Below are 56555 nucleotides of genomic sequence, written 5' to 3' on the forward strand. Positions count from 1 at the left end.
CAGGCCGACGTGATCATCGACACCAGCCATCTGAACGTCAACCAGCTGCGCCGCCGCGTCGAGGAGCTCTTCGGCGGCGAGGACGCCCGCCGGCTGCGCGTCACCGTGCTCTCCTTCGGCTTCAAGTACGGCCTGCCGCCGGACGCCGACTTCGTGCTCGACGCCCGGTTCCTGCCCAACCCGTACTGGGTGCCGGAGTTGCGCGAGCACACCGGCCGGGAGGAGGCCGTCAGCTCGTACGTGCTGGGGCAGGAGGGCGCGGACGCCTTCGTCGGGTCGTACGCCGACCTGGTTAACGCCACCACCGTCGGCTTCGAGCGGGAGGGCAAGCGCTACCTGACCGTGGCGGTCGGCTGCACCGGCGGCAAGCACCGCAGCGTGGCAATCGCCGAGGAGCTGGCCGCCCGGCTGCGCCACTCCGGTCTGGCGGCCAACGCCCAGCACCGCGACCTGGGGCGCGAGTGACGGCGACGCGCGTGGTCGCCTTCGGCGGCGGGCACGGCCTGTCCGCCTCGCTGCGTGCCCTGCGCCGCTGCGCCCCCGAGCTGGACCTCGACATCACGGCGGTGGTCACCGTCGGCGACGACGGCGGCTCCAGCGGCCGGCTGCGGGCCGAGCGGGGCGGCCTGCCCCCGGGCGACCTGCGGCAGGCGCTGGTCGCGCTGGCGGGGGACCACCCGGCCACCCGGCGCAGTGCCAAGCTCTTCCAGCACCGCTTCGCCGAGGTGCCGCCGCCCGCCGACGGCCCGGCTCCCGCCGGGGACCTGTCGGCGGGGCGCCTTCCGGTCTCCGGCACCGGACGGACCCCTTCCGGCCCGCAGCCGGCCGGGGTCGCCGGAGGGACGGCCGGCGGGCGGGCGGGTGACGGCGCCGGCGGGCTGGCCGGGCACGCGGTGGGCAACCTGGTGCTCTGCGGGCTGATGGAGCTGCTCGGCGACCCGGTGGCCGCCCTGGAACACGCTGGCGCGATGCTCGGCTCGGTCGGCCGGGTGCTGCCGATGTCGTGCGAGCCGGTGGGGATCGAGGCACGGGTACGCGGCGCCGACCCGCGCCGGCCGGACGAGGTGCGCACGATCACGGGCCAGCACCAGGTCGCGGTGACCACCGGCCGGGTGGAGTCGTTGCGGCTCACCCCGGTCGCGCCGGAGGCCTGCCCGCAGGCGGTCGCCGCGATCGGCGCGGCCGACTGGCTGATCTTCGGGCCGGGCAGCTGGTACACGAGCGTGCTGCCGCACCTGCTGGTGCCGCAGCTCGCCGCTGCGATCGTCGCCAGCCCGGCGCGGCGGCTCGTCACGCTGAACCTCGCCGCCGAGAAGGAGACCTCCGGGCTCTCCCAGGCCGACCATCTGGCCGCGCTGCGCGCGTACCTGCCGGAGCTGAGGGTCGACCGTGTGGTCGCCGATTCCAAGGCGGCGGGTGACCCCGAACCGGTCGAACGTGCGGCAGAATCGCTGGGTGCCCGCCTGGTCCTCGCTCCCGTCGCGGTCACCGACGGCACTCCCCGTCATGATCCGGCCGCCCTGGGCGCCGCACTGGTGCCTGTCCTGGGCGCCGATCGTTAGACACGTACGTAATCTCCGGCGACACGCCGGAACAGGTCCGTGAGGGGACGCACAATGGCGATGACGGCTGCGGTCAAGGACGAGCTGAGTCGGGTCGACGTGCCCAAGCCCTGCTGCCGGCGGGCGGAGATGGCGGCGCTGCTGCGCTTCGCCGGCGGGCTGCACATCGTCTCCGGTCGGGTCGTGGTGGAGGCCGAACTCGACACAGGGGCGGTGGCCCGACGGCTGCGACGGGAGATCGCGGAGGTCTACGGCTACCCGAGTGAGATCCACGTGCTCGCGTCCGGTGGCCTGCGCAAGGGCAGCCACTTCATCGTGCGGGTGGTCAAGGACGGTGAGGCCCTCGCGCGGCAGACCGGGCTGCTCGACGTGCGGGGACGCCCGGTGCGGGGGCTGCCGCCGCACGTCGTCGCCGCGAACGTCTGCTGCGCGGTGTCGGCCTGGCGCGGCGCGTTCATGGCGCACGGCTCGCTGACCGAGCCGGGCCGCTCCAGCGCGCTGGAGATCACCTGCCCCGGCCCGGAGTCCGCGCTGGCCCTGGTGGGCGCGGCCCGCCGGATCGGCATCACCGCCAAGAACCGCGAGGTGCGCGGCGTGGACCGGGTGGTGGTCAAGGACGGCGACGCGATCGCCGCGCTGCTCACCCGGATCGGCGCCCACTCCAGCGTGCTGGCCTGGGAGGAGCGGCGGGTGCGCCGCGAGGTGCGGGCCACGGCGAACCGGCTGGCCAACTTCGACGACGCCAACCTGCGCCGCTCGGCGCGGGCCGCGGTCGCCGCCGCCGCCCGGGTGACCCGGGCGCTGGAGATCCTCGCCGAGGACGCGCCCAACCATCTCACCTCCGCCGGCCGGCTGCGCCTGGAGCACCGGCAGGCCTCGCTGGAGGAGCTGGGCGCGCTGGCCGACCCGCCGCTGACCAAGGACGCCATCGCCGGCCGGATCCGACGGCTGCTGGCGCTGGCCGACAAGCGGGCCCGGGACCTGGGCATCCCGGATACGGAAGCAGCCGTCACGCCCGACATGCTCGTGGTCTGATAGGACGGTGCGGGTCGGCGGTGCCGGTGGGATCACCACCCGGCGCTGCACTGCGTCGCACGCTCGGATAAGGTCGCTGCGTACGGCAAGGGGGCCGGCACAGGCACTCCTCGCCGTGCACACCGCCTCGGGCGGTCAGGTCCTTCGAGACCGCGGCGGGGTGGCCGAGATGAACCGTCAACGGCCGGCTCCAACGGTCGGCGCACACACCTCCGCCGGCCCGGGTCTTACGCCGGCGGACCAGAACGCAAGGAGATGGGACCTGTGACCATCCGGGTTGGCATCAACGGCTTCGGCCGGATCGGCCGCAACTTCTTCCGGGCAGTGCTGGCGTCCGGCGCTGACGTCGAGGTCGTGGCGGTCAACGACCTGACCGACAACGCGACGCTCGCCCACCTGCTCAAGTACGACAGCATCCTGGGCCGCCTGCCGCACGAGGTGAAGGCCACCGCCGACGAGATCACCGTGGGCGGCAAGACCATCAAGGCGTTCGCCGAGAAGGACCCGGCGAAGCTGCCGTGGGGTGAGGTCGGCGCGGACGTGGTCATCGAGTCCACCGGCTTCTTCACCGACGCCACCAAGGCGAAGGCGCACGTCGACGGCGGGGCCAAGAAGGTCATCATCTCCGCCCCGGCGAAGAACGAGGACGTCACGGTCGTCATGGGCGTCAACCACGACCAGTACGACCCGGCCAAGCACACCATCATCTCGAACGCCTCCTGCACCACCAACTGCCTCGCGCCCATGGCGAAGGTCCTGCACGACACGTTCGGCATCCAGCACGGCCTGATGACGACGATCCACGCGTACACCCAGGACCAGAACCTCCAGGACGCGCCGCACTCCGACCTGCGTCGGGCCCGCGCCGCCGCGCTGAACATCGTGCCGACCTCGACCGGCGCGGCGAAGGCGATCGGCCTGGTGCTGCCGGAGTTGAAGGGCAAGCTGGACGGCTACGCGCTGCGGGTGCCGATCCCGACCGGCTCGGCCACCGACCTCACCGTCGACGTCAACCGTGAGACCACGGTGGACGAGGTCAACGCCGCGCTGAAGGCCGCCGCCGACGGCCCGCTCAAGGGCATCCTGGTCTACAACGAGGACCCGATCGTCTCCTCGGACATCGTCACCGACCCGGCGTCGTGCATCTTCGACGCGCCGCTGACCAAGGTCGTCGGCAACCAGGTCAAGGTCGTCGGCTGGTACGACAACGAGTGGGGCTACTCGAACCGCCTCGTCGACCTGGTCAAGCTGGTCGGCCAGTCCCTGTGAGGAAGCTGGCGGTCACGAACGGAGGCCTGGCCTAAGTGAGCATCCGTACCCTCGACGACCTGCTCGCCGAGGGGGTGTCGGGTCGGCGCGTGCTGGTGCGCGCCGACCTGAACGTCCCACTCGACAAGCAGTCCGGTGACATCACTGACGACGGCCGCATCCGGGCCGTGCTGCCCACCCTGAGCGCACTCACCGGAGCCGGCGCCAAGGTGGTCGTCTGCTCGCACCTGGGCCGCCCGAAGGGCGCCCCGGACCCGCAGTTCAGCCTGCGCCCGGTCGCCGGGCGCCTCGGCGAGCTGCTCGGCGCGCCGGTGCACTTCGCCACCGACACCGTGGGCGAGTCCGCCCGCTCCACCGTGGACGCGCTCGCTGACGGCGAGGTCGCGCTGCTGGAGAACCTGCGCTTCAACCCCGGTGAGACCAGCAAGGACGACGCCGAGCGGGGCGCCTTCGCCGACCAGCTCGCCGCGTTCGGCGACGCCTACGTCGACGACGCGTTCGGCGCGGTGCACCGCAAGCACGCCAGCGTCCACGACGTGCCGGCCCGGCTGCCGCACGTCGCGGGCCGGCTGGTGCTGCGCGAGGTGGAGGTCCTGTCCCGGCTGACCGGCGAGCCGGAGCGCCCGTACGTGGTGGTGCTCGGCGGCTCGAAGGTCTCCGACAAGCTGGCGGTGATCGAGGCGTTGCTGCCGTCGGTCGACCGGCTGCTCATCGGCGGCGGGATGTGCTTCACCTTCCTCAAGGCGCAGGGCCACGAGGTGGGCTCCTCGCTGCTGGAGGAGGAGATGGTCGAGACCTGCCGCAACCTGCTGGAGCGCTCCGAGGGCAAGATCATGCTCCCGGTCGACGTGGTGGCCGCGGACGCGTTCGCCCCGGACGCCGCGCACGACACCGTGCCGGCCGACGGCATCCCCAGCAAGCGGGTCGGGCTCGACATCGGGCCGGAGACGGTCGCCGGGTTCGCCGCCGCCCTCAAGGGCGCGCGGACGATCTTCTGGAACGGCCCGATGGGCGTGTTCGAGATGCCGGCGTTCGCCCATGGCACCCGCGGGATCGCCGAGACGATCGCGAAGACCGACGCGTTCACCGTCGTCGGTGGCGGTGACTCCGCCGCCGCGGTACGGGCGCTCGGGCTGGACGAGTCGTCCTTCGGGCACATCTCCACCGGCGGTGGCGCCTCCCTGGAATACCTGGAGGGCAAGACCCTCCCCGGCATCGCGGCCCTGGAGAACTGATGGCGAGCGTCACCCGCCGGCCCCTGATGGCCGGCAACTGGAAGATGAACTGCAACCACCTCGAGGCCAACCTGCTGGTACAGAAGCTGGCGGCCAGCCTCACCGAGAAGCAGCTCACCGACGTCGAGACGGTGGTCCTGCCGCCGTTCACCGACCTGCGTACGGTGCAGACCGCCGTCGACGGCGACAAGCTGCTCATCGGCTACGGCGCGCAGGACCTCTCGCCGCACGCGTCGGGGGCCTACACCGGGGACATCTCCGGCCCGATGCTGGCGAAGCTGGGCTGCACCTACGTGGTGATCGGGCACTCGGAGCGACGGGCCTACCACCACGAGGACGACGCGATCGTCAACGCCAAGGTGCAGGCGGCGCTGGCCCACGGGCTCACCCCGATCCTCTGCGTGGGGGAGGGGCTGGACGTCCGGGACAAGGGCACCCACGTGGCGCACTGCAGCGACCAGCTCGACGGCGCCCTGAAGGGGCTCACCGCCGAGCAGGTGCAGAAGGTCGTGGTGGCGTACGAGCCGGTCTGGGCGATCGGCACGGGCAAGACGGCCACCCCGGAGGACGCCCAGGAGGTGTGCGGCGCGGTCCGTCAGCGCCTGGCCGAGTCCTTCGGTCAGGACACCGCCGACAAGGTCCGGGTCCTCTACGGCGGGTCGGTCAAGTCCTCGAACGTGGCGGCGATCATGGCTCAGCCGGACGTCGACGGGGCGCTCGTGGGCGGCGCGAGCCTGGACGCCGAGGAGTTCGCGAAGATCTGCCGGTTCCCGGAGCACATCTCCCGCTGATCGCTCGCTATCCTTGACTCCGCCCGTCCGTCGGTCGGTGCCACCGTGCCCGATCTGCCCGGGCGAGGATCGTAACGAGAGGACTGACCCCAGCCATGCCGATCTGGTTCGCATACACGTTGATCGTGTTGCTGGTCATCACGAGCATCCTGCTGACGATGCTGATCCTGCTGCACCGCGGTAAGGGCGGCGGGTTGTCGAGCATGTTCGGCGGTGGCGTCAGCTCCAGCCTCGCCGGTTCCTCGGTGGCGGAGAAGAACCTCGACCGCTACACCGTCCTGGTGGGCATCGTCTGGTTCGCCTGCATCGTCGGGTTGGGGCTCTGGCTCCGCCTCCAGATGGCCAGCGGCACGGTCTGAGCCCGCCAAGTCGTACAATTTGCGCGCGGCCCGTCGACGACGGGCCGCGCGCAGTTCGTTCCACCCGCTGCACCGCGTCGCCCGCCGCCCTCTCCGCGGCGGTTCCCCTCCGACGACAGGAGCGAGCAGCCGTGCCCATCGGCAACGTCATCCCGGGCACCCGGGTCGGATTCGCGCCCGAACGCCACCAGCCGGCCCCGTGCCGGACGGTCACCTACTGGTGCCGCAACGACCACCGCAACGAGATCCGGCTCGCCGCCGAGGTCGAGGTGCCGGAGGTGTGGGACTGCCCGCGTTGCGGCCTCCCCGCCGGCCAGGACGCGCAGAACCCGCCGGGCCGCGCCCGGCCCGAGCCCTACAAGACCCACCTGGCGTACGTGAAGGAGCGGCGCACCGCGGCGGAGGGGGAGGCCATCCTGGCCGAGGCCCTCGCCGACCTGCGCCGCCGGCGTGGCCGTCCCGCCGGCTAGGCGGCGTTCCCGCCCAGGGCGGACAGCAAGGGGCCCCTCGGCGACGCCCGGCGTCGACGAGGGGCCCCTTGCACGTCAGCGCAGGCTGCGCAGGCGGGCCGGGACGTCGGCCGCCGCCGCCCGGTCCAGCAGCCAGAGGGTCCGGCCCGTGCCCTGCACGCCGGCCGCCGGCAGTTGCACCGGCCCCGCCCCGGCCAGCGCCATGCCGACCGCCCGTGCCTTGTCGGCCCCGCTGGCCACCAGCCAGACCTCCTCGGCCGTGTTGATCGTCGGAAGGGTCAGCGTGGTCCGCACCGGTGGGGGCTTCGGGCTGCCCCGCACCGCGCTGACCGGCCGGCTGTCGTGGTGCACCGGATGCTCGGGGAAGACCGAGGCGACGTGCCCGTCCTCGCCGACGCCCAGCATCAGCACGTCGAAGTGGGGGAGCGCGGCGTGCCCCGGACGCGCCGAGCGGGCCAGTTCCTCGGCGTAGCGGGCCGCCGCCTCCTCCGGGTCGGGCCCGGCCGGACCGTCGGAGGCCGGCATCGGGTGGACCCGGGCCGGGTCGAGCGGCACCGCGTCCAGCAGCGTGGCGCGGGCCTGGGTCTCGTTGCGCTCGGGGTCGCCGGCGGGCAGGAACCGCTCGTCGCCCCACCAGACGTCGACCCGGGACCAGTCCACGGCGTCCCGGGCCGGCAGCGCCGCCACCGCCCGGTGCACCGCCGCGGCTATCCGCCCGCCGGTCAGCACCACCGACGCCTGGCCCCGCTCGGCCTGGGCGTCGAGCAGCTTGACCACCAGCCGGGCGGCCACCGCCTGGGCCAGCAGGTCGGCGTCGGCGTGGACGGCGACACTCGCCTCACTCATCTGTGTGCCTTCGTTTCTCCGGCCGCCGCGCGGCCGGTCCTCCGTGGTGCCCCGGGCAGTCGGGCGCTCAGTGCTCGGCGCTCGTTCCCACGTGCGCGGTGACCCCCGCCTCGGCCCGCTGGGCCGTGGCCGGGTCCTTCCAGACGTGCACCCGCTGCGGCGGGCGCTGGTCGAGGTCGGCCAGCCCGGCCGCCGTGCCCAGCGCCTCCGCGTACACCTGGTCGGCGTCGAGCCGGCGCAGCTCCTCGGCCAGTTCGTCGCCCAGCGGCCGGCGGACGAGCGGCAGCTGCCGGTCCTCCTGGCCGGTACGCCGGAACGTCGCCACGCTGTCGTCCCGGGACAGCGTCAGCGTGTCGCCGTTGGCGCAGCGCAGCTGCACCTCCCGCATCCGGGGCGCCGCGTCGGTGTGCTCCCACACCGGCTCGATGCCCAGCCGCGCGGCCAGCCAGCCCTGCATCAGCGCGGCGGTCGGGTCGGTCGGCGGGGCCACCACGGTCGCCTCGGTCACCCTGGCCTGGGTGGTGTCGAACGCCCCCGCCACGAGCGTGCGCCACGGGGTGATCCGGGTCCACGCCAGGTCGGTGTCGCCGGGGGCGTAGTCCCGGGCCCGCTGGCGCAGCGCCTCGATCGGGTCGGCGGCCTGCGCGCAGTCGGTGATCCGCCGGTCGGCCACCACGCCGAGGAAGTCCGTGGCGATCTCGGCCGGCGGCTCGCCGTGCCACCACGTCACCACCGGCACGTCCGGCACCAGCAGCGGCATCACCACCGATTCGGCGTGCAGGGCCAGCCGCCCGTACATCCGGGTGACCACCGCCTCGCACGGGCCGAGCCGGCCGCCGACGACGATCTCCGCGTCCAGCCGGTTGCGTTCGCGCTCCACGTCGGTGCGGACCACCACCAGCAGCCGGCAGGGGTGGGCGGCGGCGGCTATGGTCGCCGCCGCCTCCGCCTCGCGGACCCGCTTCTCGTCCACCACCACGATCAGGGTGAGCGCCATGCCGCTGGCCACCCCGCCGGCGCTGCGCCGCTCGGCGGCCAGCGCCTTGACCACCTCGTTGCCGGTGGTGTCCCACAGGCCGATCAAAGGAGCCTCCTGGTTTGCTCGCTGCGGCTGCTCACGGCACCTGCCTTCGTTCGCGACTGCGGGGCTCGCAGAACCGGCTCACTCCTCGCGCTCACGCCACTGGCCTTTGTTCGCGACTGCGGGGCTCGCAGAACCGGCTCACTCCTCGCGCTCACGCCCGCCGCCATGCCCGGCCCTCGCGGGCCAGCATCTCGTCGGCGGCCCGGGGGCCCCACTCGCCGGCCCGGTACGGCTCCGGCTTCGTGCCCGCCCACGCGTGCTCCAGCGGGTCCACCACCTGCCAGCTCTGCTCGACCTCGGCGGCGTCCGGGAAGAGGGTGCGGTCGCCGATCAGCACGTCCAGCACGAGCCGCTCGTACGCCTCGGGGCTGGCCTCGGTGAACGCCTCGCCGTACTGGAAGTCCATCGCGATGTCGCGGACCTCCATCGTGGTGCCGGGCACCTTGGAGCCGAACTTGAGCACGACGCCCTCGTCCGGCTGCACCCGGATCACGAGCTGGTTGTTGCCCAGCGACTCCATGTCGGCTTCGTTGAACGGCAGGTGCGGCGCCCGCTTGAACATGATGGCGACCTCGGTGACCCGCCGCGGCAGCCGCTTGCCGGCCCGGATGTAGAACGGCACCTCCGCCCAGCGGCGGTTCTGGATGCCGAGCCGGACGGCCACGTAGGTCTCCGTGGTCGAGTCCTCCGGGACGCCCTCCTCCTCCAGGTACCCGACGGCACGCTCGCCGCCCACCCAGCCGGGCAGGTACTGGCCGCGTACGGTGCCCTCGGCCACGTCCTTCGGCAGGGTGATCGCCCGGAGCACCTTGAGCTTCTCCGTGCGGATCTCGTCGGCGTCGAAGCTCGTCGGCTCCTCCATCGCCACCAGCGCCAACAGCTGGAGCAGGTGGTTCTGGAACACGTCACGGGCCGCGCCGGCCGAGTCGTAGAAGCCGGCGCGGGTGCCGATGCCGACGTCCTCGGCCATGGTGATCTGCACCGAGTCGACGTACTTGGAGTTCCACAGCGGCTCGAACAGGTTGTTGGCGAACCGCAGGGCGAGGATGTTCTGGACGGTCTCCTTGCCCAGGTAGTGGTCGATGCGGAAGACGTCCTTGCGGGTGAAGACGTCGTCGACCAGGTCGTTGAGCGCCTTCGCCGAGGGCAGGTCGTGCCCGAAGGGCTTCTCCACCACCACCCGGCGCCAGCCGCCGGACTTGGCGTTGTCGGCCATACCGGTGCGGGCCAGCTGCTTGAGGACCACGGGGAACGCCGCCGGGGGGATGGAGAAGTAGAAGGCGGCGTTGCCCGGGATCCCGTGCGTCTGACGCAGCTCGTCCAGCATCTCGGAGAGGTGGTCGAACGCGGCGTCGTCGTCGAACGAGCCGCCGACGAACTTGATGTTGCCCACCAGCCGCGCCCACACCTCCTCCCGCCAGGGGGTGCGGGCGTGCTTCTTGGCGGCCTCGTGGGCGAGCGACTCGAAGTCCCCGTCGCCCCAGTCCCGGCGGGCGAAGCCGAGCACGGCGAAGCCCGGGGGCAGCAGCCCCCGGTTCGCCAGGTCGTACACGGCCGGCAGGAGCTTCTTGCGGGCCAGGTCACCGGTGACGCCGAAGATCACCAGAGCGCACGGCTCCGGGATCCTCGGCAGCCGGCGGTCCTGCGGGTCGCGCAGCGGGTTCACGCCGCCTCCTCGCTCCGCGTCATCCATGGTCCCCATCGTCACGCCCGCAACGCCCCGGCCGCATCGAGCAGCTGGGCCACGCCCGCCGACCGGTCGGTCAGGTGCAGCCGGACCAGCGGGCGCTCCCGCTCGGCCAGGGCCTGCCGGTCGCCGGCGGCCTGCGCCGCCTGCAGCTCGCCGAAGGTGTACGGCCGGCCCGGCACCGGCAGGTCGTCGGCGACCGCGCCGGTGAGCTGGAGGTAGCTGCCGACCTGCGGGCCGCCCTTGTGGTACTGGCCGGTGGAGTGCAGGAACCGCGGCCCCCAACCGAAGGTGACCGGCCGTCCGGCGGCACCGGCCAGCAGCGGCCGCAGCCGGGCCGCGTCGGCGTCGGCGAACCGATCGAGGTACGCCATCACCGCGAGGTAGCCGTCGTCGCCCGCCGCGTCGACCAGCTGGCGGAGCACGCCGGCCAGGTCGCCCGGGGCGCCCTGCGGCGCGTACACCTCGATCGCGCCCTCGGTGAACGACGGCGTCTCCGCCGGCGGACCGGAGGCGAGGATCCGGTTCGTGTTCTCCTTGGACTCGGTGACGTTGGGCTGGTTGAACGGGTCGATGCCGAGCACCACGCCGGCGATCGCGGTGGCGTACTCCCAGGCGAGGAACTGCGCGCCGAGCGGGCCGTTGACGGCCACGTCGGCGTCGGCGCCGCCGCCGGGGACGGCGCCGGCGGGCAGCGCGCCGCCGTAGGTCACGGTGAGCACGTCGTCGCCGGTGGCGCCGGGGCTCTGCGGCGACTCCACGACGACCGGCAGGATGCCGACTCCGGCCTTGCCGGTGGACTCGGCGATCAGCTGCTCGGCCCAGTCGCCGAGGCCCTCGATGCCGGTGCCGTCGGAGATCAGGGCGACCTTGTCCCGGCCCATGGTGGCCGCCGCGCCGAGCGCCGCGCCGAGCGCCAGGCCCGGGTTGTCGCGGTCCCCGCCCAGCGACCGCGCCAGCGCGTCGGCCTCGTCGAGCAGCTCGGCCACCTCGACGCCGGCCAGCGCCGACGGGACCAGCCCGAACGCGGTCAGCGCCGAGTAGCGGCCGCCCACGTTCGGGTCGGCGAGCACGGTGAAGGCGCCCATCTCGGCGGCGGTGGCCTCCAGCGGCGAGCCGGGGTCGGTGACGACGACGAAGTGCCGCCCGGCCTCCGCCTCGGTCATCCCCGCGTCGAGGAACGCCTGCCAGTACGCCCGGCGGTGGCTGTCGGTCTCGACCGTCGAACCGGACTTGCTGGCCACCACGACCACGGTGCGCTCCAGCCGGTCGGCCAGCGCCGCCCGGACCTGCCCCGGGTCGGTGGTGTCGAGCACCGTGAGCTGCTTGCCGAGGGTACGGGCGATGACCTCGGGCGCCAGCGACGAGCCGCCCATCCCGGCGAGCACCACGTGGTCCAGGTCGGCCAGCTCCGCCTTCAGCTCGGCGAGCTGGGGCAGCAGCTCCCGGCTGCGCAGGTGGGTGTCCACCCAGCCGAGGCGGATCTTCGCCTCGGCCTCGGCGTCCGGACCCCACAGGGTCGGGTCCTTCGCGGCCAGCTTGCCCGGCGTGCCGGCGCTCACGAGCGCGTCCCGGGTGGAGGCGGGAGCCGACCTGTCGACCGTGTCGGCCCCGTGCACGGAGAGCCCGGCGGCGGCCTCGACCGCCCCGGCGAGCAGATCACTCACTCCGCCACCTCGCTCCGCTCGGCGGCGGCGCGAGGCGCCGCACTGCTGAGCCTGATGGTTCGCTCGCTACGCTCACTCACGCGTTTCCTCCCGCCTGCTGCGCGGCCTGCGCGTTGTCCTTCGCGGCGTCACCCGGGCGGCCTGCGCCCCGGCCCGCGGCCGACAGCGACTTGCGGACGCCGTCGAGCAGTTCCTGCCAGCTCGTCTCGAACTTCTCCACGCCCTCGCGCTCCAGGGTCTCGATGACGTCGGCCATGTCGATCCCGACCGACTCCAGGTCCGCGAAGACCTTGCGGGCCTCGTCGTACGAACCGGTGATGGTGTCGCCGCGGGTCTCGCCGTGGTCGGCGTACGCGTGCACGACCGGCTCCGGCATGGTGTTGACCGTGCCGGGGGCGATCAGCTCCTCGACGTAGATGACGTCCCGGTAGTCCGGGTTCTTGGTCGAGGTGGAGGCCCACAGCGGCCGCTGCGGGTGGGCGCCGGCGTCGGCGAGGGCCTGCCAGCGGTCCGAGGAGAACACCTCGCCGTAGCGCTCGTACGCCAGCTTGGCATTGGCGACGGCGGCCTTGCCGCGCAGCGCCTTGGCCTCGTCGGAGCCGAGCTTCTCCAATCGCTTGTCGACCTCGCTGTCGACGCGGGAGACGAAGAACGACGCGACCGACCCGATCTTCGACAGGTCGTGCCCGTTCGCCTTCGCCTGCTCCAGGCCGGCCAGGAACGCCTCCATCACCTGCGAGTAGCGGTCCAGCCCGAAGATCAGCGTGACGTTGACGCTGATCCCCTCCGCCAGGGTGGCGGTGATCGCCGGCAGACCGGCCTCGGTGGCCGGGATCTTGATGAAGAGGTTCGGCCGGTCGACGAGCCACCACAGCGCCTTGGCCTCGGCGACGGTCCTGTCGGTCTCGTGGGCCAGCCGGGGGTCCACCTCGATGGAGACCCGGCCGTCGACCCCGGCGCTGCCCTCGTACGAGGGGCGCATCACGTCGCAGGCCCACCGCACGTCGTAGGTGGTGAGCATGCGCACGGCCTCCTCGACCTCCACCCCACGGGTGGCGAGGTCGCGCAGCTGCCAGTCGTACTCGTCGGCGTCGCTCAGCGCCTTGGCGAAGATCGTCGGGTTGGTGGTCACCCCGGCCACGTGCTTCTCCCGGCGGAGCTGGTCCAGCCCGCCGGAGGACAGCCGTACCCGGGAAAGGTCGTCGAGCCAGACCGCCACGCCTGCGGCGGTGAGTTCACTCAGCCTGTCCGTCATGCCGTCCACGCTCCCCTCAGTTGCCGGTGGTGAAACCGGTGATGTCGCCCATCCGGGTCAGCGCCGCGTGCGCGGCGGCCACGATCCGGTCGGGGGTGAATCCGAACTGCTCGAAGAGCACGGAGTGCGGGGCACTCGCGCCGTAGTGCTCCAGGCTGACGCTCTCGCCGCAGTCGCCGACGATGCCCCGCCACGACATGGCGATGCCCGCCTCCACGCTCACCCGTGCCTTTACCCCGCGCGGCAGCACCGACTCCCGGTACGCCTCGTCCTGCGCGAAGAACCACTCCTGGCACGGCATCGAGACGACCCGGGTCGGGGTGCCGTCGGCCTCCAGCCGCTCGCGGGCGGTCAGGCAGAGCTGCACCTCGGAGCCGGTGCCGATGAGGATCACCTGCGGCTTGCCGTTGGACGCCTCGGCCAGCACGTAGCCGCCCTTCGTCACGCCCTCGGCGCCGGCCAGGACCGACCGGTCCAGCGTCGGCAGCGCCTGCCGGCTGAGCGCCAGCGCGGTCGGCCGGTCGGTGTGCTCCAGGGCCTGCCGCCAGGCCCAGGCCGTCTCGTTGGCGTCGGCCGGCCGGACCACGTCCAGGCCGGGGATGGCGCGCAGCGCGGTCAGGTGCTCCACCGGCTGGTGCGTGGGGCCGTCCTCGCCGAGGCCGATCGAGTCGTGCGTCCAGACGTAGACCACCGGCAGCTTCATCAGCGCGGCGAGCCGTACGGCCGGGCGCATGTAGTCGCTGAAGACCAGGAAGGTGCCGCCGTACGGGCGGGTGCCGCCGTGCAGCGCGATGCCGTTGAGGATGGCGCCCATGGCGTGCTCGCGGATGCCGAAGTGCAGCGTGCGGCCGTACTCGTGGCCGGGGAAGTCCTTGGTGGCGTGGACGGCGGGGACGAAGGACGGCTCGCCCTTCATGGTGGTGTTGTTGCTCTCGGCCAGGTCGGCCGAGCCGCCCCACAGCTCCGGCAGCACTCCGGCGAGGGCCTCCAGGACCTTGCCGGAGGCCGCCCGGGTGGCGATGCCCTTGGCGTCGGCCGGGAACTCCGGCAGCGCGTCGGTCCAGCCGGTCGGCAGGACCCGCCCGGCCATCCGGTCGTAGAGCGCGCGGCGCTCCGGGTTGGCCTTCGCCCAGCCGTCGAACGCCGTGGTCCACTCCTGCTGGGCCCGGGCGCCGCGCTCCATCACGGCGCGGGCGTGGCCGAGCATCTCCTCGTCGACCTCGAAGGTCCGCGCCGGGTCGAAGCCGAGGAGCTGCTTGGTGGCGGCCACCTCGTCGCCGCCCAGCGCCGAGCCGTGGATCTTGCCGGTGTTCTTCTTGTTGGGCGCGGGCCAGCCGATGATGGTGCGCAGCGCGATGAAGGAGGGGCGGCCGGTCTCGGCCTTCGCCGCCAGCAGCGCCCGGTGCAGGGCCTCGACGTCCTCGTGGTAGTCGCCCTGGTCGGCGTCGCCGGTGCGCCAGTCGACGGTCTGCACGTGCCAGCCGTACGCCTCGTAGCGGACCGCGACGTCCTCGCTCTTGGCGATCCGGGTGTCGTCCTCGATCGAGATCTCGTTGTCGTCGTAGATCACCGTGAGGTTGCCGAGCTGCTGGTGCCCGGCGAGCGCGCTGGCCTCGTGGCTGATGCCCTCCTCGATGTCGCCGTCCGAGGCGATGCACCAGATGTCGTGGTCGAAGACCGACCGGCCCGGCTCCGCCTCCGGGTCGAACAGGCCGCGCTCACGGCGGGCCGCCATCGCCATGCCGACCGCGTTGCCGAGGCCCTGCCCGAGCGGCCCGGTGGTGGTCTCCACGCCGGGGGTGTGCCCGTGCTCGGGGTGCCCCGGGGTCAGCGAGCCCCACTGCCGCAGGGACCTCAGGTCCTCCAGGGCCAGCGGGTAGCCGGAGAGGAAGAGCTGGATGTAGAGGGTGAGGCTGGAGTGGCCCGCGGAGAGCACGAAGCGGTCCCGGCCGGGCCAGTTCGGGTCGGCCGGGTTGTGCCGCATGACCCGGTTGAAGAGCAGGTAGGCCGCGGGCGCGAGGCTCATCGCGGTGCCCGGGTGGCCGTTGCCGGATCTCTCCACGGCGTCCATGGCCAGCACGCGGACGGTGTCGACGGCCCGGCGGTCGAGGTCGGACCAGTTGAGTGCGGGGTGCTCGGGTCGGTTGGCAGCCACGATGGTTGTGCTCCTCGGCAGATGGGCGGAACCCTCAGTGATGACCCTATCGAGCGGTCCTAAACGTCCGCCCAGGGATCTCTGCATGCCGGTCTGTACTGGTCGCGGTCCCGCCACGACGGTGTGACGGCCCGCACCGTTGTCGGGTCGCCCGGGCAGCCAAAACGACGACGCGTAGTCTGTGGTGCGGCGTGTGGCCCCAGTCGGGTCCGGCCGATCCGACCTCCCCTGCCGACGCCGGAAGGTGGCAATCCGTGAGCATGATCACCGAGCGCCCCGTCAGCAACTCTGCCGGGCAGCCGGTGCGGACTGCGGCGGAGGGGCCGGCGGTGGCCCGCCGGGACGTCCGCGCGGTGGTCGCGGCCTACGTGACGCTGACCAAACCGCGGATCGTGGAACTGCTCCTCGTCACCACGGTGCCGGCGATGATGCTCGCGGACGGTGGCCTGCCGTCGCTCTGGCTGGTGGCGGTGGTGCTGGTCGGCGGATCGCTCGCCGCGGGCGCGGCCAGCGTCATCAACTGCTACATCGACCGGGACATCGACCAGCTGATGCGGCGCACCAAGCGTCGCCCGCTGCCGGCGCACACCGTGACACCGCGTAACGCGTTGATCTTCGGGCTGGTGTTGGCGGCGGTGTCGGTCGCGATGATGGCGGCGTTCACCAACCTGCTGGCCGCCGGGCTCACCCTGGCCGCGATCGTCTACTACGACGTCGTCTACACCCTCTGGCTGAAGCGGACCACGACGGCCAACACGTTCTGGGGCGGGGCCTGCGGGGCGGCGCCGGTGCTGATCGGCTGGGCGGCGGTGACCGGGACGCTCGCCCCGGCCGCGTGGGCGCTGTTCGCGGTGGTCTTCTTCTGGCAGATGCCGCACTTCTACCCGCTGGCGATGAAGTACAAGGACGACTACGCCCGGGCCGGCATCCCGATGCTGCCGGTGGTGGCCTCCACGCGGCGGGTCAACGCCGAGATCATCGGCTTCGCCTGGCTGACCGTGGCGTCCTCGCTGGCCGTGTGGCCGCTGGGGATGAGCCTCATCTACGGCGTGCCCGCCGTGGTGGTCGGCGCCATCTTCGTGGTGGAGGCGCACAAGCTCGCCCGGCGGGTGGCGCGGGGGCAGGCCGTCAAGCCGATGCGGCTGTTCCACTGGTCGACGACCTACCTGACCATCCTCTTCGCCGCCGTCGCGCTCGACGCGCTGATCTGACCGGGCGGCGCCCGCCGATCCCGACGGGCCGCCGCGCCGAGCCGGGTCCCGGCCTGACGCATCCGCCCGGTCCGCGCGGCCGGAGGCCGTACCGGAAAATCATCATGGTGTATGGCTTGTCCGGGTTTCTTGTCACATCGGTGACGCCGTCGGTATGGGTCCGGAACCGCTCGGATGCCCCGGGCCGGCCCGGTTCGGGGTAGCGCTTTGGAGGGATAAGTCCGGACAAGACCGTGCATATCGTCTGTGGTTCTCCTTAAACCTGCGGGTAATTGGCATCACAAAAGGTTCATGGTTCTCGCCCGCCCGGGTGGAAGTCTGCTTACGCTTCCCGTCATGGCAGAAGGTTCCGATACGACGCTGACGGCCGAGCAGACCCCCGGGCAGGCCCCGCAGGGCCTGGTCGCGGGCATCAAGTCGTTCGCCGCCGGTCACGGCGGGGCGAAGGCGGTCATCGAGTACGTCGGCAAGCGTGGCGCGCGCATCGTCCTCGTGGGCGAGGACGGGGTGTGGGGCGACCAGTTCGCCGACGACACCGTCGTGGCGCGGCAGGCCTGTGCGAAGGCGGGAGTCACCGTCGAGAACGCCTGGGAGCGTGAACTGATGGACCAGATGCGTCCGAGCAACGACCTCTGGCGGTCGATGGCCCGGCGCACGATGGCCCGTTGACATAACTTGACCGATCACCACCAGCCGACCCGGGGGGAACCCCGGGTCGCTCTCGTCACCTGTGCCGAACTGCCCGACCTCGACCCCGACGACCGGCTGCTGCTCGAACCGCTGGCGCGCCGCGGCGTGACCGTCGAGGCGCTGGACTGGGCCGACCCGTCCGCCGACTGGCCGGCGTACGACCTGGCGGTGCTCCGCTCGCCGTGGGACTACGTGCCGCGCCGCGACGAGTTCCTCGCCTGGGCGTCGCGGGTGCCCGCCCTGGCCAACCCGGCCGACGTGGTGCGCTGGAACACCGACAAGCGGTACCTGGCCGAGCTGTCCGCTGCCGGGGTGCGTACCGTGCCGACGTCCTGGGTCGCGCCGGGGGAGAGTTGGCGACCGCCGGCCGCCCGCGGCGAGTACGTCGTGAAGCCGGCCGTCGGCGCGGGCAGCCGGGACACCGGCCGCTACGACCTGGCCGATCCGCGGCACCGGGAACTGGCCGTGGCGCACGTGCGGCGGTTGTCGGACGCGGGCCGGCTGGCCATGGTGCAGCCGTACCTCGACGCGGTCGACACGGCCGGCGAGACGGCGCTGATGTTCCTGGCCGGGCCGGACGGCCCGGCGTTCAGCCACGCCGTGCGCAAGGGCCCGATGCTGACCGGCCCGGACCTCGGCGTCGACGGGCTGTACCGGCCCGAGGAGATCACCGCCCGCACCGCCACCCCGGAACAGCTGGCGGTGGCGGCCAGGGCCCTCGCGGCGGTGCCCGGCGGGCCGGGGCGGCTGCTCTACGCCCGGGTGGACCTCATCCCGGGCCCGGACGGCGCGCCGGTCCTGGTGGAGCTGGAGCTCACCGAGCCGTCGCTGTTCCTCGGCCACGCCGATGGCGCCGCCGACCGCCTGGCCGACGCGATCCTGACCCTGCTGGGCCGCGCCGCCGGCTGACCGGCCCCCGGGCCGCCGACGTCCGGGGGGTCGGGGCCGCGCCGCCGGACCGGCGGGACGACGGCGGCTGCGGTTCCCGGGGCTCCCATGACGGACGGGTTCCCGTGGTGGGGCGGGGAGGGGCGCGGTCAGGCGGCGACCGGGACGGCCCGGTCGGCGGCGTCCGGGGCCGGGGTCGGCCCGACCGGGCGGCGCTCGCGGGTGGACCACTGCACCGAGAGGGTGGCCAGCAGCACCAGGCAGGACCCCAGCATGTGCGCGCCCACCAGCAGCGCCGGCAGGTTCGTGAAGTACTGCACGAAGCCGATCACGCCCTGGCCCAGTTCGACCGCGACCAGCACCACGGCGGCCCGCGCCGCGCGCTGCGCGCCGACCGCGCGGAAGGCGAAGACCAGCGCCACGGACAGGCCGATCAGCAGGAAGACGCTGTCGGCGTGCACCTGGGAGATCGTCTCCGGGTCGAGCCCGTTGCGGGCGGCGCCGTGGTCGCCCGCGTGCGGACCGCTGCCGGTCACCCAGGTGCCGATCACCAGCACGGTCGCGCTGACCACGGTGGTGAGCGTGGCCAGGGTCCGCAGCGGGGCCGGCACGACGGCCACCGCCGGGCCCGCCGGGTCCTTGATCCGCCGCCACAGCGCGTACGCGGCGGCGATCACCAGCATCGAGGCGAGGAAGTGCAGGCCGACCACCCACGGGTTGAGGTCGGTGAGCACGGTGATGCCGCCGACGACCGCCTGGGCCGGGATGCCGAAGAGCACGGCGACCGCGAGCGGGATCAGCTCCCGGCGCCGGGGGCGGTGCAGCAGCACGGCCACCAGCACCGCCAGCGCGATGACGCCGACCGCGAAGGTGAGCAGGCGGTTGCCGAACTCGATCGCCCCGTTGATGCCCATCTCGGCGGTCGCCACGTACGAGTCGTCGGTGCACCGGGGCCACGTGGGGCAGCCGAGGCCGGACGCGGTGAGCCGGACGGCCCCGCCGGTGACGACGATGCCCACGTTCGCGATGATCGAGGCGAGCGCGAGACGGCGCAGCAGTGTGGTGGAGACCGGGAACCGGACGGGTCGCTTCACGGCGCAAATCCTACGCATCGTAGTGGAGCACGATCGGGTGACTCCGTCCGTGCGGTGGTTCGGATCACCGGGGCCCGGGTTTGCGGGCCCCGGACGAATTACGTAACGTTGGCGTTGTGAAAAACGCGGCGGGGCTCTCCGGGCACCAGCCGGCGGTCGCTCCGACCGCCGGTCAGTCCGCGTCCGTCGCGGACCTCTCCACCCGTGACCGGGTCACCCAGCTGCTGCTGGAGCGGGGCGCGACCACCGCGGCGCAGCTCGGCTCGGCACTCGGGCTCAGCCCGGCCGCGATCCGCCGGCACCTCGACGCGATGCTCGCCGACGGCGACGTCGTCGCCCGCGAGCAGACCGTCCGGGGCCACCGCGGCCGGGGCCGGCCGGCGAAGGTGTTCGTGCTGACCGACGCGGCTCGGGTGCGTTGTGGCACCCACCACTACGACAACATGGCCACCGCCGCGCTGCGCTGGATCGCCCGCAACGGCGGCGCCGCGGCGGTCGAGGCGTTCGCCACCGACCAGGTCGCCGCGCTGGAGACCCGCTGCCGGGCCGCCATGGAGGACGCCGGCGACGACCCGCTCGCGCGGGCCGAGGCACTCGCGGGAGCGCTGACCGCCGAGGGTTACGCTGCGAACGCGTCCACGATCGCCACCGGCGGCCAGCTCTGTCAGCACCACTGCCCGGTGGCGCACGTGGCCGCCGAGTTCCCCCAGCTGTGCGAGGCCGAGACCGCGGTGATCTCCCGCCTGGTCGGCACCCACGTGCAGCGCCTGGCCACCATCGCGCACGGCGACGGAGTGTGCACCACGCACATTCCCACCCAGCCGGGGCGTGCCCGTTCCGGTAAGACCGTCACCACTGTGAGGACAGATAGATGACCGAGCAGATCGTCCAGCCCCTGACGCAGGAAGAGCAGCTCGCCGCCCTGGGTCGCTACGAGTACGGCTGGTCCGACCCCGACGTCGCCGGGGCGGTCGCCCAGCGCGGCCTCAACGAGGCGGTGGTGCGGGACATCTCGGCCAAGAAGAACGAGCCGGCCTGGATGCTCGACCTGCGGCTGAAGGGCCTGCGGCTGTTCGGCCGTAAGCCGATGCCGGCCTGGGGCGCCGACCTCACCGGGATCGACTTCGACAACATCAAGTACTTCGTGCGGTCCACCGAGAAGCAGGCCACCAGCTGGGAGGACCTGCCCGAGGACATCAAGAACACCTACGACCGGCTGGGCATCCCCGAGGCGGAGAAGCAGCGGCTGGTCGCCGGTGTCGCGGCGCAGTACGAGTCCGAGGTCGTCTACCACAAGATCCGCGAGGACCTCGAGGAGCAGGGCGTCGTCTTCCTCGACACCGACACCGCGCTGCGCGAGCACGAGGACGTCTTCAAGGAGTACTTCGGCACGGTGATCCCGGTCGGCGACAACAAGTTCGCCGCGCTGAACACCTCCGTGTGGTCCGGCGGCTCGTTCATCTACGTGCCGAAGGGCGTGCACGTGGAGATCCCGCTGCAGGCCTACTTCCGGATCAACACGGAGAACATGGGCCAGTTCGAGCGGACGCTGATCATCGTCGACGAGGGCGCGTACGTGCACTACGTCGAGGGCTGCACCGCGCCGCTGTACTCCTCCGACTCGCTGCACAGCGCGGTCGTGGAGATCATCGTCAAGAAGAACGCCCGGTGCCGCTACACGACCATCCAGAACTGGTCGAACAACGTCTACAACCTGGTCACCAAGCGTGCCGTCTGCCACGAGGGCGCGACCATGGAGTGGGTCGACGGCAACATCGGCTCCAAGGTCACCATGAAGTACCCGGCGGTCTACATGACCGGCGAGCACGCCAAGGGCGAGGTGCTCTCGGTGGCCATGGCCGGCGAGGGGCAGCACCAGGACGCGGGCGCCAAGATGGTGCACGCCGCGCCGCACACCAGCAGCACCATCATCTCCAAGTCCATCGCCCGGGGTGGCGGCCGCACGTCGTACCGCGGCCTGGTCCAGGTGCTGGAGGGCTCGCACAGCAGCCGCAGCACGGTCAAGTGCGACGCGCTGCTGGTCGACACCATCTCCCGCTCGGACACCTACCCGTACGTCGACATCCGCGAGGACGACGTGTCGATGGGGCACGAGGCGACCGTCTCCAAGATCAGTGACGACCAGCTCTTCTACCTGATGAGCCGGGGCCTGAGCGAGGACGAGGCGATGGCGATGATCGTGCGCGGCTTCATCGAGCCGATCGCCAAGGAGCTCCCGATGGAGTACGCCCTGGAACTCAACCGCCTGATCGAGCTCCAGATGGAGGGCGCGGTCGGCTGACGCCGCCCGGCCCTCGACGCGGCCCGGACCCGTCGCGCCGCGTCGAGACCAGCCCGACCGACCCTCCGACTAATCGCAGAACAGACCAAGGAAGAGATGACTACCCAGGCTTCCGCGCCGCCCAGCACCAAGTCGCAGGCGCTCCGCTCGTACGACGTCGCCGACTTCCCGGCCCTCACCGGCCTGGAGGAGGAGTGGCGCTTCACCCCGCTCAAGCGGCTGCGCGGGCTGGTCGGCGCGGCGCAGGCCGCCACCGGCACGGTCCGCCACGAGCACGGCGACCTGCCCGAGGGCGTGACCGTCGGGCGGATCGGCTCCGACGACCCCCGGGTGGGCAGCGTGCTCACCCCGGTCGACCGGGTCAGCGCGCTGGCCTACGGCGGGGCCGGTCAGGCCCTGCTGGTCCAGGTCGCCCGCGACGCGGTGGTGGCCGAGCCGGTGAGCCTGCGGGTGGTCGGCGAGAGCGCCGAGGGCCTGGCCTTCGGGCACACCTTCGTCGAGGTGGGCCGGTTCGCCGAGGTGACCCTGGTGGTGGAGCACGTCGGTTCGGCCACGCTTGCCGACAACGTCGAGGTGGCCGTGGCCGACGGGGCGAAGCTGACCCTGGTCACCGTCGCCGACTGGGCCGACGACGCCGTCCAGGCCCAGCACCTGCGGGTCCGGTTGGGCCGCGACGCCAAGGTGGTGCACGTCCAGGTCTCCCTCGGCGGTGACCTGGTCCGGCAGTACACCTCGGTGGAATACACCGACCGGGGCGGCGAGGCCGAGCTGTACGGCCTCTACTTCGCCGACTCGGGGCAGCACCTGGAGCACCGCCAGCTGGTCGACCACACCGTGCCGGACTGCCGCAGCTACGTCGGCTACCGGGGCGCCCTGCAGGGCGAGAGCGCGCGCACCGTCTGGGTGGGCGACGTGCTGATCCGCGCCGAGGCGACCGGCACCGACACGTACGAGATCAACCGGAACCTGCTGCTGACCGACGGCGCGCGGGCCGACTCCGTACCCAATCTGGAGATCGAGACCGGCGAGATCGCCGGCGCCGGGCACGCGAGCGCGACCGGCCGCTTCGACGACGAGCAGCTGTTCTACCTGATGGCCCGGGGCATCCCGGAGTCCGAGGCGCGGCGCCTGGTGGTCCGCGGCTTCTTCGCCGAGCTGATCAACAAGATCCCGGTCGAGTCGCTGCGTGAGCGCCTGGGGGACGCCATCGAGGCCCGGCTCACCAAGGCCGGCGCCTGATGATCCGCCTCTGCTCCACCGAGGACGTGCCGAAGGGCACGGTGGTCAGCGCGGACGTCGACGGCACCCCGATCGCGCTGGTGCACGGCGAGGACGGCGTCTTCTACGCCGCCTACGACGAGTGCTCGCACGCCGCGGTCGCCCTCTCCGAGGGGGAGGTCTCCGGCTGCACGCTGGAATGCTGGCTGCACGGATCCCGTTTCGACCTGAGGACCGGCGAGCCGACCGGGCTGCCCGCCACCGAACCCGTTCCCGTCTATCCCGTCGAAGTCCGAGACGGCGACATCTACGTCAGTCTCACGCCGAGCAATGGAGTGACCCGATAATGAGCACCCTGGAGATCCGCGACCTGAAGGTGTCGGTCAAGCTGCCCGAGGGTGAGCTCAAGCCGATTCTGGCCGGTGTCGACCTGACCGTCCGCTCGGGCGAGACCCACGCGATCATGGGCCCGAACGGCTCCGGCAAGTCCACCCTGGCCTACTCGATCGCCGGCCACCCCAAGTACGAGATCACCGGCGGCTCGGTGACCCTCGACGGCGAGGACGTGCTGGCCCTGTCCGTGGACGAGCGGGCGCGCGCCGGCCTCTTCCTGGCCATGCAGTACCCGGTCGAGGTCCCCGGCGTCTCGGTGGCGAACTTCCTGCGTACCGCCAAGACCGCCATCGACGGCCAGGCGCCCAAGCTGCGCACCTGGGGCGGCGAGCTGCGCGGGGCCATGGAGCGCCTCCAGATGGACCCGGCCTTCGCCCAGCGCAACGTCAACGAGGGCTTCTCCGGCGGTGAGAAGAAGCGGCACGAGATCGTGCAGCTGGAGCTGCTCAAGCCGAAGATCGCCATCCTCGACGAGACCGACTCCGGCCTCGACGTGGACGCGCTGCGCGTGGTCAGCGAGGGCGTGAACCGCGTCCGCGACACCGGCGACACCGGGATGCTGCTGATCACCCACTACACCCGGATCCTGCGCTACATCAAGCCGGACTTCGTGCACGTCTTCGTCGCCGGCCGGATCGTCGAGCAGGGCGGCCCGGAGCTGGCCGACAAGCTCGAGGAAGAGGGCTACGAGCGGTACGCCGCCGGAGCCGGCGCGGCGCGGGCCTGAGTCCTCTCGAAAGAATGGGTGGGCCGGTCGACATGACTTCCATCGCGATCCCGTCGGGGATGCCGCAGTACGACGACGTGCCGCGTTACGACGTGGCGAGGGTGCGCGCCGACTTCCCGATCCTCGACCGGGAGATCAACGGGCACCGGCTGGTCTACCTCGACAGCGCCAACACCTCGCACAAGCCGCGGCAGGTGCTCGACGTGCTCGGCGAGCACTACGCGATGCACAACGCCAACGTGTCCCGCTCGGTGCACACCCTGGGCACCGAGGCCACCGAGGCGTACGAGGGCGCGCGGGCGAAGATCGCCGCGTTCATCAACGCGCCGAGCGTGGACGAGGTGGTGTTCACCAAGAACTCCACCGAGGCGATCAACATCGTGGCGTACGCGTTCTCCAACGCGTCGCTGCGGCCCGACGCCGATCCCCGCTTCCGGCTCGGCCCCGGCGACGAGGTGGTGATCTCCGAGATGGAGCACCACTCGAACATCGTGCCGTGGCAGCTGCTCTGCGAGCGCACCGGCGCGACCCTGCGCTGGTTCCCGGTCACCGACCAGGGGCGCCTGGACGAGTCGGGGCTGGAGGACCTGGTCACCGAGCGGACGAAGATCGTCTCGCTGGTGCACACGTCCAACATCCTCGGCACGGTCAACGCCACCTCGCGGATCACCGCGCGGGTGCGCGAGGTGGGCGCGCTGCTGCTGCTCGACTGCTCCCAGTCGGTGCCGCACATGCCGATGGACGTGGTCGACTACGACGCCGACTTCATCGTCTTCACCGGGCACAAGATGTGCGGTCCGACCGGCATCGGCGTGCTCTGGGGCCGGGCGGAGCTGCTGGCGGCGATGCCGCCGGTGCTGGGCGGCGGATCGATGATCGAGACGGTCACCATGGCCCGCTCGACGTTCGCCGCGCCGCCGGCCCGGTTCGAGGCGGGCACCCCGCCGATCGCCGAGGCCGTCGCGCTCGGCGCGGCCGTCGACTACCTCGCCGGCATCGGGATGCGGGCCATCCAGTGGCACGAGAAGGAGCTGACGGCGTACGCGCTGGACGCCCTCGCCACGGTGCCCGGCCTGCGGATCTTCGGGCCGGCCGTGCCGGTGGGCCGGGGCGGCACCATCTCGTTCGCCCTCGGCGACATCCACCCGCACGACGTCGGGCAGGTGCTCGACTCGCTCGGCGTGCAGGTGCGCGTCGGCCACCACTGCGCCAAGCCGGTGTGCACCCGGTTCGGCGTGCCGGCCATGACGCGGGCCTCGTTCTACCTCTACACCACCACCGGGGAGATCGACGCCCTGGTGGCGGGACTGGAGCAGGTGCGGAAGGTGTTCGAGTGAGCGGCGACGCAGGAGCCCGCGGATCGACGGGAGTTCAGCCTGATGCAGCTTGAATCTCTTTACCAGGAGATCATCCTGGACCACTACAAGCACCCGCACGGTCGCGGCCTGCGCGATGCGGACGCCACGGGCGCCCGGGTCGCCGAGGCACACCACGTCAACCCGACCTGCGGTGACGAGGTCACCGTCCGGGTGGCGACCGACGGCGACGTGCTGCACGACGTCTCGTACGACGGCATGGGCTGTTCGATCAGCCAGGCGTCGGCGAGCGTGCTGCACGAACTGCTGGTGGGCCGGGGCGCGGGCGACGCGTTCCGGGTGCACGAGGCGTTCGTCGAGTTGATGTCCGGCCGTGGCCAGGTCACGCCGGACGAGGACGTGCTCGGTGACGGGGTCGCGTTCGCGGGCGTCGCCCGCTACCCCGCCCGGGTCAAGTGCGCGCTGTTGCCGTGGATGGCGTTCAAGGACGCCGCGGCACGCGCCGGCGTGGGCGTGAGCCCGACGGAGGTTGAGGCATGAGCAGCGAGGACACCGCCACCGCGGCGAACCCGGCGACCGAGGGCGCGGACGCCCCGGTCGGGGAGGCCGCCGCGTCGGCGGCCAAGGGCAAGGCCGCCGTCGCCGACGTCGAGGAGGCGATGAAGGACGTCGTCGACCCCGAGCTGGGCATCAACGTGGTCGACCTCGGCCTGGTGTACGGCGTGCACGTCGGCGACGACAACGTCGCCACCCTGGACATGACGCTGACCTCGGCGGCGTGTCCGCTGACCGACGTGATCGAGGACCAGGCCCGGCAGGCGCTGACCACCGGACCGGGCGGCGGCCTGGTCGACGACATCCGGATCAACTGGGTGTGGCTCCCGCCGTGGGGGCCGGACAAGATCACCGACGAGGGGCGCGACCAGCTCCGCACCCTCGGCTTCAACGTCTGACACGTTTCTCGTCGAGCGCGTCGCCCCTGCGGGGCGGCGCGCTCGACGTCGTCTCGGCAGCGATCACCCTGAACCGCCCTGGTCTCGTGACGGTCCGGCTCCGGCTGGGCTTCCTGGCGCAGCTCACGATCCAGGACCGCCTTGACTCCACATTTCGCGAAGGTGGCCTGTCAGCCCAGCCGGACGAAGGCGTCTGCCCAGGACGTGTGGTTGAAGCCGTTTCCGGAGTCGGCGGCACGCACGACCAGCCGTAGCAGCCGGGCCCCCCGAACATCGACGTCCACCGGTTCGGGTCCGGTGGACGCCCGCAGCACGCCGCTGGTGTGGACGAGCCGGTCGTCGGCCCATACCTCGGCGATCGTGTTGCCCCGCGAGCTCTGCCGGGCGCTGAAGTCGTCGATGCCCACCACGGAGGTGAACCGGGCCACCCGGCCGCCGAGGTGGTAGGTGACTTCGGAGTGGGAGTGGACACCGAGGCCCTTGGCGTAGGCGGTGCCTCCGAAGGAGATCGGTGTGCCGTCCCCGGCGGCCTGCTTGCCGTTACTGGTGTCCAGCTCCACCGGGCCCCAGCCGTTGACTGCGGTGAGCCAGGGCAGATCGCTCAGGTACGAGTCGGTGGCCGGCGGAGACGGCGGCGGGGCGAAGCGGCGCTCGGCGCGGAAGGTGAGGGGCACGTCGCGGGCGACGGCGTAACCCGACACGGTCAGCGGCCACTCCTTCGCCGTGGTCTCCCCGGGCACCCGGACCCGCCAGGTGGTGCTCACCCGGGCGCCGGGGGAGAGGCGTCCGAGCCCCTGGCTGGTCGCCGGCTCGACTCTCCACCCCCGGGGGGCGGAGAGCACCAATCGAGCGCCGGTCCAGGCCACCGCCGAGCCGTTCGCGAGGGTGGCGGTGAGCTCGTAGGTGACGCCGGGAAGCAGCAGGTCCGGGATGCCGAGTTCGACGCCGTAGCCTTCGCGCGTGACCTCGTCGATCCAGGACTGCCGCAGGAGGCCCACCAGCCGGTCCGCGACCTCGGGGTGGGTGGCTGCCAGGTCGGTCGTCTCACCGACGTCGCGGGCAAGGTCGTACAGCTCGACCTGCCACTGCTCGTCCGGGACGGTCCGATCCCTGCCCGGCGCCCAACGGATCGCCTTCCAGTTGCCCTCGCGTACCGCCTCGGCTGCTCGCTGCAGGCGGCCGCCGTCGGCTTCGCGCGCCCGCCTGGTGTTGCCGTTGTCGAGCCGCCAGAAGTAGAGGTACGGCTGCGCGGCGGCCGCAGTCGGACGCGGCGCGAGCAGAGAGCTGAACGACCGGCCGTCGATGTCGCGCGGTCCGGGGACGCCGGCCAGGTCGGCCAGCGTGGGGAGCAGGTCGGTCTGCTGGGTGAGCCGGTCGGTCACGCCGGGCTGGATCCGGCCCGGGGCCCAGGCGATCAACGGGATCCGGACACCGCCCTCGTACAGGTTGCGCTTGTAACCGGTGAGAGGGCCGTTCGCGTCGAACCGGTCCGGGTCGAAGCCACCCTCCTCGTGCGGGCCGTTGTCGCTGGTGAACAGGACCACCGTGGACTCGAGCAGTCCCTGCGTAGCGAGCTCGTCGACCAGTTCACCGACGTACGTGTCGATCCGGGTGACCTGGGCCGCATGGCCCCGGTCCGCCGGGGGCCAGTCCTCGTCGGCGTACGGCTCCTGGCTGGGGATGTCGCTCGGGGCGTGGGGAAGGTTCGGGGTGACCACGAGCAGGAACGGCTCGTCGCGGTGGGCCCGGATGAAGTCGAGAGCCCGGTCGTGGAAGAGGTCGGGGGCGAAGGTGGTCTTGGCGGACCCGGCATTCTCGGGCAGTTCGAGCCGCTCTCCGTTCTGCCACAGGTACGACGGGTAGTAGTCGTGGGCGTGGCCGTGCGTGATGTAGCCCAGGAACTCGTCGAACCCTCGGGCATTGGGGTGGCTCGGCTGGTCGCCGCGCTCGGGACCAAAGCCCCACTTGCCGAACAGTCCCGTGCGATAACCCCGGGCGCGCAGCACCTCGGCGAACGTGGTGTCACCAGCGGAGAAGGCGATGGAGTCGGGGTCGCCTCCCGGGTTGTTGCGTACCGCCCCGTGACCCGCGTGCAGGCCGGTGAGCAGTGCCGAGCGTGAGGGCGCGCAGACCGCCGCGGCGGAGTACGCGTCGGTGAAGCGCAGTCCCTCGGCGGCGAGCCGGTCCAGGCGCGGCGTCGCGATGGTGTGCTGCCCGTACGCGCCGAGCTCGCCGTAGCCCAGGTCGTCGGCGAGCACGAGCACGATGTTCGGCCGCGGCCGCCCTGTGGTTTTCGGCCCGGCTGTTGCGGTGGACGGGAGCGTTGCGATTCCGAGACCGGCGGCGGTGCCGGCGAGGAGCTGACGACGAGTGATCAAGGAATGGCCTCCGATACAGAGGAACCGGCAGGGAGAGATGGCGCTCGCCGCGAGAGTGAGCGTGGACGTGGTGATGTACGCCCGGCGGGATGGCGCGGGGACGCTTCCGAGCGAGTGGGTCGCGCGGATGGACGTTCAGGCGCAGCGGAAGCCGATGTTGGAGGCTGCGGAGTCAGGGGTGTTCCCGGAGCGGGCCGCGACCCGGTAGCGGTAGCAGTAGGAGTCGTGGCACAGGAACGATCCGCCGCGCATCACGCGCCGGCCTGTGACGTCCGGGTTCACTGGCCCGCGAGGGTCGACGACACCCGTGCCGGCGCGCCGGGTGTAGGTGTCGGTGGCGAACCAGTCCTCGCACCACTCCCACACGTTCCCGACCATGTTGAACAGGCCGTAGCCGTTCGGGGCGTACTGCTTGACGGGTGCGGTGCCGATGAAGCCGTCGTCGGTGGTGTTGAGGCGGGGGAACTCGCCCTGCCAGATGTTGCAGTTCCACCGGCCGCGCGGGAGGAGATCGTTCCCCCAGGGGAACCGCGCCCCATCGTGGCCGCCGCGGGCGGCGTACTCCCACTCGGCTTCGGTGGGCAGGCGCTTGCCCGCCCAGGCGGCATACGCGCGGGCGTCGTTCCAGGTCACCTGGACCACGGGGTGGTTCTGGAGGTCCGCGATCGAGGAGGCCGGCCCGTAGGGGCGGCGCCAGTCGGCGCCGCGGACCACGAGCCACCAGGGAGTACCGGTGGCGGCCCCGAGGATGTCGCCACGTTCGGCCTTCACCTGGAGATGGAAGACCGCGGAGACGCCGAGCACCTCGGCCTCGGTGACGTAGGAGGTGGCTTTCACGAAGGTTGCGAAGGCGGCATTGGTGACCGTCGTGGCGTCGATGGTGAAGGCGCCGACGGTAACCTCGTGCACGGGACCTTCCCCGTCGCCCGGGTAGCCCTCACCGAATGCGTCGCCCATGGCGAAGCTCCCGCCAGGGAGGCTGACCTGGCCGCGCGTGGAGCGCGACCGGCCAGCCCCCCTGACGACGGGGTCAGGCTGCCGCGGCCGGCGGCCGATCTGGAGCAGCCCGCCGGTCGCCGCGGTCGGATCCAGGCCGCCGGGTGCGCAACAGTTCGGCGTGGTGGGCCCACCGCTGCCGTGGTGGTGCTCGGAGGTCATCGGTCGGTTGCCGCCGCCGGCAGCAGCGCCGGCACCTCGTCGCCCGGCTCGAACGTCAGCCGCGTCGGCTCGTCGTAGTGGGTGATCTTCCCATCGGAGTACGCCGTGCCCTGGAAGGTGACGGTGATCGGGTCCTTGCCCTCGCGCAGCGTGGCCAGCGGGGCGTCGACGTCGTCGAGCCAGCGGATCAGCCGGCTGCCGAGCCGCTTGGTGACATCGGGGTACGCTGCGGCCAGGTTGGTGGTCTCACCAATGTCGCTGTCCAGGTTGTAGAGCTCCCAGTCCTGGGTCTCGTAGCGGTAGCTGAGCTTCCACGGCCCCGACCGGATCGCCGTCTCGGGGCGCTGGTCCCGCGCGCCCGCGATCAGGTATCCGGGCAGGTGCCAGAAGAGGTGCCGCGTGCCGAGCTCAGCGCTTTCGTTGCGCCAGATTCCGGTGAGGTCCACACCGTCGGGGCGCAGGCCCTTGGGCAGCTTCGCACCGGCCAGCGCTGCGAACGTCGGCAGGTAGTCGACCGCGTGGATCGGTGTCGAGTCGACCACGCCGCCGTCGACCAGGCGCTCGTTCCCGCTCCACACGATGGCCGGAACCCGCAACCCTCCCTCCCGCAGCTCGCCCTTGTAGCCACTGAGCCAGCCGTTGTCAGCGTCCGCGGTCCCACCGTTGTCAGAGGTGAAGACCACGATGGTGTTGTCCGCCAACGGGTGCCCGGGGTTGCGGGGATCCGGGGTGGTCTCGAGGTGGTGCACGATGCGGGCCAGCCCCTGGTCGAGGCCTTCCAGCAGGGCTGAGTACGGCGCGTCAGCCGGGTGACCGGGAACAGCCGGCTTGGCCTGGTACTTCGCGAGCAGGTCGGCGCGTGGCTGCTTGACGCCGATCGGGGTGTGCACCGCGTAGTTGCTGACCCAGGTGAAGAACGGCTCGTCCGCGTGGCGGTCGATGAAGTCGACGGTCGCGTCCGCCACCGCGTCGGTCACGTGCTTGTCGGTGCCGACGAGGGCGTCCAGGCTCGCGTCGTTCGCGCCGCGGGAGTAGGGCTTGATGTTCTCGTCGACGTACTTCTGGGTGTAGTCGGCCGCGAACCTGTCCAGCGCCGGGCCGATGCTGTTGTTGAACGTCCCGTCGATGGCGTGGTACTGGCTGGCGTGTCCCGAGTTCGAGCCGCCCAGGTTCTCCTCGAACCCGAAGTCGGCCGTGATCTGGTCAGCGGTCCTGGTCACGTGGAACTTGCCGACGTATCCGGTCGCGTAGCCGGCGTCACGCAGCGCCTCGCCGGAGGTGTAGGCCTCGCCCGGCAGCGCGTCGTCGCCGTCTGGGAGCCCCTGCGGCGCACCGTCCAGTAGCGTGCCGTCCCCGCCGCGGTCGAGGTCGCCGACCAGGTAGAGGTTGTTCGTCGGCCGGGGCGCGTAGAGCCCGGTGAGAAGAGCGGCTCGGGTCGGCACGCAGTTGGGACCGCCGTAGGCGTTGTCGAAGGCGACGCCCTCCTTGGCGAGGCGGTCGACGGTGGGGGTTTCGTTGTAGGTGTTGCCCGACCCCTTGTTCGTGAGGCCGGTGCTGAGATCGGCCCACCCCAGGTCGTCGGCCAGCACGAACACGATGTTCGGCTGCCCGGGGCCGGCCTGCGTGGCCGCGGCGCCGAGCGGAGCGGCGGCGGTGCCTGTGGCAGCGAAAGCGGTGCAGCCCAGGGTGGCGGTGGCGGCAACTGCGCCCAGTCTCAGTTTCAACGGTGGCATCAGGGGACGCCCTCTCAGTTAGTCGGGTGAGCGCTCAAATCTGACGAGTCAGAGCACTTTTCATGACCGCCGCGCAGAGCGGGGACGCGCTGTCCCGGCCATGCGTCGGCGCGGCGCGGCGAGCGGCTGTCGGTCAGGGTGCGGAAACGCTGCTGTGTCGTCCTGAGCCGGCGACGCGGCGGTAGAGAGAAGTCAGGGGACGTGCGCGCTCAGCGGCAGCAGCCACAGGCGGCGGTCCAGCCACGGCAACATCCCCGCGACACCGCGACCGCGGTGCCGTCAAGCGGGGCTTCCTGACCAGTCATGGCGGTGACACTAACCTGCTTTGCCTATCTGACAAATAGGGATTCTAATCCCTGGGACGGAAGCGTGGGCAGAAGGCCCGCGGGTAACCGTGTCGCCGGGCCGGCTGTCGTCGGTGGGGAATTCGGTGGCGGGGCGGCGGGGCGTGGCCGAGGATGAGCGGGTGATCGAGACGTACCCGACGAAGACCGTTCCCGTCGCCGCGGCCACCGCCGCGCGGCGACAGCGGACCGCGTCCGGTCGCGTCCCGATCCGCCGCCGACCGTCGTGACCGGCGCGTTCCTGGCCGGTCTGGTCGCCGGCTACGGCGTCGCCATCCCGGTCGGCGCGATCGCGGTCCTCATCCTCGGGCTCAGCGCCCGCACGTCGTTCCGGGTCGGCGCCGCCGCCGCGTTCGGGGTGGCCACCGCCGACGGGCTCTACGCCGCCGTGGCGGCCCTCGGCGGGGCCGCCGTCGCCGGGCTGATCGCCCCGGTCGCCGGGCCGCTGCGGCTGGCCGCCGCGCTGGTGCTGCTCCTACTCGCCGGCCACGGCGCCTGGCGCGCGCTGCGTCCCCGCGCCGCGGCCGGGGCCGCCGGCGTCCGCCGGGGCCTGGACACCCCGGTCCGCGCCTTCACCGGTGTGCTCGCGCTGACCCTGCTGAACCCCGCGACCGTGGTCTACTTCGCCGCGCTCGTGCTGGGCCGCACCGACCGCGCCGGGTCGGATCCGCTCGCTGCCGGTCTCTTCGTGCTCGGCGCGTTCGTCGCCTCGGCGAGCTGGCAACTGCTGGTCGCCGGCGGGGGCTCCCTGGTCGGCCGGGCGCTCACCGGCCCGCGCGGTCGGCTCGTGACGGCGCTGCTCTCCAGCGCGATCATCGCCGCCCTGGCCGTGGCGATGCTGCTGCCCGACGGAGCCGCCGGCGCCGCGGTGCCGTAGGTTCGGGCGTATGAGCAGCCGCCCCGCCGCCGGAGGCGGCCGCTGGGTCGAGGTCGACCCGGCCCGGGTCGCCCGCTGGGTCGAGGGCTTCGTCGACCGGCACGGCCCGCCCACCACCACCGTCCAGGCGTACGGGCTGCTGCTCGCCGCCGACGACGGCGCGACCGCCGAGCTGCACACCCCGCCCGGCGCGCCGGCCGCCCCCGACGTGCCCGGCTTCGTGGCCGCCGCGACCGCGCCCCGCCGGCTCGGCCTGCTGCTCGCCCGCAAGGGCGCGGTGGCGGTGGGCGTCGCGGCGGGGGAGGAGCTGGTGGTCTCCAAGGTGGACACGCGCTACGTGCAGGGACGCACCGCCGCCGGGGGGTGGTCCCAGCAGCGCTTCGCCCGGCGGCGCGACAACCAGGCGAAGGCGGCGCTGGGCGACGCCGCCGACCTGGCCGTACGGCTGCTGCTGCCGGAGGCGTCGTCGTTGGGCGCGCTGGTCTGCGGCGGCGACCGGCGGGCGGTGGACACCGTGCTGGCCGACCGGCGGCTCGCCCCGCTGGCGGCGCTGCGCGCCGAGCGGCTGCTGGACGTGCCCGAGCCCCGCCACGCCGTGCTCGTCGGCGCGATCGCGGCGGCCCGGGCGGTCCGGATCCTGGTGCGCGACCCGGCCTGAACCGACCCGGAACACGACGGCGGCCGGCGGGCTCTCGCCCACCGGCCGCCGAGGGACGGTTCCCGTGCTGTCAGAGGCTGCCGCGGAAGGTGTCGCAGGACTTCGGGTCACCGGTGGTGTAGCCCCGGGTGAACCACTCCTTGCGCTCGGCGGAGGAGCCGTGGGTGAACTCGTCCGGGTTCACCGGCCGGTTGGCCCGCTTGGAGATGGCGTCGTCGCCGATCTTCTCGGCGGTGTCGATGGCCTGCTGGATGTCCTGCTCGCTGATGCTGGTGAAGATCTTCTGGCCGCTCGCGTCGGCGGTGCCGGTGGCGTTCTTCGCCCAGGCGCCGGCGTAGCAGTCGGCCTGCAACTCCAGCTTCACCGAGAGCGCGTTCGCGTTGTCCGGGTCGCGCTGCTGCTGGCGGCGCATCTGGGCCTCGGTGCCGAGGAGGTCCTGCACGTGGTGGCCGTACTCGTGGGCGAGCACGTACGGCTGGGCGAACTCGCCGGAGGCGCCGAGCTGCTGGGCGAGCACCTGGTAGAAGGTGAGGTCGATGTAGACGAGGTCGTCGGCGGGGCAGTAGAACGGGCCGACGCCGGAGTCGGCCTGCCCGCAGGCGGTGTTGACGCCCTGGCTGAAGAACACCGTCCGGGACGGGCGGTACTGCTCGCCGAACGCCTCGGGCAGGGCCTTCTGCCAGTACGCCTGGATGGAGTTGACGTAGAGGGCGTTGCGGCAGTCGAGCTGCTGGAGCGCGTCCTCGGCCGAGCACTTCTGCTCCAGCGACGTGTTGTCGCCCTGCGGCTCGTCGCCGCCGTTGGTGGCGGCGTTCAGGCCGAAGCCGCCGCCGACGAGCGCGACGAGCACCGCGATGACGAGGCCGACGATGCCGCCCCGGCCGCCGCCGATCGGGATGGGGATGCCGCCCAGCCCGCCGCCCCCGCCGGATCCTCGCCGGTCGTCCACCTGGCTGGTGTCGATCCGCGCGTTCTCGTTCAGCTCCATGTCAACCCCGATCACCGTTTTGATCCGTTTTGGTGGTTGCGGTACCGGACCGGGTCCGGACGGCGTTTCGGTACCCGATGATCTTGATCGGTAATCCGGCGGGGTGGCCCGGCGGCGCCCGGTACACTTGGCCCCGTGCTGCTCTGCGAAGGCTGAACCGCCCCGCGCCGACGGGCCTCGTGCTCGCCGGCGCTTTCGCGTGCCCTGAGTCAGCCCTTCCAGACCCCGAGAGCGAGTCCTCCGACATGATCACTGCCACCGGCCTGGAGCTGCGCGCCGGCGCCCGCATCCTGCTGTCCGACACCACGCTGCGGGTGCAGCCGGGTGACCGGATCGGCCTGGTCGGCCGCAACGGCGCCGGCAAGACCACCACGCTGAAGGTGCTCGCCGGCGAGGGCCAGCCGTACGCCGGCCAGATCGACCGCCGCAGCGCCATCGGCTACCTCCCGCAGGACCCCCGGACCGGCGACCTGGAGGTCACCGGCCGCGACCGGGTGCTCTCCGCCCGGGGCCTGGACGTGCTGATGGCCCAGATGAAGGAGATCGAGACCAGGCTCGCCGACGGCGCCGACGACAAGCTGGTCCGCCGCTACGGCGCGCTGGAGGACCAGTTCGCCTCTCTCGGCGGGTACGCGGCCGAGGCCGAGGCCGCCCGGATCTGCGCCAACCTCGGCCTGCCGGACCGCGCGCTGGCCCAGACCATCGGCACGCTCTCCGGCGGTCAGCGCCGCCGCATCGAGCTGGCGCGGATCCTGTTCCGCGACGCGGGCGAGAACGGCGGCGGAATCCTGCTGCTCGACGAGCCGACCAACCACCTCGACGCCGACTCGATCACCTGGCTGCGCAGCTTCCTCGCCAACCACAAGGGCGGCCTGATCGTGATCTCCCACGACGGCTCGCTGCTGGAGTCGGTGGTCAACAAGGTGTGGTTCCTCGACGCCACCCGCTCCGTGGTCGACGTCTACAACCTGGGCTGGAAGGCGTACCTGGAGGCCCGCGAGACCGACGAGCGGCGCCGCCGCCGGGAGCGGGCCAACGCCGAGAAGAAGGCCGGCGCGCTGATGGCGCAGGCCGACAAGATGCGGGCCAAGGCCACCAAGACCGTCGCCGCGCAGAACATGGCCCGGCGGGCCGAGAAGCTCATCTCCGGCCTGGAGGAGGTACGCGTCGCCGACAAGGTGGCGAAGGTGCGCTTCCCGAGCCCGGCCCCGTGCGGCAAGACCCCGCTCACCGCGACCGGCCTGTCGAAGTCGTACGGCTCGCTGGAGATCTTCACCGACGTGAACGTGGCGGTCGACCGGGGCTCCCGGGTGGCCATCCTGGGGCTCAACGGCGCCGGCAAGACCACCCTGCTGCGGATGCTCGGCGGCCTGCTGGAGCCGGACACCGGCGAGGTGCACGCCGGCCACGGCCTGCGGCTCGGCTACTACGCGCAGGAGCACGAGACGCTCGACGTGGACCGTACGGTGCTGGAGCACATGCGCAGCGCCGCCATCGAGCAGACCGACACCGACCTGCGCAAGATCCTCGGGGCGTTCCTGTTCTCCGGCGACGACGTGGACAAGCCGGCCGGGGTGCTCTCCGGCGGCGAGAAGACCCGGCTCGCGCTGGCCACCCTGGTCTGCTCCGGGGCGAACGTGCTGCTGCTCGACGAGCCGACGAACAACCTCGACCCGGTCAGCCGGGAGCAGGTGCTCGACGCCATCGCCCGCTACCCGGGCGCGATCGTGCTGGTCACCCACGACCCCGGCGCGGTCATGGCGCTGAAGCCCGACCGTGCCATCCTGCTGCCCGACGGCGACGAGGACGCCTGGAGCGACGACCTGCTCGAACTCGTCGAACTGGCCTGAGTCACCCGCCTCACCCCCGCCCTGGCCTCGTCGATCATGAAGTTGTCGCACTCCGCCCCGGCGTGTCGCGACGACAACTTCATGATCGACCCGACGGGTGGCCAGGCGTGGTGACCCCGGTGGGGCGGCTCGGCGGGGTGGCCCAGTGGGGTGGGTCGTGCGGTCAGCGCAGGAGGTCGCGCAGGTGGGGCAGGATGCCCGAGGTGGCCAGGATGACCACGCCGATGGCGATGAAGATCGCCGGAACGAGCCAGTGGCCCGCGCGCCCGACCAGCCCCGTCACCCGGGGGTGGTTGCCGAGCCAGGCGCCGGCCGCACACCACAGCGCGATGAGCACCACGAAGACCAGCAGGAAGACCGCGCTGTCCGCCGGGCCGAGCGCCCGGAACACCGGCACGTAGACGGCGATGTTGTCGGCGCCGTTGGCGATCGTCACCCCGGCCACGCCGACGGTGGAGCCCACCACCGCGGGTGTCTCGTCGGCGTCGCGGTCGAGCAGCGCGCGGACGCCGAGAGCGACCGGCAGCAGGCCGAGCAGCCCCGTCCAGGGGTCGGGCACCACCAGGAGCCCGGCCGCGACCACGGCGCTGGCCAGGGCGAGGGCGCCGATGCCCAGGTACTGCCCGGCGACGATCTGCCAGGGCCGGGGGCGGCCGGTGGTGCGGGCGGCGACGAAGAGCAGCGTCAGGACGACGATGTCGTCGATGTCGGTGGCGGCGAACACCACGGCGGCGCCGGCGGCGGTGCCCAACAGGTCGATCACGCCAGCAGGGTACGGGCGGCCCGCCCGCTGAGCCCGCCGAGTCTGCCGCGCCCGACGACTCTGCCGCGCAGGCCGGGTCTGCCGCGCGTGGTCGGGGCGGGCGTTCCGGGGGTCGGGAGCATCACGCTATCGGGAAGCTGACATTGCATAGCGTGTCGGTTGGCGAAGAGTTGATATCTGGCGCATGATCGTTCGAGGCGGTCTAATAGGTGGGACCGTATCCGAACCGCACAGTCTGGGACGTGAGGACACAGCATGGCAGCCACTGGCACAGCCACCAGCACTGAGAAGGGTCGCCGGATCGTCGGAGCCGAGCGTCAGACGCTCGCCAAGGACCTGGTAAAGCGGTACACCTCGGGTGAGAGCATCCGCGCGCTCGCGGCCTCGACCGGCCGTTCCTACGGGTTCATCCACCGGGTGCTCACCGAGTCCGGGGTTCAGCTGCGGCAGCGTGGCGGCGCCCGACGCCGCAAGAAGGCGTGACCCGCCCACCAGCGTCGTCCATCAGCGCCGCTACCCGGGTCGCCCGGTGACCGCCGAGGCGACCGGGGTCCGGCTGGAATGCGACGGGCCGGTCGCGACGGTCACGTTGTGCCGGCCCGACGTGCTCAACGCGCAGACCCCGGCGATGTGGCGCGCGATGAGCGACTTCTCGCGGGACCTTCCCGGCGACGTCCGCGTCGTGGTCGTACGCGGCGAGGGGCGGGCGTTCTCCGCCGGCCTCGACCTGTCGGTGGCCGGAGCCTCCGGCCCGGGGTCGTTCGCCGAGCTGGCCACCCTGCCCGAGCAGGAATGCGCCGACCGGATCGCGGAGTACCAGGGCGGCTTCACCTGGCTGCACCGTCCCGACGTCGTCTCCGTCGCCGCCGTGCAGGGGCACGCGATCGGCGCCGGCTTCCAGCTGGCGCTCGCCTGCGACCTGCGCGTGCTCGCCGAGGACGCGAAGCTCTCCATGGCCGAGGTGACGCTCGGCCTGGTCCCGGATCTCGCCGGCACCGGCCGCCTGGTCGACCTGGTCGGCTACAGCCGTGCGCTGGAGATCTGCGCCACCGGCCGGCGGATGGACGCCGCCGAGGCGGACCGGATCGGCCTGGCCACCCTGGTGGTGCCGAACGCCGAGCTGGACGCCGCGGTGCGTGACCTGACCGCCGGGCTGCTGGCCAACGACCGCAACGCGGTGGTGGAGATCAAGGCCCTGCTGGCCGGCGCGACCGGTCGGTCCGCCGCGGACCAGCAGCGGGCCGAGCGGGAGGCGCAGACCCGCCGGCTGCGTGATCTTGCCGGGCGGGGAGAGTAAGTAGTAAGGACCGTTCGGGAAGATCAGGGTTACGGCCGAGGTTGTCAGAGTCGTCGGGAGAATTGACCTGACGGTGCGGTCAGCCCGACGACCCGGAGGTGAACGTGTCCAACTCGATGTCGGGCGGCGGCATGGCCGGTTGGAGCATGCTCAGGTCGATGCGCAACCGCGACGAGATCTCCACCCACCGGCTCAAGCGCGGGGTGGCCCGCCGGATCGTGGCCTTCGCCGGGCCCTACCGCCGGGACATCGTCGTCTTCCTGGTCACGGTGGTGCTGGCCGCGGTCATCGGCGTCGCCACCCCGGTGCTCGCCGGCGACGTGATCGACACGATCACCCGGGGCGGCACCGACGCCGGCAACGCGGTGGTCCGGCTGGCCCTCGTCATCGCCGGGCTCGCGGTGGCCGACGCGCTGCTCTCCCTCGCCCAGCGGTGGTATTCGGCCCGCATCGGCGAGGGCATCATCCTCGACCTGCGCACCCGGGTCTACGACCACGTCCAGCGGATGCCGCTGCAGTTCTTCACCCGCACCCAGACCGGCGCGCTGGTCAGCCGGCTCAACAACGACGTGCTCGGCGCGCAGCGGGCGTTCACCTCGACCCTGTCCGGGGTGGTCAGCAACGTCATCCAACTCGTGCTCACCGCCGCGGTGATGTTCACCCTCTCCTGGCAGATCACCGCGCTCTCGCTGGTGCTGCTGCCGGTCTTCATCATCCCGGCCCGCCGGGTCGGCAAGCGGCTCGCCGAGATCACCCGGGAGTCCTACAACCTCGACGCGAAGATGAACGCGACGATGACCGAGCGGTTCGGCGTCTCGGGCGCGTTGCTGGTGAAGCTCTTCGGCCAGCCCGAGGTGGAGGCGCGCCGGTTCGCCGGCCGGGCCGAGCGGGTGCGCGACATCGGCATCCAGTCCGCGATGTACTCGCGGACCTTCTTCGTGGCGATGCTGCTGGTCGCCTCGCTGGCCCAGGCCCTCACCTACGGCCTCGGCGGCTGGCTGGCGGTCACCGGCAACGTCAGCGCCGGCACCGTGGTGACCCTCGCCCTGCTGCTCACCCGCCTCTACGGCCCGCTGACCGCGCTGTCCAACGTCCGGGTCGACGTGATGAGCGCGCTGGTCTCCTTCGACCGGGTCTTCGAGGTGCTCGACCTGAAGCCGACGATCGAGGAGAAGCCCGACGCCGTGCCGGTGCCCCGGGCCAGCGGCCGCGTCGAGTTCCGCGACGTCCGGTTCCGCTACCCGAGCGCCGCCGAGATCTCACTCGCCTCCCTGGAGGAGGTCGCCGCCCTCGACCGTACGGTCAACGAGCCCGTGCTCAAGGGCGTCTCGTTCGCGGTGGAGCCGGGGCAGATGGTGGCGCTGGTCGGTCCCTCCGGCGCCGGCAAGTCGACGCTGTCGATGCTGATCTCCCGCATCTACGACGTCACCGACGGGCAGGTGCTGGTCGGCGGGGTCGACGTCCGCGACGCCACCCTCGCCTCCCTGCGCGACGAGATCGGCGTGGTCACCCAGGATTCGCACCTGTTCCACGAGACCATCGCCGAGAACCTGCGCTACGCCAGGCCCGACGCCACCGACGACGAGATCTGGGCGGCCCTGGCCGGGGCGCAGGTCGCCGACCTGGTCCGGTCGCTGCCGGAAGGGCTGGAGACCCTCGTCGGCGAGCGGGGCTACCGCTTCTCCGGCGGAGAGAAGCAGCGCATCGCCATCGCCCGGCTGCTGCTCAAGGCACCGTCGATCGTGATCCTCGACGAGGCGACGGCGCACCTCGACTCGGAGAGCGAGGCCGCCGTGCAGCGGGCGCTGTCGGTGGCGCTGACCGGGCGTACCGCGCTGGTGATCGCGCACCGGCTCTCGACCGTCCGCGACGCCGACCAGATCCTGGTGCTCGACGACGGGCGGATCGTCGAGCGGGGGCGGCACGAGGAGCTGGTGGCCGTGGGCGGGCTCTACGCCGAGCTCTACCGCACCCAGTTCGCGGTCGCCGACTCGCCCACCCCGTACGCCGACGCGACCGGGCCCGAGCCGGTGGCCGTGCCGCCGCTGCGGCCCTACCTCGCCGACGAGGCGCTGCCGCCGGCCGCGGCCAACTGACGCTGCCGCGTCGGCCGCGGCCAACTGACGCGCCGCGCCGGCCGTGGCCAACTGACGGCTGACGCGGCAGACCGACGCGCGCCTCAGCCGGCGGCGACCGCCGCCCGCAACTCCCCGAAGGCGGCGCCGAGCGTCTCGGGGGTGAAGTGCGCGTTCAGGCCGCTGGGGTTGGGCAGCACCCAGAGCCGGGCGCCGGCCAGCCGCTGCGGCTGCGGCCCGAAGGCGGCCTTCGGCCGGGCGAACCCGATCCGGTACGCGGTCACCCCGACCACGGCCACCCACCGGGGGCGATGACGCTCGACCTTGCCGGTGAGGATTTCCGCCCCCTCGACCAGCTCGGCCGGGGTCAGCTCGTCGGCGCGGGCGCTGGCCCGCGCGACCATGTTGCTGATGCCCAGCCCGTACCCGGGCAGCTCGTCCTGCTCGCTGGGATGCAGCAGCCGGGGCGTGAAGCCGCCCCGGTGCAGCGCGGGCCAGAACCGGTTGCCCGGCCGGGCGAAGTGCCACCCGGTCGCGGCCGACCACAGGCCCGGATTGATGCCCACGAAGAGCACGTCCAGGCCGGGGGCGATGACGTCGGGGATGGTGCGCTCGGCTGCTGCGGCGAGTTCCTCCCGCGTGGGCCGCGGATACCGCCCGACCTCCGCCGCCCGCCCCCGCCGCCGGGCGGGGGAGCCGGGACCCGACCCGCCGGCGGAGGCGGCCATCACAGGCCCCGCAGCACGCCGCCGTCGACCGGCACGGTGACCCCGGTCAGGTAGCTCGCGGCGGGGGAGAGCACGAACGCGGCGACCCGGCCGAACTCGGCCGGCGCGCCGATGCGGCGCAGCGGGATGGCCGCCTCGGCCTCCGCGCGGGCCCGTTCGGGGTCGCCGGTGGCGGCGAAGAGTTCCACGTTGCGGTCGGTCATGATCCGTCCGGGCAGCAGGCCGACCACCCGCACGCCCCGGGGCCCGTACTCGTCGGCGACGTCCTTTGCCATGCCCGCCAGGCCGGGCCGCAGGCCGTTGGAGATGCCCAGGCCGGGCACCGGCCCGCGCGCCGAGGTCGACAGCACCAGCCCGACCGCCCCGCCGTCGTCTCCGGCCAGGTTCTCGGCGACGGTGCGCACCATGCGTACGGTGCCGAGGAAGACCGTCTCGAAGGAGCGGCGCCACTGCTCGTCGGTGACCGAGGCGGCGCTGCCCGGCGGCGGCCCGCCGACCGAGACCAGCGCCCCGTCGAGCCGTCCGAAGTGCTCGCGGGCCGCGGCCACGAGGCGCTCCGGCGTCTGGGCGTCGGCCAGGTCGGCGGTCAGCCCGACCGCCCGCTCCGGCCCGCCGAGGCGCTGCGCGGCGGCGGCCACCGCGTCGGCGTCGCGGGCGGAGAGCACCACGCGGGCGCCGTCGGCGACGAGGCACTGCGCGGTGGCGAAGCCCAGCCCCCGGGAGGCGCCGGTCAGTACGTACACCCGATCGGTCAGTCCGAGATCCATGTCGTCGATCCTGCCGCACCCGGCCGGATCCGCCAGCGGGGCCCTCGGGCCGGTGCGCGGCGGGCGGTCAGCGGCGGGCGGGACGCAGCAGGCGTACCCGACCGGCGACCTGGACCGCGACGGCCCCGCCGGCGCGCCCCCAGGCCGGCAGTCGACGCGGGCGCGGCGGCCGGCGCCCGTCGTAGCGGTCGGCGGCCTCGCGCGCGGCCAGCTCCTCCGCGCCGAGCGGCGGCAGCGCGCCCCGGTCGCGCAGGTCGCGGGCCAGGTCCCAGCCGTCGCGCAGCGAGCCCCCGGTCGGCCGCCCCGCCGCCCACCGGGCGAAGGTCTCCGGCCACCGGGTGCCGAGTCCGGCGGCGAGCAGCGGCCAGTGCCGGGCCACGTCCCCGGCGCGCTTGTGCAGCAGCGCGGCCCCGGCGGCGGCGACCGCCGCCGGGTCGAAGCCCGCCGGCACCGGGCCGCCGGCGACCAGCGCCGCCACCAGCGCCGCCTGCCGCTCGGCCAGGCCGCCGCTCACGTCACCACCGGGAAGCCCGACGCGGCGGCGAGGGCGTCCAACTCGGCGCGGAGCACCGGGGCGGGCGGGTAGTGCCCGTCGCGTTCCAGCAGGAGGGCCGGCGGCCGGCGGCGGGCGCACAGCTCGCGCAGCAGGTCGAGCACCGCCGGGGGCACCGGATCGGTGTGCGTGTCGTGGTAGTAGCCGCCGTGGTCGGCGCCGCCCGCCACGTGCAGGTAGGAGACCCGCTCCAGCGGCAGCCGGTCGAGCAGCGCGCGCGGGTCGGTGCCCCGGTTGCGGGCGTTGGCGTACACGTTGGCGACGTCCAGCAGCAGGAACGCGCCGGTGCGGTCCAGGATCTCGGTGAGGAAGTCGGCCTCGTCCAGCTCGTCGTCGGGCCAGTCGAACAGGGCCGCGATCGGTTCCAGCGCGAGCGGCACCGGCAGCGCGGCCTGCGCGCGGGCGACGTTGGCACAGACCGCGTCGACCGCCTCCCGGCTGCGGGGCAGCGGCAGCAGGTGACCGGCCTCGACGCCGCCGGCCCGGACGAAGGCGATGTGCTCGCTGACCAGCGGCGCCCCGACCAGCTCCGCCACCGCGCCCAGGTGGGCGACGCGCGCCGGGTCGACCGGTTCCGCGCCGCCGAGGGAGAGCCGCACGCCGTGCGGTACGACCGTCACGCCGCGCTCGCGCAGCGCGGCCAGCCCGGCGGGCGGGGGTCCGGTCGCGGCGACGCTCTCCGCGACCACCTCCACGAAGCGCAGCCCGGGCAGGTCGGCGACGAACCCGGCGATCTCCGGCCGCCAGCCGATGCCCACGCCGGCGGGGCCGGTCATCCGCCGCACCCGCCTCCGCCGCAACCCCCGCCGCCGCACGAGCTGCCCCCGCTGCACGAGCTGCCCCCGCCGCACCCGCCGCCGCCGGAGGAGGAGGCGCCGGAGCCGCTGATCGCCTGGCGCTGGATCTCGGCCTGGCTGGCGAAGCCCGGGTCCATGGCGTAGAGCGACGCGGTGCCGAACAGCGCGACCCCCATCGCGGCGCCCGCCGCGCCGTAGGTGGCGTAGGCGGGGGCCGAGGCGGGCGCGAGGTAGGTGTGCTGACGCCGCAGGTCGCGCAGGGCCTGGGTGGCGGCGCGGGTGCGCCACGGCACCCGGTGCAGGAGGACGGCCACGACGATCAGCGGGACCTGGCTCAGCACGAGCCAGCCCACCGGACGGTCGTTGCCCAGACCCGCGAAGATGCGCAACACCCCGACCAGCAGCAGGGCGGAGAGCAGGAACGCGCCCCGGCGCAGTGCGGCCCGGTCGGCCGGTGCGAGCGCGAGCCCGCGCTGCTCCAGACTCGTCCTGAGCTGGTCGAGCGCCCGGCGGACCCACTCGTCACGGGCCAGTTCCCGGGTGGTGGCGTTGCGCCCGGCGGCCAGGTGGACGGCCTGGTCGAGCGGCGTGATCCCGGCCGGCAGCGGACCGCCGGTGGTGAGCCGCCGGTCCGGGCGTACGCCGATGGCCCCGCTGCTGCGCAGCCCGCCGAGCGAGGCCCAGATCGCCAGCTGCTGCCCGCCGTTGAGGTAGGCGACCTGCTGCGGGCCGAGCTGACCCACACTGCCCACCTGTGGCCCGGCGAGGACCGAGAGCCGGTGGACGACCGTGCCGACGATGATCAGGACGGCGGCGAGGAGGTAGACCCCGAGGAAGGCGGGACCGGAGATGCCCCAGGTGTCACCAGGTGCGGCGAGGACGGTCATGTGCTGCTCCTGTCGGGCGAGGGGATCGCGACCCAATTGTGGAGCAGGCCCGCCAGGGCGGACCCACCGCGTGGACCGAGTTACCGGACCGATACGCAGCGGCGCGAAGGCGGCCGGCGCGCGGGTCAGCGGCGGCGGACGGCCTCCTCGACCAGGTCGAGCACCGGGCCGAGGTCGCCGGCGGGACGGCCCATCGCCAGGTGCAGCACCAGGCCGTCGTAGGCGAGTTCGAGGAACTGGGCCAGCACGTCGATCGGCACGTCCTCGCGGAGCACGCCCGCCTCCCGCTGCCGGGCGAGCCGGTCGCGGGTCGCCTCGGCGATCGCCGCCGACCGCTCCGCCCACCGCTTGGCGAACGCCGGGTCGGTCCGCAGCCGGCGGGACACCTCAAGCTGGCTGCCCAGCCAGCCGGTGGTGTCGGGGGAGACCGCGCCGGCCAGCAGGTCCCGCATGACCTGGACCAGGCCGTTGCGGGCCACCGTCTCCACCATGGCCGCGGCGTCGTCCTCGGCCACCGCGAGGAAGAGCGAGTCCTTGTCGCGGAAGTGGTGGAAGATCGCGCCCCGGGACAGCCGGGTGGCCTCCTCCAGCCTGCGGACGGTGGCGCCCTCATAGCCGTGCCGGGCGAAACACGCCCGCGCGGCGGCGAGGATCTCCTGCCGGCGCGCGTCGAGCTGGTCCTGACTTACTCTGGGCACGGGTCGATCGTGACAGCTCGCCCCCCGCTGTGCAAACCGTACGTACGGCTTGGTTTGGCCGTGCAGATGATCATGGGCCTGCGGCGCGCCGGTTAGGATCGGCCCGTGACGCCACTCCCCACCGCCGTCGCGGTCCCCGCCGCACCGCTGACCGTCGCGGCCGTGCAGGCCGAGCCCGTCCCCGGCGACGTGGCCGGCAACGCGGCGAGCGCCGCCCGGCTGGTCCGCCACGCCACGGAGCGGGGCGCGCGGGTGACCGTGCTGCCCGAGCTCTTCCTGCCCGCGTACCACCTGCCGACGCTCGCGGCCGATCCGGCCGGCACCGACGTCGCGGCCGACGCGGCCGGCGCGGTGGCCGACTCGCGGCTGGACCCGCTGCGCGAGGCGGCCCGCGACGGCGGCGGCGCCGTGGTGGTCGGCGCCTCGGTCCGGCACCCGGACGGCCGGCGGACGATCTCCGCCCTGCTGGTCGACCGCGCCGGCGAGGTCCGCGTCGGATACGACAAGCAGCAGCTGTGGAGCGGCGAGCGGGAGCTGTTCGTCGCCGGTGACCGGGGTGCCACCCTGCTCGTCGACGACTGGCGGCTCGGGATCGGCATCTGCTACGACGGCTGCTTCCCCGAGCACGGCCGGGCCGCGGCGGCCGACGGGGCGCACGGCTACCTCTGCCCGAGCGGCTACCTGGCCGGCTCCGAGCACCGCCGCGACCTCTACTACGCCGCCCGCGCGCTGGACAACACGATGTACGTGGTGTTCGCCAACCTCGTCGGCGGCGCCGACCCGTGGCGGTTCAACGGCGGCGCGGCGGTCTACGACCCGGAGGGTCGGCCGCTGGCCCGGGGCGCGGACACCGGCGAGGCCGTGCTGGTCGTCGCACTCGCCCCGGAGGCCCTCGCGGCGACCCGGGCGGCCCACTGCATGCTGCTCGACCGCCTGCCCCACCAGGGCGGCGCCCGTTCGGCGCTGCCGGCCTGACGGCGTCGGGAGGGGCCGGCACTGTCGGCGGGCGGTCGTGCTCCCGTAGGGTGCCCGAGTGCCGCTGCTCCTGCTGGACCTGGACAACACGCTGCTCGACCGGGCCGGTCCGTTCCGCGCCTGGGGGGAGCGTTTCCTGGCCGGTGTCGGCGCGCCCCCGGCCGACATCGACTGGCTGCTGTCCATCGACGCCGACGGGCTGACCGACCGGTGGGACGTGGCCGACGCCGTGCGTGACCGGTACGGGCTGCGGATGCCGTCCATCGACCTGGTCGAGGAGCTGCACGACGGCGTGGTGGCCAACATCCGGCTCGATCCGCTGGTCGCCTGCGCGCTGCGGATCGCCGACGAGGCCGGCTGGACACCCGTGGTGGTCAGCAACGGCGGGGTACGCCAGCAGGAGGCCATGATCCGGCGCACCGGACTGGACCGCTACGTCGCCGACTGGGTCATCTCCGAGGAGGTCGGCGTCAGCAAGCCCAACCCGAGGATCTTCGCGCTGGCCGCCCGGCGGGTGAGGCTGCCCCTGCGCGGCGCCTGGGTGGTCGGCGACGGCCCGGAGGTGGACATCGGGGGCGCCGCCGCCGTGGGCCTGCCCAGCGTGTGGCTGCACCGGGGGCGGAGCTGGGTCGACGACCGGTTCGCCCCCACCCGCACGGCGGACGGCGTGATCGCCGCCGTCGCGACGGTGCTCGCCGGCTGACGCGAGCGCCGCCCGCCGCCCGCCCGCCGACGCGCTGGCTGGCCACGGGTCCCTGCGCCGGGGCGGGGTCGGGCGTGGTGCCGGGTTGGGCAGCGGGGGTGCCGGCCGGGGGCCGGGCGTGGTGCCGGGCCGGGCGTAATTCGGTTGACCGGGGTGGCGCCGGCCCGTGAGCATGGTCGGCGCATCGTGCAACCGGGCCCGCGCCCGGTCGAGGAGAGGGGGTCGGTCATGGCCGTCTTCGCAGGTCGCTTCCACCTGCCCCCATCAGCCTCGAGCAAGGGATCACCACCGCAGTGCGCGATCACGACCTTCCGGCGCGCGAGCGCCGTACCCGCGGCAAGCGCCGCTTCGACGACGACGAACAGCTCTTCCTGAAGCGTGGCCGGGCCGCCGAGCCCGTCCCCGCCGACCCCGACGCCGAGCCCGACCCCGACACGGGGGAGCGCTGGTCCTCCTGGGACGACGCCGTGCACGGCCCGGAGCCCCACCCCGACTGGCTGATCACCGAGCTGGCCGCCAAGGACACCGAGCTGGGCATGCTCAAGACCGGCAAGGAGGCGGACGTCCACCTGGTCCGCCGGGCGGTGCCCGGCACCGACCGGTCCTGCCTGCTGGCGGTCAAGCGGTACCGGGACGCCCAGCACCGGTTGTTCCACCGCGACGCCGGCTACCTGGAGGGCCGCCGGGTCCGCCGGTCCCGGGAGAACCGGGCGATGGCCGGCCGTACCGCCTTCGGCCGGCAGATGATCGCCGGGCAGTGGGCGGCGGCCGAGTTCGCCGCGCTGGCCCGGCTCTGGGAGGTCGGCGCCCGCTACGGCACGATCACCGTCCCCTACCCGGTGCAGCTGCGCGGCACGGAGCTGATGCTGGAGTTCCTCGGCGACCAGGACGAGGGGCTGGCCGCGCCCCGGCTGGCCCAGCTGCGGCCGGAGGCGGGGGAGCTGCGCGAGCTGTGGGGGCAGCTCGTCGACGCTCTCGTGGTGCTCGCCCGCGCCGGCCTCGCGCACGGCGACCTGTCGCCGTACAACCTGCTGGTGCACGCGGGGCGGCTGGTGCTGATCGACCTGCCGCAGGTGGTCGACGTGGTGGCCAACCCGCAGGGCCCGGAGTTCCTGGCCCGCGACGTGCGGGTGGTCGCCACCTGGTTCGCGGCCCGGGGCCTGCCCGCGGCGGACGCCGACCCGGCCGCGCTGACGGCGCTGCTGCTGCGGGAGGCGGGGATCCGCTGACCTCGACGTCCCGGGCGGCCAGGCACCGGCCGCCCGGGACCCCCGGGTCACTGGAGGTAGCGCTCGACCGCCGGCTTGGGGCGCGTCCCCTGGGCGTCCGGGTCGCCGTGGGTCTGCCGGGCGGCCCGCCGCCGGCGCAGCAGGTCCCAGCACTGGTCGAGGGACTCCTCCAGCTCGCGCAGCCGGGTGCGGGCGTCGTCGTCCGTGCCCGACTCGCCGGCCTGCGCGTCGGCGCGCAACCGGTGCTCCTCGTCGACCAGCTCGGAGATCCGGTTCAGGATGGTCTTGTCGTCCATGCCCTGAGCCTGGCACAGGCCACGCGGGCGCGCCCGGGTTCCGCCGCCGCCCTGGCCGCTGCGGTAGGTTGCCCAGCCATGGTCCCCACCCTCCGGGCCGCCGGCCCCTCCGACCTGGTGCCGGTCGTCGACCTGCTCCGCGCCGCCCGGCCCCACCTGGTGGTCACGCCGGAGCTGCTCGCCTGGCAGGCGACCGGCAAGCCGACCGAGCGCTTCGGGATGCTCGTCGCCGAGACGGCCGACGGGATCGCCGGCGTCGCCCGGACGGGGCTGCTGTACGAGAGCGGCGAGCCGGGGCTCGGCTTCGTCAACCTGGTCGTGCGTCCCGAGGGGCGGGGGCGGGGCGTCGGGTCTGCGCTGCTCGCCGCCGCCGAGGAGCGACTCGCCGGGCTCGGGGTGCGCCGGGCGTACGCGCGGGTCGTCGACGAGCCGGCGCCGCTCGCCTTCGCCGAGCGGCGCGGCTACCGGCCCGGCCGGCGCAGCGTGATCCTGGGCCTGGACCTGGCGGCGGCGGTGCTGCCGGCCGCGCCCGCCGCGCCGGCCGGGGTGCGGCTGGGCACGGCCGCGGACCTGGTCGACCCGCGTCCGCTGTACGAGGCGGACCTGGCCGCCGCCGCGGACGAGCCGGGCGACGTCGGGATGGACGAGATCAGCTTCGACGATTGGCGGGCCGCGTACTGGGACCGGCCGGACCTGGACCGGGCGTTGAGCACGGTGGCGACGGCCGACGGTGTGGTGGTGGCGTTCAGCCTCGCGCTGACCGACCGCCGGGACCGCTACCTGTCGGGGATGACGGGCACCCGCAGCGGGTGGCGGGGCCGGGGCCTCGCCCGGGCGGTCAAGCACGCGTCGCTGCGGGCGGCCCGGTCGGCGGGCCTCCGCTGGGCGTCCACGATCAACGACGCCGGCAACGACGCGATGCGGACGGTCAACGCGTGGTTCGGATACCGGCCGGTGTCCGCCGAGTGGCGCTACCTGCGGGAGTTGCCTCGTCGCTGACCGTCCACTGTTGACAGTGGGACATTTCGCAGCACAAACACTGGAACTGCTGTCCTCATTGGTGAGATGCTTCCGCATTCGGGCGGTGGAAGTTCCACGGGGGACCGCCCGGGGACCACTGTCGAGACGACGAGGAGACCTGGTACGCATGTCCAGCTTGCGTGACGGCCACGGCGTCGCCCTCCCCGCGGATCCGCGCACGATCCCGCTGCGGCGGGCGCTGCCCGCCCTGCTCCGGGATCCACTCGGCGCGCTGGTCGGCTTCGCGGAGGGATCCGGTGGGGAGGTCGTCCGGCTCAACCTCGGGTCGTTCCGCCCGTACCTGGTCAGCCACCCCGAACACCTGCAGTACGTGCTGCGCGACCGCGCGGACAACTACATCCGGGACGGTCGGGGGCTGCTGTGGCGTCCGGTCCGTCGGGTCGTCGGGGAGGCCATCCTGGTCGCCGAAGGGGAGGTGTGGGAGTCCAGCCGTGGCGCCCTGCTGCCTCTGTTCACGGCGAAGCGGGTCGAGACCCTGGTGGACCGGATGGCCGAGGTGATCAGCGAGGCGGTCGACGAGTGGGACGAGCCGGCCCGGCAGGGGCGGCCGATCGACACGGCCGCCGAACTGACCCGGATCGTCCTGCGCACCACCATGCGGGTGCTCTTCGCCGACCGGATCTCCGTGCCGGAGGCCGAGCGGATCAGCGCCGCGCTCGACACCGTCACCACCTCGATGATCGCCCGCCTGCTGGTGCCCTTCGTGCCCTACTCGGTGCCCATGCCCGGCGACCGCGCGTTCCGGGCGGCCGTGCGGACCATCGACGAGGTGGTGCTGCCGATCATCCGTGAGGCGCGGGCGCGGCCGAGCGACGACGACGACATCATCTCCATCCTCTGCCGGCCCCGTCCGGACGGCAGCATGCCGGACGAGTACCAGATCCGCGGCGACGTCGTGGCCATGTTCTCCACCGCCACCGAGACCACCATCGCGCTGCTGTCCTGGCTCTGGCCGGTGCTGGAAACCCAACCCGAGGTCGCCGAGCGGCTCTACGCCGAAGTGGACCGGGTGGTGGGCGGCGGCCGGGTCCGGCGGGAGCACCTCGCCGAACTGCGCTACGGGCGCATGGTGCTGGACGAGATGCTGCGGCTGTATCCCGCCGGTTGGATGGTCCCCCGCACGGCGGTCGCCGACGACGTGCTCGGCGGGGTGCGGGTCAAGGCGGGCGCGACGGTGCTGATCAGTCCGTACGTGACCCAACGGATGCCGATGTTCTGGGACGACCCGGAGCGCTTCGACCCCGAACGCTTCTCGCCGGACCGGCCCCGTCGCCGCTACCGCTACTCCTACTATCCCTTCGGCGGGGGCCCGCACCAGTGCCTCGGGCAGTACCTGTTCCTCCTGGAGGCGCAGCTCATCGTGAGTACGGTGCTGAGTCGCTTCCGGTTCCGTCCGACCGCGCCGGCCGACCTGACCCCACGGATGGGCGCCTCGCTCTCGCCGCGGCAACGGCTGCGGGTGACCCTGTCGCCGGTGCAGCGGCCGGTCGCCCCGTGAGCGCGACGGACGCGCGGTCGAGGGCCGGTCAGGCCGACGTGGCCGAACAGGGCAGGATCTGCGCCCTGGCCACGCGGGGCGTGCGCGACCTGCAGAAGGTCACCGCCGCGCACCCTGGACTCTTCTCCGCCGACACGTTCGACTCCGCGATGCTCGGCTCCGTCGCCACCGCCATCGCCTTCACCGCTCCCTGGCACAGCGCCGACGAGCTGCGGATCACCACCCGTACGCTGCTCTGGGTCTTCGCCGCCGACTGGCAGGTCGACTACCTCGCGGCGTCCGCCGACGACGTGCGCGCGCTGGTGGCGGAGTGCCTCGCGGTCGCCGACGGCGCCGATCCGCCGGCGGGGCGACACCTGGCCCGGCTGCTGGCCGACATCCGCGACGAACTGGCGACCGTGCCGGCGTTCGACCGGCTCCGGCCGGTGTGGCGCGACGAACTGGAGCGGATGTTCGCCGCGGTGGCCCGGGAGTGGGACTGGAAGAACGCGTCGGGTGCCCCGGGCGGATCCCTGCCCACCCTCGATCGGTATCTCGACAACGCCGACAACCTGGCCTGTTCCTTCGTCAACGTCACGCACTGGGTCGCCACGGGCGACGGGAACTGTCTGCGGCACCTGGACGAGCTGCTGACGGTGGGCCGCGAGGTGCAACGGGTGCTGCGCCTGATCAACGATCTGGCCACCCATCAGCGGGACGTGGAGTGGGGCGACCTCAACGCGCTCATGCTGGTTTCCGACCCGGTCCTCGTGCGCGACCGGTTGGCCCAGCTCACGCAGCGCTGCCACGGGCTGCTCGACCTGCTGGCCGAGCGCGAGCCCCGGCAGGCCGACTACATGCGCCGCCAGCTCTCCTTCACCGCCGGTTTCTACCAGGTCTCCGACTTCTGGGGGACGCGATGAGCCACGGCGGGTCCCGGGCGGTCACGGCAGCCGCGCCGCCCACCGGCCGCGGTCCGGACGACTGCGGGAGCCTGGCCGGGGAGCTCGTCGACGCGATGGCGCGCAGACCATGGGGCGAGGTTGCTCCCTCCGTCTACGAGACCGGCCGGCTGGTCGCCGTCGCGCCCCTGCTCGCCGGGCACGCCGAACGGGTCGCTTTCCTCCTCCGGCACCAGCGCGACGACGGCGCGTGGGGACCCCCGGAGGGCTACGCGCTGGTGCCGACGTTGAGCGCCACGGACGCGCTGCTGGCGGCGCTGGCCGACGAGGGCCTGCCGGCGGCCGCCCGCCCGGCTTCGACCGCCGCGGCCGGGCGCGGACTGCGAGCCCTGTCCACCCTGCTCGCGGCGGGCTCCGCCGTGCCGGACACACCCGCCGCCGACCTCATCGTGCCCGCCCTGGTGGAATCGATCAACGCGCGGACGTCCGGGCCGGACGCCGCCCTGGCGGTCACGCACCCGCTGAGCCTGCCCACCGGGACGGACCGTCGACGGTTGACCGCGGTCCGGGCGGCGCACGCCGCGGGCACCGAGCTGCACCCGAAACTGGCGCACTTCGGCGAGCTGCTCGACGGGACGGCCCAGCGGTGGCCGCGGCCGCGCGCCGCCGAGCCGACCACTGTCGGGGCCTCGCCAGCAGCTACCGCCGCGTGGCTGGCCACCGCCGGTCCGGACGCCGACGCGCCCGCGGCCCGCGTCTTCCTGGAACGGCTGATCAGCGAGGGCGGCGGGCCGGTGCCCTGCCCCACGCCGATCACCGTCTTCGAACGGGCCTGGGGCCTGAGTTGGCTGTCCCGGGCCGGCATCGGAGTACGACCGCCGGAGGCGGTCCTCGCGAGCCTGGCCGACGCGGTCGGCCCCGCCGGTGCCGCCACCGGAGCGGGCCTGCTGCCCGACGCGGACACCACCGCCGTGACCCTGTACGCGCTCGGGCGCCTGGGCCGCCCGCTCGACCCGGCGAGTCTGTGGGGGTACGAGACGGCGGAGGGATTCTGCACCTGGCCGGGGGAGGACGGCTTCTCGGTCACCACGAACGCGCACGTGCTCGACGCCCTCGCGCAGCACGCCGCGCGCGATCCGGGCGCCGGCTCCCGACACCGTACCGCCATCGGCCGGCTGGCCCGGGTGCTCCGGGAGCGGCAGGAGGCCGACGGCAGTTGGCGCGACCGGTGGCACGCCTCGCCGTACTACGCCACCGCCTGCTGCGTGCTCGCGTTGGCCGAGTCCACGCCGGACGACGACAGCGTGGGCACGGTCGGTCGGGCGGTGCGCTGGGTGCTGGCCAACCAACGCGACGACGGGTCGTGGGGCCGGTGGCGAGGCACCGCGGAGGAGACCGCCTACGCCCTGCACATCCTGCTGGCCGTACCGTCGGACGAGCCGGCGGTGGCCGTCGCCGCCCGCCGGGCAAGCGCCTATCTGCGAGCGAACGTGGACCGACGCGAGCACCCACCACTGTGGTACGGCAAGGAGCTCTACTGTCCCACCACGATCGTCCGGTCGGTGGTGCTCGCCGCCTCCCACCTCGCCTGTGGCCGACTCGACAATCGACGCGGCGGCGCACATGTCATGACGGGACGGCAGAAATCAGCAACTTGAGGGTGCCATGTGGACACTGCTAGCGTACCCACTGCATTTGTCCCGCACGGCCCTCCGGCGGGACATCCGCGCTTCTACGATCTGCCGTTGATGACCTGAGTCAACGCCGGCCTGGGACGGTTCAATGCGTTCTCGCGGTACGAGTATCCGCACGAAGGTTATCGCTCTCCTGCTCTCCCTCGTGGCCCTCTGGATGTTCGCGGCCTGGGTGACCCTGCGGGACGGCTTCAATCTGCTCGGCGTCCAGATGCTCAACGCCAAGATCTACGTTCCCAGCGAGCCGTTACTCCAGGAACTCCAGCTGGAGCGCCGCCTGACCCAGGCGTACCTCAGCGACCCGGGGCCGGAGCAGCGGGCGGCGCTCGAGGCCGAACACCGGACGACGACGGAGTTGACGGCCTCCTTCACCAAGTCCGTGCGGCACTGGCAGGTCGAGGTCGCCGGCGGCGACGCGTTGAGCAGGCAGCTCGACGAATCGGTGGCCCAGCTGGAGGCGCTGGGGGCGGTACGCGGCGCGGTACTCGATCGCGGCACCGACCGGATCTCCGCGGCGGACGCCTACACCCGTGCCATCGGATCCATCTTCCAGATCTACGACGTCACCGGCAGCCTGGACGACAAGGAGCTGGCGGCGGACGCCGCGGCCCTCATCCAGCTCAACCGGATGAAGGAGCTGATCTCGCAACAGGACGCGCTGCTCAGCGGCCTGTTCGGCAGTGGCCGCATGAGTGGCCCGGAGTACGCCCGATACACCACGCTCGTCGGCGCCGAGCGCTTCCTCGGCGACGAGACCAGGTCGAAACTCTCCGCCGCCGACCAGCGGCGCTACCAGCAGCTCGTCGAGAGCGAGCCGTTCAAGCGCCTGCGCTCGGTCCAGGACGGCATCATCCGTGGCGGCCAACCGACGACGCAGCTGCCGGTGAGCCGGGACGAGTGGCGCAACACGGTCGACCAGGCGCTGGCCGAGGTCAACAACACGGTGGTGGCGGGCGGCGACGGCATCGTGGGCCGGGCGTCCACCGTGGCCGCGATGGTCGTCGTGCGCCTCGTACTGGCCACCGGCCTGGGCCTGCTGGCGGTCATCGCCTCGATCGTCGTCTCCGTCACGACGACCCGAGCCCTGCTGCGGCAGCTGGAGCGGCTGCGCGAGGCCGCCTTCCGGCTCGCCAACGAGCGGCTTCCCGGCGTGGTCGAGCGGCTCGGCCACGGCGAGGAGGTCGACGTCGCCACGGAGGCGCCTCCGCTGGAGTTCGGTGACGACGAGATCGGCCAGGTGGGCAAGGCGTTCAACGCCGTGCAGGAGACCGCCATCCGTACCGCCGTCGAGCAGGCCGAGCTGCGCCGCAACGTGCGCGACGTCTTCCTCAGCCTGGCCCGGCGCACCCAGGCCCTGGTGCACCGCCAGCTCACCCTGCTCGACGCGATGGAGCGCCGCGAGCACGACGCCGAGGAGCTGGAGGACCTGTTCCGGGTCGACCACCTGGCCACCCGGATGCGGCGCAACGCCGAGAACCTCATCCTGCTCTCCGGCTCCACCCCGGGCCGCGCCTGGCGGCGCAACGTGCCGATGGTCGACGTCGTCCGCGGCGCCGTCGCCGAGGTCGAGGACTACACCCGGGTCAACGTGCTGCCCCTCGGCGCGGTCTCGCTCACCGGCCGCGCGGTCGGCGACGTCATCCACCTGCTCGCCGAGCTGATCGAGAACGGCCTGTCCTTCTCCCCGCCGCACACCTCGGTCGAGGTGCGCGGACAGATGGTGGCCAACGGCTTCGCCATCGAGGTCGAGGACCGTGGCCTGGGCATGAGCGAGGAGGACCTGGCCGCCGCGAACCACCGGATCGTCGACCAGTCCGAGCTGAACCTGGCCAACGCCTCCCGCCTCGGGCTCTACGTCGTCAGCCGGCTGACCGAGCGGCACGGCGTGCGGGTGCAGCTCAAGGAGTCCGCGTACGGCGGCACCACGGCCGTCGTGCTGATCCCGGCCGAGCTGGTCACCGCCGACGACGAGGACCCGAGCACCTCCGGCGGGTTCCGGGCCGGCCTGCCCGCTGCCGCCGGCCCGGTGGCCGGCGCGTCCGGCCAGGCGCCGCCCGCCGCCGAGCCGCCGCTCGCCACGGCGCCGGTGGCGCTGGCCGAACCGCTCACGTCCCGCCCCCGCTCGGCGCCGGACGCCGACGCCCCCGCCGCGGGGGACGCCGACGACGGTGGCGCCCTGCCGACCCGGTCGCGCGGCCGGAGCCTGCCGACGACCGGTCCGGCCCTCGACGCGCGGCTGCCCGTCCGGCCCCGTGGCGGCCCCGAGCAGTACGCCCTGGACGGCCCGACCTTCCCGACCGGCCTGCCGACGGCCGCCGCCCGGCCCGCGCCGGCGCAGACGCCCGAGGCGACGGAGCCGGCCGCACCGGAGGCGGACACCGGGTCCACGGCGACCGGCGGTCCGGCGCCGACGGCCCGCCAGGTGACGGCGCGTACCGACTCGGGGCTGCCGGTCCGGGTCCGGCAGGCCAGCATCGTGCCGGAGCTGCGCGACGATCCGGCAGCCGGCGGGGACGACGACGGGGACGACGACGCGGTGCGCCCGCCGGAGCAGGTACGCCGGATGATGAGCTCCTACCAGACCGGCACCCGGCGCGGCCGTACGGACGCCGCCCGGCTGCTAGGCGGGGTGGGCGACAGCCGAACCGAGGCCGGCGAGGAACCCGACGCCGGCGACGACCTGCAAGCGACCTGACCGGTGCCGCCACGGTGCGGGGGATCCCCGCACCGTGGCGGTCAGCCGAGACGAGCACGGCGACAACAGCCGGGGGAGAAGAGGACGACGAGTGGCGCAGAAGACGGCTTCGAGTGCCGACCTGACGTGGTTGCTGGATGATCTGGTCGGCCGGGTGAAGCAGGCCGACCACGCGGTCGCGCTCTCGACGGACGGCCTGTTGATGGCCGCCTCGCGAGGGCTCGGCCGGGACGACGCCGAGCACCTGGCGGCCATGGCGGCCGGCATCCAGAGCCTGGCCCGGGGCGCCGGCAAGCGCTTCGGCGGCGGGCAGGTGCAGCAGACCATCATCGAGATGCAGTCGTCGTTCCTGTTCGTCACGGCGGCCGGGCGCAACGCCTGCCTCGCCGTCCTCGCCAGCGAGGACGCCGACGTGGGCCTGATCGCCTACGAGATGGCGATGCTGGTCACCCGCGTCGGCAAGTACGTGGCGTCGCCGTCGCGGACCGGCGAGCAGCAGACCGGCGAGAAGTAGCCGCGATGACGGTGCAGGGGGAGTCCTCGGAGCACCAGTGGGTCGACGACCATGCCGGCCCGGTCGTGCGCCCGTACGCGATGACGCGCGGCCGGGCCCGGCCGGTCACCGGCACGTTCGACCTGATCTCCCTGGTGACGGCGACCCGCGCGGACGTGACCCCGGAGGTCGGGCTGGGCCCGGAGCACCTGGCGATTGTCGGGCTCTGCCAGCGGATCCAGTCCGTCGCCGAGATCGCCGCCCACCTGGACCTGCCGGTGGGCACCATCCG

Annotated in this window: 54 protein-coding genes (2 of these 54 only partly in view); 35 read left to right on the top strand and 19 right to left on the bottom strand. The window is 73.1% G+C overall.

Annotation, left to right across the window (positions count from 1 at the left end):
• From rapZ to ACLQ22_RS14665, 8 genes are all read left to right on the top strand, one after another.
• Positions 1-465: the 3' portion of an RNase adapter RapZ gene (gene rapZ / locus ACLQ22_RS14630; protein WP_151453375.1), read on the top strand. 423 nt of this gene lie to the left of the window's left edge; the window shows 465 of its 888 coding nt (coding positions 424-888); its start codon lies off the left edge, out of view; its stop codon occupies positions 463-465.
• Positions 462-1562 carry a gluconeogenesis factor YvcK family protein gene (locus ACLQ22_RS14635; protein WP_425692729.1) on the top strand — a complete coding sequence of 367 codons (1101 nt, stop codon included), beginning with the start codon at positions 462-464 and terminating at the stop codon, positions 1560-1562. The genes rapZ and ACLQ22_RS14635 overlap by 4 nt, the downstream gene beginning before the upstream one ends.
• Positions 1563-1616: 54 nt before the next feature.
• On the top strand, positions 1617-2597 hold the full coding sequence (whiA, locus tag ACLQ22_RS14640) for a DNA-binding protein WhiA (protein ID WP_088999356.1): 981 nt from the start codon (positions 1617-1619) through the stop codon (positions 2595-2597).
• Positions 2598-2861: 264 nt separating this feature from the next.
• A complete protein-coding gene (gene gap, locus ACLQ22_RS14645) occupies positions 2862-3866 on the top strand; it encodes a type I glyceraldehyde-3-phosphate dehydrogenase (protein ID WP_425692730.1) in 1005 nt (334 codons plus the stop codon).
• 35 nt (positions 3867-3901) lie between these two features.
• Positions 3902-5101 (top strand): phosphoglycerate kinase, encoded by a 1200-nt coding sequence (locus ACLQ22_RS14650; protein ID WP_425692731.1) that lies wholly within the window; start codon positions 3902-3904, stop codon positions 5099-5101.
• Entirely contained in the window at positions 5101-5892 is a 792-nt protein-coding gene (gene tpiA / locus ACLQ22_RS14655) for a triose-phosphate isomerase (protein WP_425692732.1), read from the top strand. Before ACLQ22_RS14650 ends, tpiA begins: the two co-directional genes overlap by 1 nt.
• A 95-nt stretch (positions 5893-5987) precedes the next feature.
• The gene (gene secG / locus ACLQ22_RS14660) at positions 5988-6251 is read left to right on the top strand and encodes a preprotein translocase subunit SecG (RefSeq protein WP_121400676.1); all 264 of its coding nucleotides are present in this window, start codon (positions 5988-5990) and stop codon (positions 6249-6251) included.
• Between the two features lie 131 nt (positions 6252-6382).
• On the top strand, positions 6383-6721 hold the full coding sequence (locus tag ACLQ22_RS14665; protein WP_121400677.1) for an RNA polymerase-binding protein RbpA: 339 nt from the start codon (positions 6383-6385) through the stop codon (positions 6719-6721).
• Between the two features lie 75 nt (positions 6722-6796).
• On the opposite strand, the gene pgl is transcribed toward ACLQ22_RS14665, so the two are convergent.
• The 6 genes from pgl to tkt form a co-directional block, all read right to left on the bottom strand.
• A complete protein-coding gene (pgl, locus tag ACLQ22_RS14670) occupies positions 6797-7567 on the bottom strand; it encodes a 6-phosphogluconolactonase (protein ID WP_121400678.1) in 771 nt (256 codons plus the stop codon).
• Positions 7568-7634: 67 nt separating this feature from the next.
• On the bottom strand, positions 7635-8651 hold the full coding sequence (locus ACLQ22_RS14675) for a glucose-6-phosphate dehydrogenase assembly protein OpcA (protein WP_425692733.1): 1017 nt from the start codon (positions 8649-8651) through the stop codon (positions 7635-7637).
• 151 nt (positions 8652-8802) lie between these two features.
• Entirely contained in the window at positions 8803-10344 is a 1542-nt protein-coding gene (zwf, locus tag ACLQ22_RS14680) for a glucose-6-phosphate dehydrogenase (RefSeq protein ID WP_425692734.1), read from the bottom strand.
• Between the two features lie 11 nt (positions 10345-10355).
• Positions 10356-12005, bottom strand: coding sequence for a glucose-6-phosphate isomerase (locus tag ACLQ22_RS14685; RefSeq protein WP_425692735.1), 1650 nt, complete (start codon positions 12003-12005; stop codon positions 10356-10358).
• Positions 12006-12081: 76 nt separating this feature from the next.
• On the bottom strand, positions 12082-13260 hold the full coding sequence (gene tal, locus ACLQ22_RS14690; protein ID WP_425692736.1) for a transaldolase: 1179 nt from the start codon (positions 13258-13260) through the stop codon (positions 12082-12084).
• 16 nt (positions 13261-13276) lie between these two features.
• Positions 13277-15415 (bottom strand): transketolase, encoded by a 2139-nt coding sequence (gene tkt, locus ACLQ22_RS14695; RefSeq protein WP_425692737.1) that lies wholly within the window; start codon positions 15413-15415, stop codon positions 13277-13279.
• Between the two features lie 254 nt (positions 15416-15669).
• Between tkt and ACLQ22_RS14700 the strand changes: the two genes are divergently transcribed.
• The 3 genes from ACLQ22_RS14700 to ACLQ22_RS14710 all read left to right on the top strand — a co-directional run bounded on the left by ACLQ22_RS14700 (position 15670) and on the right by ACLQ22_RS14710 (position 18225).
• Positions 15670-16626, top strand: a complete 957-nt coding sequence (locus ACLQ22_RS14700; protein WP_425692738.1) for a heme o synthase — start codon at positions 15670-15672, stop codon at positions 16624-16626.
• A 336-nt stretch (positions 16627-16962) separates the two neighbouring features.
• Positions 16963-17295 carry a hypothetical protein gene (locus tag ACLQ22_RS14705; RefSeq protein WP_366642184.1) on the top strand — a complete coding sequence of 111 codons (333 nt, stop codon included), beginning with the start codon at positions 16963-16965 and terminating at the stop codon, positions 17293-17295.
• Between the two features lie 6 nt (positions 17296-17301).
• A complete protein-coding gene (locus tag ACLQ22_RS14710) occupies positions 17302-18225 on the top strand; it encodes an ATP-grasp domain-containing protein (protein WP_425692739.1) in 924 nt (307 codons plus the stop codon).
• 128 nt (positions 18226-18353) lie between these two features.
• On the opposite strand, the gene ACLQ22_RS14715 is transcribed toward ACLQ22_RS14710, so the two are convergent.
• Complete coding sequence (locus ACLQ22_RS14715) at positions 18354-19316, bottom strand: COX15/CtaA family protein (protein ID WP_425692740.1); 963 nt, start codon at positions 19314-19316, stop codon at positions 18354-18356.
• A 98-nt stretch (positions 19317-19414) separates the two neighbouring features.
• On the opposite strand from ACLQ22_RS14715, the gene ACLQ22_RS14720 reads away from it, so the two are divergent.
• The 8 genes from ACLQ22_RS14720 (at position 19415) to ACLQ22_RS14755 (ending at position 26207) form a co-directional block, all read left to right on the top strand.
• Entirely contained in the window at positions 19415-20173 is a 759-nt protein-coding gene (locus tag ACLQ22_RS14720) for a helix-turn-helix transcriptional regulator (protein ID WP_425692741.1), read from the top strand.
• Positions 20170-21600: a Fe-S cluster assembly protein SufB gene (gene sufB, locus ACLQ22_RS14725; protein ID WP_366642189.1), complete on the top strand. Its 1431-nt coding sequence runs from the start codon at positions 20170-20172 to the stop codon at positions 21598-21600. Before ACLQ22_RS14720 ends, sufB begins: the two co-directional genes overlap by 4 nt.
• 96 nt (positions 21601-21696) lie before the next feature.
• Positions 21697-22839, top strand: a complete 1143-nt coding sequence (gene sufD, locus ACLQ22_RS14730; RefSeq protein WP_416604622.1) for a Fe-S cluster assembly protein SufD — start codon at positions 21697-21699, stop codon at positions 22837-22839.
• Positions 22839-23165: a non-heme iron oxygenase ferredoxin subunit gene (locus tag ACLQ22_RS14735; RefSeq protein ID WP_358090412.1), complete on the top strand. Its 327-nt coding sequence runs from the start codon at positions 22839-22841 to the stop codon at positions 23163-23165. Before sufD ends, ACLQ22_RS14735 begins: the two co-directional genes overlap by 1 nt.
• On the top strand, positions 23165-23938 hold the full coding sequence (gene sufC / locus ACLQ22_RS14740; protein ID WP_121400692.1) for a Fe-S cluster assembly ATPase SufC: 774 nt from the start codon (positions 23165-23167) through the stop codon (positions 23936-23938). The genes ACLQ22_RS14735 and sufC overlap by 1 nt, the downstream gene beginning before the upstream one ends.
• A gap of 32 nt (positions 23939-23970) precedes the next feature.
• Positions 23971-25275: a cysteine desulfurase gene (locus tag ACLQ22_RS14745; protein WP_425692742.1), complete on the top strand. Its 1305-nt coding sequence runs from the start codon at positions 23971-23973 to the stop codon at positions 25273-25275.
• Positions 25276-25317: 42 nt separating this feature from the next.
• Positions 25318-25794 carry a Fe-S cluster assembly sulfur transfer protein SufU gene (gene sufU / locus ACLQ22_RS14750; protein ID WP_334607385.1) on the top strand — a complete coding sequence of 159 codons (477 nt, stop codon included), beginning with the start codon at positions 25318-25320 and terminating at the stop codon, positions 25792-25794.
• Positions 25791-26207 carry a metal-sulfur cluster assembly factor gene (locus ACLQ22_RS14755; RefSeq protein ID WP_425692743.1) on the top strand — a complete coding sequence of 139 codons (417 nt, stop codon included), beginning with the start codon at positions 25791-25793 and terminating at the stop codon, positions 26205-26207. The genes sufU and ACLQ22_RS14755 overlap by 4 nt, the downstream gene beginning before the upstream one ends.
• A gap of 170 nt (positions 26208-26377) precedes the next feature.
• On the opposite strand, the gene ACLQ22_RS14760 is transcribed toward ACLQ22_RS14755, so the two are convergent.
• The 3 genes from ACLQ22_RS14760 to ACLQ22_RS14770 form a co-directional block, all read right to left on the bottom strand.
• On the bottom strand, positions 26378-28471 hold the full coding sequence (locus ACLQ22_RS14760; protein WP_425692744.1) for a sulfatase-like hydrolase/transferase: 2094 nt from the start codon (positions 28469-28471) through the stop codon (positions 26378-26380).
• A gap of 249 nt (positions 28472-28720) precedes the next feature.
• Entirely contained in the window at positions 28721-29743 is a 1023-nt protein-coding gene (locus ACLQ22_RS14765; RefSeq protein WP_425692745.1) for a formylglycine-generating enzyme family protein, read from the bottom strand.
• A complete protein-coding gene (locus ACLQ22_RS14770) occupies positions 29740-31467 on the bottom strand; it encodes a sulfatase (RefSeq protein ID WP_425692746.1) in 1728 nt (575 codons plus the stop codon). The genes ACLQ22_RS14765 and ACLQ22_RS14770 overlap by 4 nt, the downstream gene beginning before the upstream one ends.
• Before the next feature lie 579 nt (positions 31468-32046).
• On the opposite strand from ACLQ22_RS14770, the gene ACLQ22_RS14775 reads away from it, so the two are divergent.
• On the top strand, positions 32047-32697 hold the full coding sequence (locus ACLQ22_RS14775) for a LysE family transporter (RefSeq protein WP_425692747.1): 651 nt from the start codon (positions 32047-32049) through the stop codon (positions 32695-32697).
• Positions 32698-32707: 10 nt separating this feature from the next.
• Positions 32708-33355 carry an acVLRF1 family peptidyl-tRNA hydrolase gene (locus ACLQ22_RS14780; RefSeq protein WP_425692748.1) on the top strand — a complete coding sequence of 216 codons (648 nt, stop codon included), beginning with the start codon at positions 32708-32710 and terminating at the stop codon, positions 33353-33355.
• Between the two features lie 70 nt (positions 33356-33425).
• On the opposite strand, the gene ypfJ is transcribed toward ACLQ22_RS14780, so the two are convergent.
• Positions 33426-34343, bottom strand: a complete 918-nt coding sequence (gene ypfJ / locus ACLQ22_RS14785; protein ID WP_425692782.1) for a KPN_02809 family neutral zinc metallopeptidase — start codon at positions 34341-34343, stop codon at positions 33426-33428.
• A gap of 245 nt (positions 34344-34588) precedes the next feature.
• Here ypfJ and ACLQ22_RS14790 point away from each other — a divergent pair, with 245 nt between their 5' ends.
• On the top strand, positions 34589-36193 hold the full coding sequence (locus ACLQ22_RS14790) for an ABC-F family ATP-binding cassette domain-containing protein (protein WP_121400702.1): 1605 nt from the start codon (positions 34589-34591) through the stop codon (positions 36191-36193).
• A gap of 163 nt (positions 36194-36356) precedes the next feature.
• On the opposite strand, the gene ACLQ22_RS14795 is transcribed toward ACLQ22_RS14790, so the two are convergent.
• Positions 36357-36956 carry a cadmium resistance transporter gene (locus ACLQ22_RS14795; protein WP_425692749.1) on the bottom strand — a complete coding sequence of 200 codons (600 nt, stop codon included), beginning with the start codon at positions 36954-36956 and terminating at the stop codon, positions 36357-36359.
• A 255-nt stretch (positions 36957-37211) separates the two neighbouring features.
• On the opposite strand from ACLQ22_RS14795, the gene ACLQ22_RS14800 reads away from it, so the two are divergent.
• The 3 genes from ACLQ22_RS14800 to ACLQ22_RS14810 all read left to right on the top strand — a co-directional run bounded on the left by ACLQ22_RS14800 (position 37212) and on the right by ACLQ22_RS14810 (position 40349).
• Positions 37212-37439 (top strand): helix-turn-helix domain-containing protein, encoded by a 228-nt coding sequence (locus tag ACLQ22_RS14800; protein ID WP_007462679.1) that lies wholly within the window; start codon positions 37212-37214, stop codon positions 37437-37439.
• 46 nt (positions 37440-37485) lie between these two features.
• Positions 37486-38253, top strand: coding sequence for an enoyl-CoA hydratase/isomerase family protein (locus ACLQ22_RS14805; RefSeq protein ID WP_425692750.1), 768 nt, complete (start codon positions 37486-37488; stop codon positions 38251-38253).
• Positions 38254-38369: 116 nt separating this feature from the next.
• Positions 38370-40349: an ABC transporter ATP-binding protein gene (locus ACLQ22_RS14810; protein ID WP_425692783.1), complete on the top strand. Its 1980-nt coding sequence runs from the start codon at positions 38370-38372 to the stop codon at positions 40347-40349.
• An 83-nt stretch (positions 40350-40432) separates the two neighbouring features.
• On the opposite strand, the gene mug is transcribed toward ACLQ22_RS14810, so the two are convergent.
• The 6 genes from mug to ACLQ22_RS14840 all read right to left on the bottom strand — a co-directional run bounded on the left by mug (position 40433) and on the right by ACLQ22_RS14840 (position 44758).
• Positions 40433-41056 carry a G/U mismatch-specific DNA glycosylase gene (gene mug / locus ACLQ22_RS14815; protein ID WP_425692751.1) on the bottom strand — a complete coding sequence of 208 codons (624 nt, stop codon included), beginning with the start codon at positions 41054-41056 and terminating at the stop codon, positions 40433-40435.
• Positions 41056-41823: an SDR family oxidoreductase gene (locus tag ACLQ22_RS14820; RefSeq protein ID WP_425692752.1), complete on the bottom strand. Its 768-nt coding sequence runs from the start codon at positions 41821-41823 to the stop codon at positions 41056-41058. Before ACLQ22_RS14820 ends, mug begins: the two co-directional genes overlap by 1 nt.
• 67 nt (positions 41824-41890) lie before the next feature.
• Complete coding sequence (locus ACLQ22_RS14825) at positions 41891-42337, bottom strand: hypothetical protein (protein WP_425692753.1); 447 nt, start codon at positions 42335-42337, stop codon at positions 41891-41893.
• A complete protein-coding gene (locus ACLQ22_RS14830; protein WP_425692754.1) occupies positions 42334-43152 on the bottom strand; it encodes a DUF692 domain-containing protein in 819 nt (272 codons plus the stop codon). The genes ACLQ22_RS14825 and ACLQ22_RS14830 overlap by 4 nt, the downstream gene beginning before the upstream one ends.
• Positions 43149-44060 (bottom strand): TIGR04222 domain-containing membrane protein, encoded by a 912-nt coding sequence (locus ACLQ22_RS14835; RefSeq protein WP_425692755.1) that lies wholly within the window; start codon positions 44058-44060, stop codon positions 43149-43151. Before ACLQ22_RS14835 ends, ACLQ22_RS14830 begins: the two co-directional genes overlap by 4 nt.
• A 125-nt stretch (positions 44061-44185) precedes the next feature.
• The gene (locus tag ACLQ22_RS14840) at positions 44186-44758 is read right to left on the bottom strand and encodes a TetR/AcrR family transcriptional regulator (RefSeq protein ID WP_121400709.1); all 573 of its coding nucleotides are present in this window, start codon (positions 44756-44758) and stop codon (positions 44186-44188) included.
• A gap of 105 nt (positions 44759-44863) precedes the next feature.
• On the opposite strand from ACLQ22_RS14840, the gene ACLQ22_RS14845 reads away from it, so the two are divergent.
• From ACLQ22_RS14845 to ACLQ22_RS14855, 3 genes are all read left to right on the top strand, one after another.
• The gene (locus tag ACLQ22_RS14845) at positions 44864-45733 is read left to right on the top strand and encodes a carbon-nitrogen hydrolase family protein (protein WP_425692756.1); all 870 of its coding nucleotides are present in this window, start codon (positions 44864-44866) and stop codon (positions 45731-45733) included.
• Positions 45734-45791: 58 nt separating this feature from the next.
• Positions 45792-46436: an HAD family hydrolase gene (locus tag ACLQ22_RS14850; protein ID WP_425692757.1), complete on the top strand. Its 645-nt coding sequence runs from the start codon at positions 45792-45794 to the stop codon at positions 46434-46436.
• A gap of 293 nt (positions 46437-46729) precedes the next feature.
• Positions 46730-47665 carry an RIO1 family regulatory kinase/ATPase gene (locus ACLQ22_RS14855; RefSeq protein ID WP_121400712.1) on the top strand — a complete coding sequence of 312 codons (936 nt, stop codon included), beginning with the start codon at positions 46730-46732 and terminating at the stop codon, positions 47663-47665.
• Between the two features lie 47 nt (positions 47666-47712).
• Here ACLQ22_RS14855 and ACLQ22_RS14860 read toward each other — a convergent pair whose 3' ends face one another.
• Positions 47713-47961, bottom strand: coding sequence for a DUF2630 family protein (locus tag ACLQ22_RS14860; RefSeq protein ID WP_121400713.1), 249 nt, complete (start codon positions 47959-47961; stop codon positions 47713-47715).
• A gap of 78 nt (positions 47962-48039) precedes the next feature.
• On the opposite strand from ACLQ22_RS14860, the gene ACLQ22_RS14865 reads away from it, so the two are divergent.
• From ACLQ22_RS14865 to ACLQ22_RS14895, 7 genes are all read left to right on the top strand, one after another.
• A complete protein-coding gene (locus tag ACLQ22_RS14865; RefSeq protein ID WP_425692758.1) occupies positions 48040-48960 on the top strand; it encodes a GNAT family N-acetyltransferase in 921 nt (306 codons plus the stop codon).
• A gap of 202 nt (positions 48961-49162) precedes the next feature.
• Entirely contained in the window at positions 49163-50500 is a 1338-nt protein-coding gene (locus ACLQ22_RS14870) for a cytochrome P450 (protein ID WP_370040779.1), read from the top strand.
• Positions 50497-51402, top strand: a complete 906-nt coding sequence (locus tag ACLQ22_RS14875) for a terpene synthase family protein (RefSeq protein WP_425692759.1) — start codon at positions 50497-50499, stop codon at positions 51400-51402. The genes ACLQ22_RS14870 and ACLQ22_RS14875 overlap by 4 nt, the downstream gene beginning before the upstream one ends.
• Entirely contained in the window at positions 51399-53039 is a 1641-nt protein-coding gene (locus ACLQ22_RS14880) for a prenyltransferase (RefSeq protein ID WP_425692760.1), read from the top strand. The genes ACLQ22_RS14875 and ACLQ22_RS14880 overlap by 4 nt, the downstream gene beginning before the upstream one ends.
• Before the next feature lie 124 nt (positions 53040-53163).
• Positions 53164-55770: a nitrate- and nitrite sensing domain-containing protein gene (locus ACLQ22_RS14885; RefSeq protein ID WP_425692761.1), complete on the top strand. Its 2607-nt coding sequence runs from the start codon at positions 53164-53166 to the stop codon at positions 55768-55770.
• 91 nt (positions 55771-55861) lie between these two features.
• Complete coding sequence (locus ACLQ22_RS14890; protein ID WP_091629996.1) at positions 55862-56284, top strand: roadblock/LC7 domain-containing protein; 423 nt, start codon at positions 55862-55864, stop codon at positions 56282-56284.
• A 5-nt stretch (positions 56285-56289) separates the two neighbouring features.
• On the top strand, positions 56290-56555 hold the 5' portion of the coding sequence (locus ACLQ22_RS14895; protein ID WP_121400719.1) for a DUF742 domain-containing protein. 121 nt of this gene lie beyond the right edge of the window; 266 of the gene's 387 nt are visible here — the first part of the coding sequence; its start codon is at positions 56290-56292; its stop codon lies beyond the right edge, outside the window.

The organism is Micromonospora sp. DT178 (assembly GCF_049841695.1).
Classification (GTDB): Bacteria; Actinomycetota; Actinomycetes; order Mycobacteriales; family Micromonosporaceae; genus Micromonospora.

Bases quoted from the DNA above. Each gene is read 5' to 3' on its own strand.
- ACLQ22_RS14800 (WP_007462679.1), top strand. From the start codon at position 37,212: ATGGCAGCCACTGGCACAGCCACCAGCACTGAGAAGGGTCGCCGGATC.
- tpiA (WP_425692732.1), top strand. From the start codon at position 5,101: ATGGCGAGCGTCACCCGCCGGCCCCTGATGGCCGGCAACTGGAAGATG.
- ACLQ22_RS14745 (WP_425692742.1), top strand. From the start codon at position 23,971: ATGACTTCCATCGCGATCCCGTCGGGGATGCCGCAGTACGACGACGTG.
- whiA (WP_088999356.1), top strand. From the start codon at position 1,617: ATGGCGATGACGGCTGCGGTCAAGGACGAGCTGAGTCGGGTCGACGTG.
- ACLQ22_RS14715 (WP_425692740.1), bottom strand. From the start codon at position 19,316: ATGCGTAGGATTTGCGCCGTGAAGCGACCCGTCCGGTTCCCGGTCTCC.
- ACLQ22_RS14830 (WP_425692754.1), bottom strand. From the start codon at position 43,152: ATGACCGGCCCCGCCGGCGTGGGCATCGGCTGGCGGCCGGAGATCGCC.
- ypfJ (WP_425692782.1), bottom strand. From the start codon at position 34,343: ATGGAGCTGAACGAGAACGCGCGGATCGACACCAGCCAGGTGGACGAC.
- pgl (WP_121400678.1), bottom strand. From the start codon at position 7,567: ATGAGTGAGGCGAGTGTCGCCGTCCACGCCGACGCCGACCTGCTGGCC.
- ACLQ22_RS14860 (WP_121400713.1), bottom strand. From the start codon at position 47,961: ATGGACGACAAGACCATCCTGAACCGGATCTCCGAGCTGGTCGACGAG.
- mug (WP_425692751.1), bottom strand. From the start codon at position 41,056: ATGGCCGCCTCCGCCGGCGGGTCGGGTCCCGGCTCCCCCGCCCGGCGG.
- zwf (WP_425692734.1), bottom strand. From the start codon at position 10,344: ATGGATGACGCGGAGCGAGGAGGCGGCGTGAACCCGCTGCGCGACCCG.
- sufD (WP_416604622.1), top strand. From the start codon at position 21,697: ATGACTACCCAGGCTTCCGCGCCGCCCAGCACCAAGTCGCAGGCGCTC.
- ACLQ22_RS14885 (WP_425692761.1), top strand. From the start codon at position 53,164: ATGCGTTCTCGCGGTACGAGTATCCGCACGAAGGTTATCGCTCTCCTG.
- ACLQ22_RS14880 (WP_425692760.1), top strand. From the start codon at position 51,399: ATGAGCCACGGCGGGTCCCGGGCGGTCACGGCAGCCGCGCCGCCCACC.
- ACLQ22_RS14865 (WP_425692758.1), top strand. From the start codon at position 48,040: ATGGTCCCCACCCTCCGGGCCGCCGGCCCCTCCGACCTGGTGCCGGTC.
- ACLQ22_RS14810 (WP_425692783.1), top strand. From the start codon at position 38,370: ATGTCGGGCGGCGGCATGGCCGGTTGGAGCATGCTCAGGTCGATGCGC.
- ACLQ22_RS14765 (WP_425692745.1), bottom strand. From the start codon at position 29,743: ATGACCTCCGAGCACCACCACGGCAGCGGTGGGCCCACCACGCCGAAC.
- ACLQ22_RS14705 (WP_366642184.1), top strand. From the start codon at position 16,963: ATGGCAGAAGGTTCCGATACGACGCTGACGGCCGAGCAGACCCCCGGG.
- ACLQ22_RS14835 (WP_425692755.1), bottom strand. From the start codon at position 44,060: ATGACCGTCCTCGCCGCACCTGGTGACACCTGGGGCATCTCCGGTCCC.
- ACLQ22_RS14780 (WP_425692748.1), top strand. From the start codon at position 32,708: ATGAGCAGCCGCCCCGCCGCCGGAGGCGGCCGCTGGGTCGAGGTCGAC.
- ACLQ22_RS14820 (WP_425692752.1), bottom strand. From the start codon at position 41,823: ATGGATCTCGGACTGACCGATCGGGTGTACGTACTGACCGGCGCCTCC.
- secG (WP_121400676.1), top strand. From the start codon at position 5,988: ATGCCGATCTGGTTCGCATACACGTTGATCGTGTTGCTGGTCATCACG.
- ACLQ22_RS14790 (WP_121400702.1), top strand. From the start codon at position 34,589: ATGATCACTGCCACCGGCCTGGAGCTGCGCGCCGGCGCCCGCATCCTG.
- sufU (WP_334607385.1), top strand. From the start codon at position 25,318: ATGCAGCTTGAATCTCTTTACCAGGAGATCATCCTGGACCACTACAAG.
- tal (WP_425692736.1), bottom strand. From the start codon at position 13,260: ATGACGGACAGGCTGAGTGAACTCACCGCCGCAGGCGTGGCGGTCTGG.
- sufC (WP_121400692.1), top strand. From the start codon at position 23,165: ATGAGCACCCTGGAGATCCGCGACCTGAAGGTGTCGGTCAAGCTGCCC.
- sufB (WP_366642189.1), top strand. From the start codon at position 20,170: ATGACCGAGCAGATCGTCCAGCCCCTGACGCAGGAAGAGCAGCTCGCC.
- ACLQ22_RS14735 (WP_358090412.1), top strand. From the start codon at position 22,839: ATGATCCGCCTCTGCTCCACCGAGGACGTGCCGAAGGGCACGGTGGTC.
- ACLQ22_RS14755 (WP_425692743.1), top strand. From the start codon at position 25,791: ATGAGCAGCGAGGACACCGCCACCGCGGCGAACCCGGCGACCGAGGGC.